The sequence below is a fragment of the Agromyces sp. GL_144 genome (assembly GCF_057834305.1).
The window spans coordinates 519,045-576,715 of record NZ_CM174399.1 but is presented as its reverse complement, the minus strand read 5'-3'; the positions used below and the strand labels follow the sequence as shown (position 1 = coordinate 576,715).

At 69.1% G+C, this 57,671-nt stretch carries 48 protein-coding genes and 2 tRNA genes (1 of these 50 only partly in view); 14 read left to right on the top strand and 36 right to left on the bottom strand.

What is annotated here, in order from left to right; translation table 11 throughout:
* A protein-coding gene (gene merA / locus AC3IPY_RS02515; RefSeq protein ID WP_489186443.1) for a mercury(II) reductase crosses the window boundary here: on the bottom strand, positions 1-761 show its 5' portion. It extends 616 nt beyond the left edge of the window; 761 of the gene's 1,377 nt are visible here — the first part of the coding sequence; the start codon lies at positions 759-761; its stop codon lies beyond the left edge, outside the window.
* A 101-nt stretch (positions 762-862) separates the two neighbouring features.
* On the opposite strand from merA, the gene AC3IPY_RS02510 reads away from it, so the two are divergent.
* Positions 863-1,252 (top strand): heavy metal-responsive transcriptional regulator, encoded by a 390-nt coding sequence (locus AC3IPY_RS02510; RefSeq protein WP_489186442.1) that lies wholly within the window; start codon positions 863-865, stop codon positions 1,250-1,252.
* 180 nt (positions 1,253-1,432) lie between these two features.
* Here the strand turns inward: AC3IPY_RS02510 and AC3IPY_RS02505 are convergent, their stop codons facing one another.
* Positions 1,433-1,897, bottom strand: a complete 465-nt coding sequence (locus tag AC3IPY_RS02505; protein ID WP_489186440.1) for a YdeI/OmpD-associated family protein — start codon at positions 1,895-1,897, stop codon at positions 1,433-1,435.
* A gap of 195 nt (positions 1,898-2,092) precedes the next feature.
* Positions 2,093-4,096 (bottom strand): heavy metal translocating P-type ATPase, encoded by a 2,004-nt coding sequence (locus AC3IPY_RS02500; RefSeq protein WP_489186438.1) that lies wholly within the window; start codon positions 4,094-4,096, stop codon positions 2,093-2,095.
* A 125-nt stretch (positions 4,097-4,221) separates the two neighbouring features.
* Here AC3IPY_RS02500 and AC3IPY_RS02495 point away from each other — a divergent pair, with 125 nt between their 5' ends.
* The 6 genes from AC3IPY_RS02495 (at position 4,222) to AC3IPY_RS02470 (ending at position 7,832) form a co-directional block, all read left to right on the top strand.
* On the top strand, positions 4,222-4,830 hold the full coding sequence (locus tag AC3IPY_RS02495) for a cadmium resistance transporter (RefSeq protein ID WP_489186437.1): 609 nt from the start codon (positions 4,222-4,224) through the stop codon (positions 4,828-4,830).
* Between the two features lie 17 nt (positions 4,831-4,847).
* The gene (locus AC3IPY_RS02490; protein WP_489186436.1) at positions 4,848-5,198 is read left to right on the top strand and encodes an ArsR/SmtB family transcription factor; all 351 of its coding nucleotides are present in this window, start codon (positions 4,848-4,850) and stop codon (positions 5,196-5,198) included.
* Between the two features lie 47 nt (positions 5,199-5,245).
* Positions 5,246-5,731 (top strand): signal peptidase II, encoded by a 486-nt coding sequence (locus AC3IPY_RS02485; protein WP_489186435.1) that lies wholly within the window; start codon positions 5,246-5,248, stop codon positions 5,729-5,731.
* A 7-nt stretch (positions 5,732-5,738) separates the two neighbouring features.
* Complete coding sequence (locus AC3IPY_RS02480; protein WP_489186434.1) at positions 5,739-6,371, top strand: TlpA family protein disulfide reductase; 633 nt, start codon at positions 5,739-5,741, stop codon at positions 6,369-6,371.
* Positions 6,368-7,105, top strand: coding sequence for a cytochrome c biogenesis CcdA family protein (locus tag AC3IPY_RS02475; protein WP_489186433.1), 738 nt, complete (start codon positions 6,368-6,370; stop codon positions 7,103-7,105). Before AC3IPY_RS02480 ends, AC3IPY_RS02475 begins: the two co-directional genes overlap by 4 nt.
* A gap of 67 nt (positions 7,106-7,172) precedes the next feature.
* Complete coding sequence (locus AC3IPY_RS02470) at positions 7,173-7,832, top strand: DsbA family protein (RefSeq protein WP_489186432.1); 660 nt, start codon at positions 7,173-7,175, stop codon at positions 7,830-7,832.
* Positions 7,833-8,053: 221 nt separating this feature from the next.
* On the opposite strand, the gene AC3IPY_RS02465 is transcribed toward AC3IPY_RS02470, so the two are convergent.
* On the bottom strand, positions 8,054-9,715 hold the full coding sequence (locus AC3IPY_RS02465) for an IS30 family transposase (RefSeq protein WP_489186430.1): 1,662 nt from the start codon (positions 9,713-9,715) through the stop codon (positions 8,054-8,056).
* 450 nt (positions 9,716-10,165) lie between these two features.
* Here AC3IPY_RS02465 and AC3IPY_RS02460 point away from each other — a divergent pair, with 450 nt between their 5' ends.
* Entirely contained in the window at positions 10,166-10,477 is a 312-nt protein-coding gene (locus AC3IPY_RS02460) for a hypothetical protein (protein ID WP_489186429.1), read from the top strand.
* 340 nt (positions 10,478-10,817) lie between these two features.
* Here AC3IPY_RS02460 and AC3IPY_RS02455 read toward each other — a convergent pair whose 3' ends face one another.
* The 7 genes from AC3IPY_RS02455 to AC3IPY_RS02425 all read right to left on the bottom strand — a co-directional run bounded on the left by AC3IPY_RS02455 (position 10,818) and on the right by AC3IPY_RS02425 (position 16,160).
* Positions 10,818-11,459, bottom strand: coding sequence for a DUF2637 domain-containing protein (locus AC3IPY_RS02455; RefSeq protein WP_489186428.1), 642 nt, complete (start codon positions 11,457-11,459; stop codon positions 10,818-10,820).
* 80 nt (positions 11,460-11,539) lie between these two features.
* Positions 11,540-13,015, bottom strand: coding sequence for a TrbL/VirB6 family protein (locus AC3IPY_RS02450; protein WP_489186427.1), 1,476 nt, complete (start codon positions 13,013-13,015; stop codon positions 11,540-11,542).
* The gene (locus AC3IPY_RS02445; RefSeq protein ID WP_489186426.1) at positions 13,012-13,707 is read right to left on the bottom strand and encodes a DUF8175 domain-containg protein; all 696 of its coding nucleotides are present in this window, start codon (positions 13,705-13,707) and stop codon (positions 13,012-13,014) included. The genes AC3IPY_RS02450 and AC3IPY_RS02445 overlap by 4 nt, the downstream gene beginning before the upstream one ends.
* On the bottom strand, positions 13,704-14,210 hold the full coding sequence (gene mobC / locus AC3IPY_RS02440) for a plasmid mobilization relaxosome protein MobC (protein WP_489186424.1): 507 nt from the start codon (positions 14,208-14,210) through the stop codon (positions 13,704-13,706). Before mobC ends, AC3IPY_RS02445 begins: the two co-directional genes overlap by 4 nt.
* 197 nt (positions 14,211-14,407) lie before the next feature.
* Positions 14,408-15,553 (bottom strand): DUF3631 domain-containing protein, encoded by a 1,146-nt coding sequence (locus tag AC3IPY_RS02435; RefSeq protein ID WP_489186422.1) that lies wholly within the window; start codon positions 15,551-15,553, stop codon positions 14,408-14,410.
* Complete coding sequence (locus AC3IPY_RS02430; RefSeq protein WP_489186421.1) at positions 15,553-15,924, bottom strand: hypothetical protein; 372 nt, start codon at positions 15,922-15,924, stop codon at positions 15,553-15,555. Before AC3IPY_RS02430 ends, AC3IPY_RS02435 begins: the two co-directional genes overlap by 1 nt.
* Entirely contained in the window at positions 15,921-16,160 is a 240-nt protein-coding gene (locus AC3IPY_RS02425; RefSeq protein WP_489186419.1) for a helix-turn-helix transcriptional regulator, read from the bottom strand. The genes AC3IPY_RS02430 and AC3IPY_RS02425 overlap by 4 nt, the downstream gene beginning before the upstream one ends.
* A 52-nt stretch (positions 16,161-16,212) precedes the next feature.
* Here AC3IPY_RS02425 and AC3IPY_RS02420 point away from each other — a divergent pair, with 52 nt between their 5' ends.
* From AC3IPY_RS02420 to AC3IPY_RS02410, 3 genes are all read left to right on the top strand, one after another.
* The gene (locus AC3IPY_RS02420; protein WP_489186418.1) at positions 16,213-17,439 is read left to right on the top strand and encodes a helix-turn-helix domain-containing protein; all 1,227 of its coding nucleotides are present in this window, start codon (positions 16,213-16,215) and stop codon (positions 17,437-17,439) included.
* A 71-nt stretch (positions 17,440-17,510) separates the two neighbouring features.
* A complete protein-coding gene (locus AC3IPY_RS02415) occupies positions 17,511-19,037 on the top strand; it encodes a P-loop ATPase, Sll1717 family (RefSeq protein WP_489186417.1) in 1,527 nt (508 codons plus the stop codon).
* Between the two features lie 328 nt (positions 19,038-19,365).
* Positions 19,366-20,430, top strand: coding sequence for a site-specific integrase (locus AC3IPY_RS02410; protein WP_489186415.1), 1,065 nt, complete (start codon positions 19,366-19,368; stop codon positions 20,428-20,430).
* 137 nt (positions 20,431-20,567) lie between these two features.
* On the opposite strand, the gene AC3IPY_RS02405 is transcribed toward AC3IPY_RS02410, so the two are convergent.
* Positions 20,568-20,641, bottom strand: a tRNA-Met gene (locus AC3IPY_RS02405).
* A gap of 48 nt (positions 20,642-20,689) precedes the next feature.
* A tRNA-Thr gene (locus AC3IPY_RS02400) sits at positions 20,690-20,761 on the bottom strand.
* 275 nt (positions 20,762-21,036) lie between these two features.
* On the opposite strand from AC3IPY_RS02400, the gene AC3IPY_RS02395 reads away from it, so the two are divergent.
* On the top strand, positions 21,037-23,526 hold the full coding sequence (locus AC3IPY_RS02395) for an AfsR/SARP family transcriptional regulator (protein WP_489186414.1): 2,490 nt from the start codon (positions 21,037-21,039) through the stop codon (positions 23,524-23,526).
* Positions 23,527-23,603: 77 nt separating this feature from the next.
* Here the strand turns inward: AC3IPY_RS02395 and AC3IPY_RS02390 are convergent, their stop codons facing one another.
* From AC3IPY_RS02390 to AC3IPY_RS02295, 20 genes are all read right to left on the bottom strand, one after another.
* Entirely contained in the window at positions 23,604-25,292 is a 1,689-nt protein-coding gene (locus tag AC3IPY_RS02390; protein ID WP_489186412.1) for a zinc ribbon domain-containing protein, read from the bottom strand.
* A 2-nt stretch (positions 25,293-25,294) separates the two neighbouring features.
* Positions 25,295-25,852, bottom strand: a complete 558-nt coding sequence (locus tag AC3IPY_RS02385; RefSeq protein ID WP_489186410.1) for a phage tail protein — start codon at positions 25,850-25,852, stop codon at positions 25,295-25,297.
* Position 25,853: 1 nt separating this feature from the next.
* On the bottom strand, positions 25,854-27,803 hold the full coding sequence (locus tag AC3IPY_RS02380; RefSeq protein ID WP_489186408.1) for a putative baseplate assembly protein: 1,950 nt from the start codon (positions 27,801-27,803) through the stop codon (positions 25,854-25,856).
* Positions 27,800-28,225, bottom strand: a complete 426-nt coding sequence (locus tag AC3IPY_RS02375) for a GPW/gp25 family protein (RefSeq protein ID WP_489186406.1) — start codon at positions 28,223-28,225, stop codon at positions 27,800-27,802. The genes AC3IPY_RS02380 and AC3IPY_RS02375 overlap by 4 nt, the downstream gene beginning before the upstream one ends.
* A 10-nt stretch (positions 28,226-28,235) precedes the next feature.
* Positions 28,236-30,095 carry a VgrG-related protein gene (locus tag AC3IPY_RS02370; protein ID WP_489186404.1) on the bottom strand — a complete coding sequence of 620 codons (1,860 nt, stop codon included), beginning with the start codon at positions 30,093-30,095 and terminating at the stop codon, positions 28,236-28,238.
* Positions 30,082-30,846, bottom strand: a complete 765-nt coding sequence (locus tag AC3IPY_RS02365) for a CIS tube protein (RefSeq protein ID WP_489186402.1) — start codon at positions 30,844-30,846, stop codon at positions 30,082-30,084. Before AC3IPY_RS02365 ends, AC3IPY_RS02370 begins: the two co-directional genes overlap by 14 nt.
* A 32-nt stretch (positions 30,847-30,878) precedes the next feature.
* Entirely contained in the window at positions 30,879-31,310 is a 432-nt protein-coding gene (locus tag AC3IPY_RS02360) for a phage tail protein (RefSeq protein WP_489186400.1), read from the bottom strand.
* Positions 31,311-31,323: 13 nt separating this feature from the next.
* Complete coding sequence (locus tag AC3IPY_RS02355) at positions 31,324-34,032, bottom strand: hypothetical protein (protein ID WP_489186398.1); 2,709 nt, start codon at positions 34,030-34,032, stop codon at positions 31,324-31,326.
* Positions 34,032-34,190 carry a DUF6760 family protein gene (locus tag AC3IPY_RS02350; RefSeq protein WP_489186396.1) on the bottom strand — a complete coding sequence of 53 codons (159 nt, stop codon included), beginning with the start codon at positions 34,188-34,190 and terminating at the stop codon, positions 34,032-34,034. Before AC3IPY_RS02350 ends, AC3IPY_RS02355 begins: the two co-directional genes overlap by 1 nt.
* Positions 34,187-34,651, bottom strand: coding sequence for a hypothetical protein (locus tag AC3IPY_RS02345; protein ID WP_489186395.1), 465 nt, complete (start codon positions 34,649-34,651; stop codon positions 34,187-34,189). Before AC3IPY_RS02345 ends, AC3IPY_RS02350 begins: the two co-directional genes overlap by 4 nt.
* Before the next feature lies 1 nt (position 34,652).
* Positions 34,653-35,099, bottom strand: a complete 447-nt coding sequence (locus AC3IPY_RS02340) for a phage tail protein (RefSeq protein WP_489186393.1) — start codon at positions 35,097-35,099, stop codon at positions 34,653-34,655.
* Between the two features lie 37 nt (positions 35,100-35,136).
* Positions 35,137-36,723 (bottom strand): phage tail sheath family protein, encoded by a 1,587-nt coding sequence (locus AC3IPY_RS02335; RefSeq protein ID WP_489186392.1) that lies wholly within the window; start codon positions 36,721-36,723, stop codon positions 35,137-35,139.
* Between the two features lie 372 nt (positions 36,724-37,095).
* On the bottom strand, positions 37,096-40,746 hold the full coding sequence (locus AC3IPY_RS02330; protein WP_489186391.1) for a phage tail protein: 3,651 nt from the start codon (positions 40,744-40,746) through the stop codon (positions 37,096-37,098).
* A gap of 106 nt (positions 40,747-40,852) precedes the next feature.
* Positions 40,853-41,695, bottom strand: a complete 843-nt coding sequence (locus tag AC3IPY_RS02325) for a class II glutamine amidotransferase (protein ID WP_489186390.1) — start codon at positions 41,693-41,695, stop codon at positions 40,853-40,855.
* A gap of 162 nt (positions 41,696-41,857) precedes the next feature.
* The gene (locus AC3IPY_RS02320) at positions 41,858-42,565 is read right to left on the bottom strand and encodes an eCIS core domain-containing protein (protein WP_489186389.1); all 708 of its coding nucleotides are present in this window, start codon (positions 42,563-42,565) and stop codon (positions 41,858-41,860) included.
* Positions 42,566-42,762: 197 nt separating this feature from the next.
* A complete protein-coding gene (locus tag AC3IPY_RS02315) occupies positions 42,763-45,150 on the bottom strand; it encodes an SH3 domain-containing protein (protein ID WP_489186387.1) in 2,388 nt (795 codons plus the stop codon).
* Between the two features lie 110 nt (positions 45,151-45,260).
* Positions 45,261-47,348 carry an ATP-binding protein gene (locus AC3IPY_RS02310; RefSeq protein ID WP_489188416.1) on the bottom strand — a complete coding sequence of 696 codons (2,088 nt, stop codon included), beginning with the start codon at positions 47,346-47,348 and terminating at the stop codon, positions 45,261-45,263.
* Positions 47,314-47,934, bottom strand: coding sequence for a Pvc16 family protein (locus tag AC3IPY_RS02305; RefSeq protein WP_489186386.1), 621 nt, complete (start codon positions 47,932-47,934; stop codon positions 47,314-47,316). Before AC3IPY_RS02305 ends, AC3IPY_RS02310 begins: the two co-directional genes overlap by 35 nt.
* A complete protein-coding gene (locus AC3IPY_RS02300; RefSeq protein ID WP_489186385.1) occupies positions 47,931-52,103 on the bottom strand; it encodes a hypothetical protein in 4,173 nt (1,390 codons plus the stop codon). The genes AC3IPY_RS02305 and AC3IPY_RS02300 overlap by 4 nt, the downstream gene beginning before the upstream one ends.
* Positions 52,104-52,277: 174 nt before the next feature.
* Positions 52,278-52,901, bottom strand: a complete 624-nt coding sequence (locus tag AC3IPY_RS02295) for a helix-turn-helix transcriptional regulator (RefSeq protein ID WP_489186384.1) — start codon at positions 52,899-52,901, stop codon at positions 52,278-52,280.
* A 179-nt stretch (positions 52,902-53,080) separates the two neighbouring features.
* Between AC3IPY_RS02295 and AC3IPY_RS02290 the strand changes: the two genes are divergently transcribed.
* Positions 53,081-54,355: a COG1470 family protein gene (locus AC3IPY_RS02290; RefSeq protein ID WP_489186382.1), complete on the top strand. Its 1,275-nt coding sequence runs from the start codon at positions 53,081-53,083 to the stop codon at positions 54,353-54,355.
* Between the two features lie 14 nt (positions 54,356-54,369).
* Complete coding sequence (locus AC3IPY_RS02285) at positions 54,370-54,687, top strand: PAAR domain-containing protein (protein ID WP_489186381.1); 318 nt, start codon at positions 54,370-54,372, stop codon at positions 54,685-54,687.
* A gap of 470 nt (positions 54,688-55,157) precedes the next feature.
* Here AC3IPY_RS02285 and AC3IPY_RS02280 read toward each other — a convergent pair whose 3' ends face one another.
* From AC3IPY_RS02280 to AC3IPY_RS02270, 3 genes are read right to left on the bottom strand one after another with little or no spacing between them, the layout of a single operon-like run.
* Positions 55,158-55,766: a hypothetical protein gene (locus AC3IPY_RS02280; RefSeq protein ID WP_489186380.1), complete on the bottom strand. Its 609-nt coding sequence runs from the start codon at positions 55,764-55,766 to the stop codon at positions 55,158-55,160.
* 50 nt (positions 55,767-55,816) lie between these two features.
* Positions 55,817-57,022, bottom strand: a complete 1,206-nt coding sequence (locus AC3IPY_RS02275) for an RHS repeat-associated core domain-containing protein (protein WP_489186378.1) — start codon at positions 57,020-57,022, stop codon at positions 55,817-55,819.
* The gene (locus tag AC3IPY_RS02270; RefSeq protein WP_489186376.1) at positions 57,010-57,465 is read right to left on the bottom strand and encodes a hypothetical protein; all 456 of its coding nucleotides are present in this window, start codon (positions 57,463-57,465) and stop codon (positions 57,010-57,012) included. The genes AC3IPY_RS02275 and AC3IPY_RS02270 overlap by 13 nt, the downstream gene beginning before the upstream one ends.
* Positions 57,466-57,671 lie beyond the last annotated feature (206 nt).

Sequence of the window (57,671 nt, the reverse complement as noted above, 5' to 3'; positions counted from 1 at the left end):
TCGCCGGTGGCTGTCTTCCCGGTGCGGGTGGTGACCATGACGCGGCCGCCCGTTTCGGTGACCGCGGTGGCGCGGTCGTTGATGACGGTGATCCCGTCGGCCAGGAACGCCTTGCGCAGTTCAGAGGAGAGCTCGGGTTCGGCGTGGGGAGCGAGCCGGCCGATGATCGTGACCGTCGTTCCGAGACGGGCGAAGAGCTGTGCCTGTTCGAGGCCGACGTAGCCGCCGCCGATCACGATCAGCGAGGCGGGCAGGGTGGCCAGTTCCATCGCGGTCGTCGAGGTGAGGTAGTCGACCTGGTCGAGTCCGGGGATGGCGGGAACCTGGGGTTCGGCACCGGTGGCGACGACATAGGCGCTGGCGCGGATGGGCTGGTCGTCGATGAGGAGGGTTCCCGGGTCGGTGAAGGTCGCGGTGCCGGAAAGGATGTCGAACTCATAGGCGGCGGCGATGTCGGCGTACTTGGTCTCGCGGAGCATTCCGACCAGTTCGTCCTTCTGATGGATGAGCGCGCGGAGGTCAACATCACCGGCATCGGTTGGGGCGCCGGCGAATGGGTTCGTGCGGGCGGCATGGCGGGCGTGCGCAGCGGCGAGGAGGGTCTTCGAGGGGACACAGCCCACGTTCACGCAGGTGCCGCCGAGGGTACCGCGTTCGATGGCGACGACGCTGGCCCCTTCGAGGCGGGCGTGGATCGCGGCGGACATCGCCGCCCCACCGGTTCCGATGACGGCGAGATCGAAGTGCCTGTCGTTGGTCATGATGCCTCCTGGGTGTTCACCGGCCGTGCTGCTGGCCACGTACGACAGAATGGACCTTCAAGCACGCTTGAAGGTCAAGGCGGAGGGTGGAGGTGCGTGCGATGCGGATCGGAGAGCTCGCGGAGAAGGCGCGGACGAGACCGTCGACGCTGCGGTACTACGAGGAGCGTGGGCTGCTGCATCCGCCGGCACGGACACCTGCCGGCTACCGCAGCTATAGCGACGAATCGGTGCAGCGGCTGGAGTTCATCGATCGCGCCCGGGCAGCAGGGCTCACACTCGCGCAGACCGCGGAGATCCTCGACGTTCGCGACGCCGGCAGCTCGCCGTGCGCGCATGTGCGGGATCTCCTAGACCGTCGACTCGAGGAGATCGACGACCAGATCACTCAACTGCAGGCGTTGCGATCGAACATCGCCGACCTCAGGATCCAGGCCGCCACGGTCGGGCCAGAGACTTGCGATCCCGAGTCGATCTGCCGTTACCTTTAGCGAATTCCACCCGGATGTCCAGGCGTCCGTCACGGGAGTACTGCGGCGACTCCCGCCGTCACAGGGGTCCGCCCGACCCTGATTACGGCCGTTCGAACCCCAGTGCGGTCAAAATCGCGGTTCCCCCGGCATCGGTCCGAGCGTTGATCTCGCAGCCGACAGCGAGAATGAAGTGCTCCGTCAGGGTCGTTCCTTGTGTCCTTGCTGCAGCAGGCGAACCATCTCGGCGATCCGGATCGGGCGCTGATCCGGTCGGCGCTTCGTCGAGTCGATCCACCGCAGCCAAGCTGTGCGGTAGAACTGCGCGAGCGAGTCGAAGAACGCGGCCGCATCCGGAGCAGCATCGAGCGCGGTGGCGATGTCAGGGGCCAGGTCGGCGCGCTGCGGTCCCTCCGGCTCCAGCACCACCTCCACCTCGGCACCGTCACGCAACGCGACCCTGCACCAAGCTGGGCCGAGCGCGATGACCGGCCCTCCCTCCCGCTTCTCGACGACCCCGCGCATGGGCCGGCCCGCCACGGAACCCGTCACTGGATGGCGAGGCTTGGCGCCCCATGACTCATCCGGGTCGAACGGAATCGGCACCCGCGTTCGCCCCTGCCGATCCACAGCAACCGTGGTGCGGAACCTCCGCTGCTCACTCACGGCATCAGCCTGCCACTATCCAGACTGTCCCGCGCTGGCACAGAGAGGCCGTCGGCCGAGCTTCCCCGTAGGTGGTCCTGGCCAACGCGCACCGACCATTGCCGGATCGGGGCTATGATCACCGTTCCCACGTCGGTCACAATCGATGGGTTGTGGCTGCATCGAAGGGTGGTGCGGCATTGATTGCGAGATGGGTTAGGGATGTGCGGGCACCGCGGCCGCAGTCTCGGGCGCGCCGATGGTACGAAGATCCTTGGACCGTGCTGCGCGGAGCGCGTTGAGGATGATGACGAACTCCGACACCTCGTGGATGAGGACGACCATGGCGAGCCCGAGCACGCCGAAGAGGGCGAGCGGGATGAGCACGCCGATCAGGATGAGGGAAACGACGACGTTCTGCAGCATGATCCGGCGCGTGCGGCGCGCGTGCGCGAACGCGCCGGGCAGGAGGCGCAGGTCGTTGCCCATGAGCGCGACGTCGGCGGTCTCGATCGCGACGTCGGCGCCCATGGCGCCCATGGCGACGCCGAGGTCAGCGGTCGCGAGGGCGGGGGCATCGTTGACGCCGTCGCCGACCATGGCCGTAGTGCGGCCGGCGCCGCGGAGCTCGCCGACCAGGCGCGACTTGTCTTCGGGCCGCAGATCGGCGTGGACCTCGGTGATGCCGACTTCGTGGGCGAGCGCCTCGGCGGTCGCCTCGTTATCGCCCGTGAGCATCGCGACCGAGTAGCCCCGCTGGCGCAGGGTCGCGACGACCTCGGCCGACTCGGGGCGCAGCTCGTCCCGGACGGCGATCGCGCCGAGCACCGCACCGTCGCGTTCGACGAGCACGGCGGTGGCACCCGCGCCCTGCATGCGGGCGACATCGGCGGCGAGTTCGCCGGGCTCGACCCAACCGGGCCGTCCCACCCGAACCGGCTGCCCGTCCACGGTCCCGGTCAGGCCGGCACCGGTGACCGCCGTCACATCGGCAGCATCCGGCGTGGTGCTGGCCGCGGCGAGGATCGCCTGGGCGAGTGGGTGCTCGCTTCGGGCCTCGAGCGCCGCGGCGAGGGTGAGGACCTCGTCGCGGGTGCGGCCCGGTGTCGTGGCGACGTCGATGACGACGGGCTGGTTGCGGGTGAGGGTGCCGGTCTTGTCCAGCGCGATCGTGCGGACCTTTCCGAGCGTTTCGAGCGCCGTGCCGCCCTTGATGAGCACGCCGTGCTTGCTCGCGGCGCCCACGGCGGCGACTACCGTCACCGGGACGGAGATCGCGAGCGCGCATGGGGCGCCCGCGACGACAACGATGAGCGCCCGCTCGATCCAGAATGCCGGGTCGTCCCCGAAGATCGCGCCGAGGACCGCGATCAGCGCGCCGAGGATCAGGATGCCGGGCACGAGCGGCTTCGCGATCCGGTCGGTCAGCCGCTGGGTGGCGCCCTTGCGGGACTGCTCGGTCTCGACGATGTGCACGATCCGGGCCAGCGAGTTGTTCTCAGCGGTGGTCGTCACCTCGACCTCGAGGGCCCCGGTTCCGTTGATCGCGCCGGCGAACACCTCATCTCCCGGGGCTGCTTCGACGGGCATCGACTCACCGGTGATCGCTGACAGGTCCAGGGCGGTGCGGCCGGTGCGGATGATCCCGTCGGTCGCGAGCCGCTCGCCGGGCTTGACGAGCATGACGTCGCCGACGAACAGGTCTGCGGGGGAGATCGACTGCTCGACGCCATCACGCCGGACGACGGCCTCGTCGGGCACGAGGTCCAGGAGTGCGCGGAGGCTGCGTCGGGTCCGCGCGACGGAGTACTCCTCGAGGCCCTCGCTGAGGGAGTAGAGGAACGCGAGGGTCGCGGCCTCCTCGAACTGCCCGAGTGCGGCGGCGCCGACCGCGCCCACGGTCATGAGCGTGTCGATGCCGATCTTGCCCTTGAACAGCTTCCGGATGGTCCCGGGCACGAACGTGGCGGCGCCGGCGAGAAGCGCCGCGATGCTCAGCCACAACTCCCACACCTCGAACCCGGCCAGCCCGAGCAGGAACCCGACCAGCAGCAGGACTCCGGACAGGACGCCGAGGCGGATCTCATTCACCTGCCATATGTGCTCGACGTCGTCATCGTCATCGTCATCGTCGTGATCCTCGTCGTGTTGCCCGGCGGCGGTGCGGGTGCGGTCCGAGTGCGGATCGAAGTCCTTGGGTGCGTTCGCGAGGTCGCTCATCATTCGCTCTCTGAGTGGGAGTGTCCAGTCGGTATCGGCACGGAGGTCCGTCAACGCCGGTTGGATTGCATCGGTAACTGACGATAACATCGTAGGCTCTGCTGGATACCGAACCGAGGAAATCGATGCCCGCCACCATTCTCACGGCCGCCGGCATGTTCGCGGCCACCAACATCGATGACATCGTCGTGCTCACCGTGCTGTTCCTCGCATCGACCCGCGGCGGCCCACGGCCGTGGCAGATCGTCTTGGGCCAGTATCTCGGCTTCATCACCCTGGTCGCGATCAGCGTGGTCGCCGCGCTCGGCCTGACCATCATCCCCGACGAGTGGGTCGGCTTCCTCGGCCTCATCCCACTGGTCATCGGCGTCATCGGCCTCATCCGTGGACTCCGCAATGGTCGCGACGACGACGAGACGGAATCCGCGTTGAAGGCGGTCGGACTGCTCGGCGTCGCCGGGATCACGATCGCCAACGGCGCCGACAACATCTCCCTGTACACGCCCGTATTCCGGACGATCTCCCCGACGGACACGGCCATCACGATCATCGTGTTCCTCGTCCTGGTCGGGGTGTGGTGCCTTCTCGGGCGCGTCATCGGCACGCATAAGAAGGTCACCGAGACGCTCGAGAAGATCGAGCACTGGCTCGTCCCTGCGGTATTCATCGGACTCGGCCTGTTCATCCTGATCGAATCGGGCGTCATCCCGCGCCTGATCAGCGTCCTCGCGTAAGCCGGTATCATCGGTTTATGACGATGATGACGTCTCCTGCAAATCGGGCGGCCCTGGAGCCCGCGGTCTCACTGTTCCACGGCCTCGCCGACCCCGCGCGCCTCGCCATCCTGCAGCTGCTGATGCGCGGCGAGAAGAAGGTCGTCGAGATCACCGAGCACCTCGGACTGGCACAATCGACCGTGTCCCAGCACCTCGCCTGCCTGCGCGACTGCGACCTGGTGAACGTCCGGCCCGAGGGCCGGTCCTCGCTGTACTCGCTCGCCCACCCCGAGCTGATCGACATGCTCCTCTCGGCCGAACGGCTGCTCGACGCGGCCGGCGACTCGGTCGTCCTGTGCGAGAACTACGGGCCGGCGGCACGATGACGCCTTCTCCGGCGCGACGCATCATGCTCCAGGCGCTACTGGTCTCAGTGGTGCTCATCGCAGGCTTCACCCTGGATCAGTTCACCAAGCTGTGGGCACTCAACACCCTCGCCGACGGCAACGCGATCCCGATCCTCCCGACCGTGTCGCTTCGCCTCGCGTTCAACCCCGGTGCGGCCTTCGGGCTCGGCGGCGAATCCGGGCCGGCCATGGCGATCGGGATCCTGGCCCTGCTGCTGGGACTGACCGGGTGGATCATCTCCCGGCTCTTCCGCGGCAGCCCCCTCCTCGGGACACTGCTGCTCACCGCGGTGGCAGCCGGCGGCTGGGGGAACATGTCCGACCGCCTCACCAGAGGCGACGGAACGTTCCTGTCCGGTCACGTCGTCGATTTCATCGCGGTCGACTGGTTCGCGATCTTCAACCTCGGCGACGTCCTCACCGTCCTCGGCATGGCACTCTGGGCCCTCACGCTCGTGTCAGTCCGCCATGGCGAGCCAGTGAAAGTGGCCCATGAGCCCGCAGCCAGCTGAGACATCCGTGCCCACGAACATCCGCCCGACTTCGCCGAGCCGAGCCTGGCGGCGGATTAGCGCCGTCACTGCCGCCCTCCTGTTGGCGGCCGGACTTGCGGGATGCGCGAACGATGGCCTGGCAAATCAATACCGCGAGGGCTCAGGCAAGGGATACATCGCCGGCGACGGCACCATCACCGAACTCCCACCCAGCGAACGCGGCGCCCCGATCGAGTTCACCGGCACCACCGAAACCGGCGCCACGGTCGACGCCGTCGACTATGCCGGCGAGGTCGTCGTCGTGAACTTCTGGTACGCCGGCTGCGCCCCGTGCCGCGCCGAAGCCCCCGACCTCGAGGCCGTCCACCAGAAGTACGCCGACCAGGACGTCGCGTTCCTCGGCGTGAACGTCCGCGACCAAGCAGACACCGCGAAGGCGTTCGCAGAAACGTACGAGGTCACCTACCCCTCGATCATGGACCTCCCCGACGCCACCGCGACCCTCGCCTTCGCCGGGGAGTTCGCGCCGAACGCCGTCCCGACCACCCTCGTTCTCGACCGGAGCGGCCGCGTCGCCGCACGGATCCTCGGACAACTCAGCAGCCAGGCCACCCTGTCCGCCCTAGTTGAATCCATCCTTGACGAGCCCACCGAATGAACTGGGGAGAACAGGTCTTCAGCGGCGGCCTCGTCGTCGCGATCCCGATCGCGCTCCTTGCCGGGCTCGTCTCCTTCGCCTCCCCCTGCGTCCTGCCGCTCGTGCCCGGCTACCTCGCCTACGCGAGCGGCAACACCACGACGAGCGCAGCCGGCGACCGCAAGCGGCTCATCCTCGGCACGGGGCTCTTCGTCGCCGGTTTCGCGCTGGTGTTCGTCGCGTACGGCGCGGCGTTCGGAGCCCTCGGATCCTGGCTCATCCAGTGGCAGGACCCCATCACCCGCATCCTCGGCGTCCTCGTGATCGTGATGGGACTCGTGTTCATCGGGCAGTTCCCCGCCTTCCAGCGGACCGTCAAGCCGCGGTGGACGCCCGCGACCGGTCTCGCCGGGGCGCCGGTTCTCGGCATCGTGTTCGGGCTCGGATGGACCCCCTGCTTCGGCCCCACGCTCGCCGCGATCTCCGCGCTCAGCCTCGAGTCTGGCTCCGCCTGGCGAGGAGCGCTCCTCGGGCTCTTCTACTGCCTTGGCCTCGGCATCCCCTTCCTCCTCGTCGCCCTCGGGCTCAGCTGGGCAACCCGCAGCATGAGCTTCCTCAAACGCCACATCCGCACCATCAACCTCGCCGGCGGCGCCCTCCTCACCCTGATCGGCCTCGCCATGGTCACCGGAATCTGGACCGAATGGATCTACCGGCTCCAGAGCGTCATGACCGGATTCACCACACCCATCTAGCTAGACGCGAAGTAGTCGTCGTCCACAACGGCGGCCGCGCCGCGCTCCTAGGAAAGGCCCTCGCCACGTGAAGAGCAGTACCAAGATCCAGATCGGCGTCATTGGCGCACTGGTCCTCGCGATGGCCGGCGTCGTGGCCGCGATAGCCCTCAACCAGCCACGGCCGGCTGCAACCGCGGAGAGCGGAACGCCGGGCACCGCGGTAGTGGCAGAGAACAGCCACCGACTGGACACCGCGGAGAACGGCAAAGTCACCTTCACCGAGTTCCTCGACTTCGAATGCGAGGTCTGCGGCGCCGTGTACCCGTTCGTCGAAGAGCTTCGCGACGAGTACGCCGGTGAGGTGACATTCGTCACCCGCTACTTCCCACTGCCCGGCCACTTCAACTCGAGGAACGCCGCGATCGCCGTCGAGGCCGCCGCCGCGCAAGGCAAGTTCGAGGACATGTATCAACGGATGTTCGAGACCCAAGGTGAGTGGGGTGAGCAGAAAGTGTCCAAGGCTGACCTCTTCCGGCAATACGCCGACGATCTCGGCCTTGACCTGGACGCCTACGATCGGGCCGTAGCCGACCCCGAAACCGAAGCGCGCGTGCAGTTCGACTTCGACGCCGCCGTCGCGCTCGGCGCCGAAGGCACTCCGACGCTCTTCATCAACGACGAGATGATCCCCCTCACCTCACCGGAAGACATTCGCACCGCACTCGACAAGGCACTCGCCGAGTAACAGGCAGCCGGGCTACAGAGAGCAGGAAGTCGGAGCTGATCAAGGTGTTTGCCACCGCCCAGGCCTGCCCGGATAACGGTCGATCACCGGTTCTCCCGCTCGAGCCGTTGCACCCAGGGACAGCCGACGCGCCGAGATTCCCGTATACCCTGCCCGCACAGCGGCCCGGTGACGGTGCGGCGGATTCTGGTGGTCGACGCAACGGGACAGGTGTTTGCAGGCTATCGGAGTGCTGTTGCCGGGGCGCGGTGTTCTTGTCGGAGGCGTCGTGCTGGGGTGTCGTAGTCGAGGGTTTTCCGTGGGCGGTGGTTGATCTCGTTGACGACGCGGGCGACGTGCGCGGTGGTGTGTTGGGCGAGGTTCGTGCCTTTCGGGAAGTACTGGCGGAGGAGTCCGTTGAAGTTCTCGTTCGCGCCGCGTTGCCAGGGGCTGGCGCGTTCGGCGAAGTAGATCGGGATTCCGGTCGCGTTCGTGAGGGCTTCGTGGCTGGACATTTCCACGCCCTGGTCCCAGGTCAGGGAACGCTTCAAGTGTTTGGGCAGGGTCGCGAACGCGCCGATCACGGCGTGGTTCACGGACGCGGCGGTGTGGTCCTTGGGCAGGTTGATGACCATCCCGTACTGGGTTTTCCGTTCACGGAGGGTGACCATCGCGGACACGGATCCGACCCCGACGATGAGGTCGCCTTCCCAGTGTCCGGCGGTCAGTTTCGTTTCGATCTCAGCGGGTCGTTGGTCGATCATGGTCATGTTCCGGATCCTTGAGCCCTGCCCGGTGCGGGTGCGCCAGCGGGTCTTCCGGATCCGCCGTCCGGTGCGCAGCTTCGACGCGTACCGCTGGTGCAGTCCGCCGGGTTCGCGGAGGAGCAGGGCACGGTAGATGGTCTCGTGACAGACGTGCATGCTGGGCTCGTCGGGGTAGGCCTTCCGGAGCCACCCGGCGATCTCCTCGGGTGACCAGCACCGGTTCAGCTTGCGTTGCACGAGCCGTCGCAACACGGCGTTGCCGACGAGCCTTGGGGTCTTCGGTCGGGCGCGTTGCCGGTGCGCGTCATGGTCCGCGGTGCGGGGCAGGTAGTTCCCGGCCTGGTCGGTGTGCCGGCGTAGTTCCCGGCTGATGGTCGACGGGTGCCGGCCGAGTTGGCGGCCGATCTGACGTATCGAGCATCCCAATCGGAGCAGGTCCGCGATCTGCATCCGCTCCCGCCCGGTCAGGTACCGCCCTGTCGATGGCCGTGGTGGGGTGAGTGAGGGGATGAGGAAGTTGTTCTGCTTCCGGATCTGGGTTCCAGCACGACGCGACATACCGAGGATTCTGCAAGCGTCGACGTTGCTGACGCCCTCGCGCATCAACTGCCAGTACCGGTCGGTGCGTTCCCGACGACGTGTCGTGGCATCGGTTTCGCCGAGCATGGCGTCGACCAGCCCGGCCGACGCATGCAACGCGTCCCGGTGTGCCGCGGTTGCTGCGTTCCGTTTGCGGCGTTCCGTGGCCTGCCGGTCGAGTTCGAAGGCGTCGGCCCGACCCGGGGTGATTCGTAGCCGGTGGGCGCACCGCGTCACCCTGACTCCGCTGGAGCGAAGTTCATCGAAGCGGCGTTGGATCCACCGGTAGCCCGTGGAACGAGCCACGCCCGCCGCCCGGGACGCGGCATCGCAGCCCGCACCCGACTCGAACGCGACCCAGAACACCTGCTCGCGTGACGGATCGACACGCAGATGATGGCGGCCATCACGCCCGACTACCGCTTCCCAGTCCGGCAACCGACTCGAACGGAACCCGAGCGCATCGACCGCGTCACCAGGACTCAGCCCGCCACGACGGAGCTGGACATACCGGTCACGCAGGAACCGGTACCCGACCTCCTTATCGATCCCCGCCATCCGGGCGGACCCTTTGAGGCCGTGCCCTTGACTGATCGCCGCGAGAAACCGCACAGCCGCGGGAGAAGAGAACAACGCCACCACGAGCAACAACCTCCAGAACGGGGTGTTGCATCGATCAATAGAATCCGGGGTGCCCTAAACGCTTCAAGCTTGAGATCAACCTGGCCGTGGTGAGGCCGGCGATTGCGGCCCTCATTCAACAGGTAGTTGGACGAGTCTGCCTTAGCAGGACCGGGCGACCTTGAACGCAGGCGTCTCAAGGAGATGCAGCGTCGGCTCGTAGGGGCACTGCCTCCCACGATGCGCTCCACCGCTACGACCGCAACAGCGCGACATCCGCGCGAACGCTTGACCGCGATCTTGTGTCGTAGCGGCACCCGCCGCTACATGGAGACGCTTACGCGCCGAGCTGCCGCTCACGATTGTTGAGCAAGAGAGGACATCAATTTGGAAGAGCTGGATACATTCGTTGCACCGTACGACCCCGTGGCCGACGAGCTTCTCCAAGCCCGCGGCTGGAAATCGAGACGCGACGAGGGTTGGACTGAGCACTGGAATGACATGTGGACTTGGCCGGCCTCGTACCTCGGGCCGGGTAGCCTGCCAACGCAGATCCACTGCGAGGGATCGAGCTTCCGCGTCTTCTACTCGACTCCCAGCCTCCTGCTCCCGCGGCCCCAGGTCGAATACGCCAATCGAGAAGAGCTTGTAGACGACCTCGCGAGCATCGAGGACACGTTCAGCTGGTTGCTCGAATGAGCAGGAGCCGTGTGAGGTGCCGTGCCGAGTTGAGCTATCCCACCGGGCGGGCCGTCGGATCGTCGGAGTCTCTGAGTGCGAGATGAAGCTGCTGGGCTAGCCGGCCCAAGGTCTGCTGCACGTCTCGATCCTCGCCATCGTCGACGGCCGCGAGCACGTCATGGCGTTGCAGGCTCCTGCGGAGCGCGTCCACGTTCACATCGCTGAGGGCTCCGCTTTGGATCAGTGCTTCCAACGTTGCCACGACTCGGAGTAGGGCAATCGCGTCGCTCCGAGCAAGCGAACAAGATTCCATGTTCGACATCTTCTCGCTCGCATCGCGAGTTGCCAGCAGCGAGAGTCAGTCCACTTCAACGGATGCACTGGTGAGGATGCGGCCAACGGTGGACTTGCTCATGCCGAGCTCCGCGGCAATCCGCCGTTGGCTGAGCCCGGCTCGCGCTCTGATGACGACGGCTTGCTCGCGGGACACGGGCTCGTCCTCCGCGAGCGTCATCGCGTCCGCTCGCTCGGTTGGCGTGACATCCGATCGCACCTCTGGCAGAGCGATCCGTGCGGGCGCCGGCTCAACGATGAGATCAGCGAGCGTGTGCGTCGCCGCCAAGACGGCGAGCGGCGCGAGGCCCGCGATAGCCGCGCCGGCCATTCCGGTGGAGTCCTGGGCCGAAGCGTCCCAAGCATGGAAGGCGTTGCCTGCCACAGACGCCGCGGTGAACGCGGCGAGCAGGGACCAATACAGCACGGCGCGTTCACCCCGTCGACGCTTGATGAGCACGGCCAATGTGTAGACGAGGATCGCACCGTCGATGACCACGGGAATGGTCCAAGCCTGTCCCGCCGGGATGCTGGCCCATGGGGCGGTAGCCGTGAGCCCGTTATAGGACAACAAGAACGACACACCGCCGAGCACCGCGGTCAGGCTGGCAGCAACAACGAGCACCGGTCGGGTGTCCGGGTTGATCCGGCGGGGCAGCTGGGACATTTCTCTCCTTTGTTCGGGCCGGGTGGATCGGTTGGCCCACAGGCCAATCTCACGGCGGTCGGTAGTGGCGCCGGAACGCCTTAGGTCCCAGGGCGCGGTCTTGCCTCCGGCGCACCGGACGGCGCGGCCCGGGCACCCGGACCGGGAGCATCCTGGGACGGGGCAGAAGCGGCTTGCTCGGCGCCAGCCTTCACGCCGTCAGCGGCCTTCTGCCCCGCTGCGATTGCGGTGCCTGCAGCAGCAACGGCCGGCAGGGCGACGCCGCCTGCCGCGGTCGCCCCTCCAAGGGCCGCTCCACCTGCGCCAGAACCGGACGCCGCCCCGCTGCTCCCTGTCGCAGCTGACCCCCCATAGGCAGCCGTCCCATGGGAACGGGAACCCTGGAATGCCCGAACCGCTCCGGTGGGCACTTCTGCCCCAACGCGGGCCATCGATGCGCCAAGGCCGGCGCCACCGGCCTGCAGCGCCATGACCGGTGCAACGAATCGCATGAGCGCTGGGAGCGCGAGCAGCGCCATGAGCATCATGGCGACGCCCGCGACGCCCGCCCAGATGCCCGTCCCGTCACTGGCGAACAGGTCGGTACCGACGAGCTGGAACGCGGTCGCGTAGATCAACGCGGCGGCGGGCTTGTAGAGAATGAACGCGAGCAGCCATCCGATGCACTTCCGGAACCAGTTCGCGCCGACCGCGGTGTTCGTGAAGCTTGCCGAAAGCGGCAGGATCCCAGCCAGGAGCACGAGCATCCCGCTTCTCAGCACCATGAGTCCGATCTGCACGATCGAGCCGCAGAGCGCCACGGTCCCGAGCACGATGACGATCAGCACGCCAGATCCTCCCGTTGCGACGTGCGCGACGCCGAGCATGGCGAGCAGATTCTCTTCGAAGCTCCCGCCGGTGCTCGAGTTCGCCAGGATCTCGCTCGCGAGCGCGTCGGATGCCGCCACAAGTACGGCCACGGCCGTGAGCCCGCCCCCGGTGACGACGGCGAGCGTGAGCAGCGACGAAAGCGCCTGACGCGCACCATCCGCTCGCTGTTCCCACGCCGTGCGGATGGCAGCGATGATGAGGCTGAGCACGGCAAGCCCCATCACCAGCGGCTGCAAGGACTCGTGGATGAATCCGATCGCGGGCGAGGCTTCCGTGTTCTGGCTGGTCACGAGGTAGCCGACGATCGACCCGGCACCGCTGACCATGACCACCGCAAGGAGGATGCTCCCAAGGCGTCGTATGCGCTCGTTCCCTCGACGGAGCCCAAGCGTCGCACCGAAGCCGATGAGCGAGAGAATGCAGACGATAAGGGCGAGCCAACTGGCCCAGTTCAACATCATGACGACACCGGCGGTCGAGTTGCCGATGCTCGAGATCTCCTGGTTCTCGACGATCTTGGGCGTTGGCACCGCGATCCACATCGTCCCGAGCGCGCGGACCAGTTGGCCCAGGCCATCGGCGAGTGCCTGTGCAATCGCCACGAGCGCCTGACCAGTCGCTCCCCCGACCCACTGGCCGACTGCCTCACCGAGCTCGCAGCTCCAGTTCCCGAACTCGCAGCTCATTGGTTCGCGCCCCACTGGATCATCCCGGCAAGGTTCGGGATAGCCGCGAGCTCGACATAGCGTCCCGTCGCTGGGTCGACGACCAGCTTCCAGTCGTCGTCCGCCCACCGGAGCGGAACCGAGCCCGCCACGAGCCGCCCGTCGACTGATCGCACGGCGATCCTGATCTCAGCGTCCGTGGTCGTGTACCGGGCGACCTGGTAGGCGACGATCTGAAGCTCAGCACTCGATCCGGTCGACGAGGCATCCGTCTGGGCAATCGCCGCGTCGCGCCCTGGTCCCGGCAAGGTCGCGTCCGAAGCAAGCCGGGCGCTCAGCTCTGGTCGGCCACTGCCGATGGCGACATACGTGGCGGCAGCAACCACTGCTCCGGGCTCGGATCTTGCGAAGCACCGACGGAAGCCGTCTGTCTCTACGAGGGTGGGCCCAGTTCCGGCCAGCGACGGCGCATAGACATCCCCGATCGCATCCCAGTCCACCTCCTGCAAATCGGAGGCCTCGACGTTCTGCGACTCGTGAGCACACGCGGGAACAGCTGTTGGGGATCCGTGCTCGGAGGGCGCAGAGTCCTTGTGCACGATCCCGATCGAGACCACCACGCCAAGAACCACCAGACCGCCAACGAAGATCGCCGACGCGATCCACGAGGGCGAAGCGAAGGGGCTCGGTCGTGAGTCATCTTTTTTGCTCATCGTTCTTCCTCTCCTGCCTTGTGACCGAGCAGATCGGCCCACTGCCGATCGACGCGCTCCACGGCTACGTCACGTGCTCTCCGACGTCTCGCGAGTTCGGACTGCGGATGGAACCGATCGAGGAACTCATCGATGCGAAGCAGCAGCTCGCGCGTGACCATCAGGGCCTCGGCGGCCTCGACTGGAAAGAGGCGGTTCTCGTTGGCGTACTTCGCGATCTGATTCACGTTGTTGGCCGAGCTCGATGCCAATTGCCGCAGCGCGAAAGTCGCTGTCAGCAGGTCGCGCCGATCTGTTTCGGTCAACGCCGAATCGGCGTCAGGTTCGACGAGCGGCGCGAGTGCCGACTCCACGAGAAGCCGTGCGACGGTGATCTGGCGTTCGCCGGCAGCGGCCTCGAGCCGTGCCTCATCGGTCGGAGTGACCTTGACGACGTAGCGCTTCGATCTGGCCTCTCCGGCATGCATTTGTCGACGGGCTCCCCCGTCAATCTGGGCGCTCATCGTGCCTCTTGCCCAGCGCAGCGACCACCCGGCAGGTTGGCGTCCGAGGCATCCGCTTCGGGATTGGCGGCGTTAGGGCACCTAACGCTATAGCTTGCTCCGCTTTTGGTTCGGGTGTTCGTCAAGCGACGGTCTCGGTACATATCGACCTTTCCTTCGATTGGTTCTTCGCGAGATTCATGTAGCGGTGACATCCGCTACACCATGACGAGCGCTACAGACGGCGGCTGCTGAGTAGCGGATGTCGCGGCTGTATCGCCCTGTGCCTCGGGCTCGAGGTAGCGATCCCACGCGTCTTTGAGATCGGCGTGGCGGTACCCGCGGACCACCTCGGTTCCGATCCGAACGCTGACGGGGCGGACGCCGTATGGGGTGAGCCGACGAGACAGGATCCGAGGGTCGAGCCCGGTGCCGTTGAGCGTCCTCCAGGGCGCTTCGTCCAAGGCACCGAGCCGCTCGATGATGATGGCGGTCGGGAGCGCCTTGGGCGTTCCGAGCTGACCGAACACGATCCGCACATCGTTCAAGAGCTGCGCCGAGAACGATGAATCGACCGCCGAGTCGTACTGCGCAGAGGTCAGGCTCTTCGCCGCCTGCCACGCTTGTCGGGGCCACTGGCCTCCTGCGTAGTCGGCGATGGCACAGAGGGGCTCCCAAACATCGGCCGCCCGGTCGACGACTGGAAGGTCCGGACGGAGCGCGGCCAGATCGTCGATCGAGTCCTCCAACCAGGCAGCGAGCTCGGAGCGGATCTGTAGAAGCCGGCCCCCGTCGTTACGGCTCCGGAACGGCATCGCATACTCCCCCGGGCCACGTCGCTTGATCCGCACGACGACGGCGCGGTCCTCGATGGTGTCCGGTAGATCGCCGATCCCGGCCAGCGCTGCCATCGCGAACGTGCGGTACTCGCGGGGCTTGAGCGTCTGTCCTTCAACGCGCCCATAGAGCGTTCCTCTTTGGAAACCCGAGTTGAGCAACCCACGCAGGTCCTCGTTCCGCTCTGCCTGCCGCGGCGATCCGAACAACGTGTCGGCCTCGTCGAGCAGCAGGGTGGGCGGCTGATCGCCAGCGAGCTCAACCCGCCTGAACAGGTAGGAGATCGAAGCATTCACCAAGCGGATCGGGTCGTGACTCATACCGTCGACGACCTCGAGCACCCTGGTCTTGCCGCTCCGCTTCTCCACCGACTTGACGACGAGCCGGGGTGCGAAGTCGAACGCAGCCGAAGCGTGGGTCATCGCGATCCATAGGGTGATCGCGTCGAGCGCCTCGGCTGACGGCAGGATGCAATAGTCGGCAAGCGCCGCCTTCGTCTTGTCGAGGATGTCGGCACCGGTAGGCATCAGCGTGCACCCGTCATCTGAAGGCGGCCGGTCGGAAAGAGCCGATCAATGCGCTCCTGCGCTCGACGTGCACGCTCAGGCTCACCACGACGGATGCATCGCTCCGCGTAACTATCGAGGACCTTGACGGTCTCACGCGGGTTGAACGCAAGCGCGTAGTACCGATCGGCGTCCGCCTCCGCTCGGAGCACCCGGTCGATGAGTGCGCCCTGCGCTGCGGCGAATCCGGCGCCATAGCCGTCGAGCCATGTCTGCCACCCGTGAGCGCTGGAGGCGATGTGCTCCCAGAGCTCGTCCTCATTCAGGGGCGGGATGCCTCGGCCGAAGAAGGTGACATCCGCTCCCGGCTTGCCCCCGATGCTGGCGATCACCGCTGTCCCGTCTGCGACCGAACGCTCTCTTCGATCCACGCCTCGACCTGCTCGGGGATGTAGCGAACGGTCTTTGGTGTCAATTTGATGAAACTGGGACCCAGTCCCTTGTACCGCAGCTGGGCAAGTGCGCCCATTGAGAGTCCGGTCCATTCGCTCACCTCGCGAGGGGTGAGGAGAAGGTGCTTGACGTCCATGTGATTGCCTCCGAGTCGTGTGATCAGTGCGTACTTCACGCTCTCGATTCGGTGGTCAGTTCGACACCGTAGAATCAGCTGAGGGGTCAATTTGACACAAGACGAGTGGGTCGCGGCGTTCGGCCGACGCGTCAAGGACGCGCGCGCCGCGCGCGGCCTCCGGTCATCGCTCGACCTTGCGAACGCCATCGGCTCCGACGCCGTCTCTCACAACGTCCTTCGGAACATCGAGAGCGGCCGCAAGGCCGAGTTGTCGATCGTGCAGATGCTCGAGATCGCGATGGCACTGGAGATATCGCCCCTGGCGCTGATCGTCGACTTCTCGCGACCGTTCCAGCCGATCGACATCCAGGGCTTGGGGCCCGTGTTCAGTCGGATGAGCGCACTCGAGTTCGACCGGTGGTTCACCGCGTCGGGTGGGAGCGAGGCTGACCGTGACCAAACGTCCCGCCCGATCGAGGCGAGCCGACTCGTCATCAGCCGGCTGCTGGAGGAGTCGTCGTGGATGCAGTCGATGAGACGGGAGTCCATTCAGAAGGCCGTCGACGACAAGGCCAAGTACGACGCCCCTCAATACTTCGATCACCTTCGGGCGGCGAACCGGGAGATTGACGACTCCATCGATGCATTGCTCACCTTGGCTGCGGAGCAGGCGATGGACCTTCGGAAGACGAGTGGCCGCGGAGACACTCCATCGAACGAGGACAGCTTTCCGGCCTACCTAGGTGCCCGCATCCGTCGACTGCGAAAGGAGGCCGGCTTCCGTTCAGCTGCTGAACTCGCCACTGAGATCGGCAATCCGCACGTGTCCGAGAGCGTCATTCGCAACCTCGAGAGCGGCCGCAAGACCGACGCATCCCTTGCGCAGGTCCTCGAAATTGCGATGGCGATCGGTATTTCTCCGATAGTCCTGCTATTTGACTTCTCTGCCCCATTCTTGCCATCCCGCATTCCGGGGATGGGCCCGCTCTTCGAACGAAGGTCGACTCACGAGTTAGACCTGTGGATGTCGGCGCCAAGCGATCCATTGAGGTTCGCCAGCGAGGAATACCGACCGTCACCGCTCGAGGTTCAGCGCATGCACGTCGCTCGTGGACTCGAGCCTTGGATAAGGCTGCGGGACGAACCAGCGACTCTGGACAGATCCGCGTCCGACGAGCTACGACGTCAGCACCGCGCTGCGCAGCTCTTCTCGCAGGAAACGCTCGGTTGGATGCTTAGAGATGCCGCGAGCCTCGGCATCGAGGTCCCTATGCCCGAGCCTCCACGCTCGCCAGCGCGGACTAGATTGCGCGACCGCCTGCGACGTCGGCAGTAGCATCCGGCAACTGATAACTGAGCACGTAGTAGGTTCGCGGCAGCCGCGTGCGCGTTCCCTAGGATCAGACCATGTCATCTCTGCTCGACCAAAAGCTGTCGATCGTCAACTCCCTCGATTTCGGAAGCGGTGTCGCCGAAGACGAGAAGTCGGAGCTTGCTTCCTACTTCCTCGAAACGGATGTCTGGCGCAAAGTATGGGACGACAAGTTGGACCTTATTCTCGCCCCCAAGGGCGGGGGGAAGAGTGCAATCTACTCGACGCTGATCGAACGAAGGAAGCTACTCGCAGAACGAGATGTGCTGGTGGCCGCTGCCGAAAACCCTCAGGGCGAACCAGCGTTTCAGTCCCTCGTCGAGAAGAATCCGTCCGAGGCTGCGTTCAAGGAGATATGGCTCCTCTATTTCGCGAGCATTGTCAGTGAGCAGCTAACGCAAGCGGACTGCAAAGCGCCGGAAGCAAGAGACTTGCACGAGAAGTTACGGAACGCGGATCTGCTTTCGGGGGCGAAGCCCAGGAAGAAGGTTCTCCAAGCGATCTGGGCGTATGTGGTGAGCCGCATTTCGCCCGAGAAGGTCGAAAGCGAACTTCATCTAGATCCGATTACGAGCATGCCGACTGGAGTCACGGGTTCGATCACATTTGCATCACCCACGGATGTAGCGCCCAACGCTGTAGCGCAGGAGGATACGAGCGACCTGTTCGAACTCGCACAAGCTGCACTGGCACACTCAGGCAAGACGGTCTGGATTTGCCTTGATCGCCTTGACGCCGCCTTCGCGACCGCGCCGGAACTCGAGCGGAACGCACTGCGTGCCCTATTCAGGGCATATCTCGACCTCAAGGGATACGACCGCATCGGCTTGAAGTTGTTCCTTCGATCCGACATATGGGCCGAAATCACCTCGGGTGGATTCCGCGAGGCTAGCCACATCGTTAGGCGAAAGGTGATCACCTGGACCGACCCGGCGCTGCAACAGCTAGTAACACGCCGCTTGGTAAAGAGTGCGGACCTTGTTGAGCACTACGGGTTGAACGCGAAGGCAGTTATCGCCGATTCCAAGCTTCAGGAGGAGGTATTCCAACGCGTGTTCCCGCGCGCAGTCGACACCGGCTCCGGTAAGACGAAGACGTTATTCCGATGGTGTCTTAATCACACCCGAGACGGCCTCGGGGTGAATGCCCCGCGTGAACTCGTCTCCCTCTTCGCGCATGCACGAGACGAGCAAGTCGCGCGATTCGAGACGGGCCTTGACGAGACAGAAGGTGAGGCCATATTTCACCCGAAGGCGTTCGAAGCCGCCGACCGCGAGGTCTCTAATGAGCGCATAGAGTCCACGATCTACGCCGAGTACCCAGATGTCGTGCCGTATCTCGAGGTGTTGGAGGGAGAGAAGGGCGCGCAGAATCATGCGAGCTTCTCTCGAATCTGGGGAACCGATGCTGCCGAAACGGACCGACGCATCGCTCGACTGGTGAGTCTGGGCGTCTTCGAACAACGCAAGGACCACTACTGGGCCCCGTTCCTCTATCGCCCCGCGCTGGGGTTGGTTCAAGGTCGAGCTCCGGAACTCAAGGGTGTACAAATCGAGGAGTGACGAACGGCAACTCTCCGCGCGGTTGCACGGAGCAACATACTGCCGTCCACTCCTCATGACGAATGACCTGCCGGCAGCATGGATAGATGCAGGGCTCGAATACGACGACGGATTGCTCCGGGCCTGAATTTCCGGCCGGCCGCGCGTCCCATCGCGCGGCGACTCGGGCACGCAGCATCAGATCGCGACGACCTCACCCAAACGACGAGTCGTCATCCGACTGATTCAGGTCGCGCTCGAGCCGCTCATTGCGTACAAGAAGGAAAGGGATAGAGAAGCCTTGGCGACTGTGGAGCCTTACGCAACCGCTGCCGGCAAGCGGTATCGAGTGCGATATCGCAAGCCCGATCATTCGCAGACCACCAAGCGAGGATTCAGGACGAAGAAGGAAGCGGAACTCTTCCTGGCCAGCGTCGAACTCGGCAAGGCAGCCGGCACCTACATCGATCCGTCCCATGCGCGAATGACCGTCGGCCCCGCCGGCGCAGCGTGGCTCGCTTCGCAGACGCATCTCAAGCCGTCCTCAGTCGCGGTGGTCGAGTCAGCATGGCGTCTCCACGTCGAGCCGGCCTGGGGGCGAGTCCCGATTGGCGACGTGCGCCACAGCGACGTACAGGAATGGGTTGCCCGCCTTAGCTCCGGGGATGGCGGCAAGTCGAAGCCCAAGTCGCCTGCCCTCGTCCATCGTTGCTTTGGTGTACTCGCGGGCATTCTCGACGCCGCGGTGAAGGATCGCCGCATCCCGTCGAATCCTGCCCGAGGCGTGGGCCTGCCCCGAAAGGTGAGCCGGGAGCACGTGTACCTCAGCCACCAGCAGGTCGACCAGCTCGCTCGAGCTGCGGGCGAGCACGCGACGCTGCTCCGGGTCTTGGCCTACACCGGGCTTCGTTGGGGTGAGGTGAGCGGGCTTCGCGTCGGTGACGTTGACCTCGACCGGCGCCGAATCACTGTGAGCGTCAACGCAGTCCTGGTGGGCGGCAAGGTCGTGGTCGGTACCCCCAAGACGCACAAGCGCCGGGCGGTTCCATTCCCTGCTTTCTTGGGCGCGCCACTCGCTCAGCTGTGTGCAGACCGGCCACCGAGCTCCCTGCTCTTCCCCGACAGGTCCGGCGGTCATCTCACGACACCCACCGTCCGAGAGAACTCTTGGTTCGACAAGTCATTGCGGCACGCGGAACTCGAGCCGATGACCGTGCACGACCTTCGCCATACTGCAGCGAGCCTCGCGGTCTCGGCGGGCGCGAACGTCAAGGCGGTGCAGCGCATGCTTGGTCACGCCTCAGCCGCCATGACGCTCGACACTTACTCGGATCTCTTCGACGACGATCTCGACACCGTGGCCGCGCGACTGGACGAAGCGGCTCTTCGAGCCGGCGTCGTCATCGATGAATGAGTCACGACGAGACAGCGAAACGTCCCTTGAATCACCACTGATGCACGACGAATGTGGTCAGGATGTGGTCACGTGAACCGGTCCGCGACGTCAGAACCAAGAGAAACGAACCCGCGATCCGCAGGGTTCTGCTGTTGTAGCGAGGGCGGGACTCGAACCCGCGACACCACGATTATGAGCCGTGTGCTCTAACCACCTGAGCTACCCCGCCGGGAAGGTTTCGCCGGATCTGCCGAGACGGCCGAACCGAGAGAACCAGAGCCCCGAGTCAGGATTGAACTGACGACCCCTTCCTTACCATGGAAGTGCTCTACCACTGAGCTATCGGGGCATGTGCCGCAATCGGCAACCTGAAGAGGATATCACCTCTCAGGGCATGCTTCGAACCGGGCGCGACAGCCAGCGAACCACGCTCGCCCCCGTTCTGGGGACAGCCATCAGTGCTGCCACGGATGCCGCGCCCGCGGGCATCGCAGTACCCTGACGGCATTCGGAGCGCAGTTCGTCAATTGGGGGACGACGGTGATCTCGAACGCCACGGTGATCGACGATGCCGGACCGAGGTCCGGCGCGTCTCGCCGCGCGCGCGTCGCGCGGGGCGGTGCGGTGACGTTCGTCATCGGTGCGGCCGGCAGCGGCAAGTCCGAGTACGCCAGACGCGCCCTCGTCGACACCGGCGGCGGCGTCGTCCACGCCACCCGCGAGTGGAGCGATGCGGATGTCGCGCGCCATCGCCTCCTCGATGCCGCCGACGGATCCAACGGATCGCTCGCGATCGACGACGCCCACCATCTGCTCGGGACCGACGCCGAGCCCGTGCTCGAGGCGTTCGTCGCGGCATCCGGCCTGGGTCGTCTGGTCGTCGTCTCGCGACGGCCGCCGTCGTTCCCGATGCAGCGCGACGACCTCGTCGTCGCCCCCGACCTCGCGCTGCGCCTGCCCGACGTCGCCGGGATGTTCCATCGGGTCAGCCGTCATCGCCTCGACCTCGAGATGGCGTCCCGCGTGCGCCGGGAGACGGCGGGCTGGGCGCAGCCGACCCGGGAACTCGCCGCGAACGCCGACGCCACGACCGACGAGTCGCTGGAGACCTGGCTCGCCGACACCCTCGCCGGCGACACCGCGTCGGGGTGGCTCGAGGAGGTGCTCTGCGGGCTGCCGGAGCAACTCGTCCTCGCGCTCACCGCGACGGCCACGATGCCGCGGCTCGACCTGGCTCGGGCGACCGGGATGCTCGGGCACGTGGGCGCGGTGACGCTCATCGGCGCCCTCGACCGAGGCGTCGTCATGCACAGCAAGGGCGACCGAGGTCGTCGCGCGCTGCCGCCGATCCTGCGGCGACACCTGCTGCGCAGCATGGAACCCGCCGCGCGTGCGGCATCGGCATCGGCCGCATGCCGTGTACTGATGGACGAGGGCTCAGCGGTCGAAGCCGCCGACGCGCTCGCGGCCGGGCGTTGCTGGACCGAGCTCGAAGCCCTGCTCCGTGAACCGGCGGTCTCGGCGAGCGCGACACTCTGGCCCGAGCCGGTGCCCGCGCACGTCCTGCGGCGCTCGCCAGGCATCGCCGCCGCGGTCGAATCGGCTCGCGCCGAGGACCGCGTCGCATCACGGGTCGAGGATCTCCGGCCGTCGGGCTCCGGCTCCGGCTCGCACGAGCCGCTCCCGCCCCTGTACGCCGCGCTCGCCCGCGTGCGTCGAGGCGATCTGACCGGTGCGGTGCCGCTCCTGCGGCGCCTCGTGCGAACGGCGGCCGGGGCCGGCGAGCGCTGCGCGGCCCAATTGACCCTGCTCGTCATCCGTGCCCCGCTCGCGACCGCCGAGGAGACGCTCGACGGGCTGCTCGCGGTCGAACGCCACGCGGTGGACCACGGGCTCGGCGGCATCGGCCGCGTCGTGCGGGGCGCGATCGCCGCGCTCACGGACCACCCCGAGCGCGGCACGGTGCGCCAGGTCGGCGATCAGCTCGAGCAGCGCGGCGACCTCCTCGGAATCGGCATCGTCGAGGCGATCGACGTGCTGGACCGGTTCCGTCACGGAAGGCTCGAGGCCGACCGGGCGATCTCGTTCGCCGCCCGATGCGACCGGCTGGGGCTCGCGGATGTCGCGACCTGGGGTCGTGCCGTCGCCGCGGTCGGCGCCGCCGGCACCGGCGATCCGCGCGCGGCCCAGCTCTGCGCGGCCGTCGACGCTGCGACGATCTCCGCGAACCTGCCCGGACCGCGTGCGCTCCTGGAGGCGGCATCCGCCATCCGATCCCCCGATCCGGGGACCGCTGCGAGGCATGCGAGCGCCGCACGACGCGCCGCGCTCGAGACGGGCCTGCCGCGGCTGCCGGTCTCGTTGCCGCGGAGGCCGCGAGGGCATGCGCGAGTGCGCGATCCGGGCGCCGTGCGCGTCACGGTCACCTGCTTCGGCGGGTTCCGGCTCCGCCTGGACGGGATCGACGCCGACCTCCGGCTCGTGCGACCGCAGGCGCGGATGCTGCTCCGCATGCTCGCCCTGAACGCCGGCGCCCCGCTGCACCGCGAACTCATCGCCGACCTGCTCTGGACCGACCTCGGCAGCGAGTCGGCCCTGCACGCGCTGCATGTGAGCGTGTCGAGCCTTCGCCGCATCGTCCCCGGGTCGGGCCGCGAGGGCGGCATCGTCGAGCGCGTCGGCGAGGCGTACCGCCTCGGCCTGGTCGGCGACCACGACTGCGATCTCGTCGACTTCGACGCGCATCTGAGCGAGGCGGCCGTCGCCAAGGCCCGGCGCGAACCCGCGGTCGCGCGCGATCGGCTGGTCGCCGCGCTCGAGCTCTACACCGGCGACGTGCTGCCAGAGGACGGTCCGGCCGAGTGGGCGGTCGGGGCCCGCGAGCGCTACCGGCACCGCGCGAGCGAGGCCGCGGCATCGCTCGCGCACCTGCACGCGCACTTCGACGAGACGAAGCCGGCCGTCGCCGCAGCTCGCCGCGCGGTCGAGATCGATCCGTGGCTGGATGAGTCGTGGCGCACGCTCGTGACGATGCACGAACGGGCCGGCGACGTCATCGCCGCCCGCCGCGCGCAGCAGGGCTACCGCAGCATGCGCGCCACGCTCGGCGTGTGAGCCGGCGGCGATCGGCGTCCCTCGCGGTGACTCCGCCACTGATGCCACCCTGGCATCAGTGGCGGAGCGGTCGACGCTCAACGGCCGAAGAACTCGACCTCGGCGATCGCGACATGCGTCGCGTCCGTCGCCCCGAAGGCTCCCTCGATCGTGAGCTGCACCGAGACCACGTCGTCGACGCCGAGGTCGAATCGTTGAGGCCCCGGCTCGTCGGCGAGCTTCAACGTCTGGTCGCGGGTCGTGCCCGCGGCATCCGTCGTCGTGACCAGCAGGGTCGACGGGCGCGCCTCGGCGAGGAAGTCGGCCTGCACGGCCGAGGCCCCCGATGAGACCTGCACGGCGACGAGCCGGAACGGGGTGTCGAAGGTCGCCGCCAGCCACTCGCCGGTCGCCGGCCCGGTCGACGCGGGCGCCCACGACCGGTCGGAGAAGCCGTCGTGCGCGAGCTCGGGCCCGCGCCCGTCGGCGGAGCTCGACGCGGCGAGGCCGACCGGGTTGTAGGCGCTCGAGTCGACCACTCGATCGGCCGCCGTCGCGATGAACCCGAAGATCGACGCACGGGTGAACCATGCCAGCGTCACGAGGGCCGCGATCACGAGCACGGTGATGATCCAGCCGTAGCGGAACCGGCGCCGGCGCTTCGGACGCGTGCCGATCGCCGCCTGCCGGGAGACCGGACGCGAACGGTCGGGCTCGGGCCCGAGCGGGGCAGCGCACCGACGGCAGAAGTGACGGCCGGGAGCGTTGCCCGCTCCGCAGTTCGGGCAGACGAGATCGCCGGGCTTCGGCGCATCCGCGGGCGTCGCCTGCCGGCGCACCGGACGCTGCGGCACCGCGGTGGGCTTCATCGGCGCGGGCCCCGTCGGCCTCGCCTGCGTCGCGGGCTTCGCAGCGGCGGGTTTCGTCGCCATGGGCTGGGTCGGCTTCGGCCGTGCCGGCTTCGGCTGGGTCGCGGCAGGCGGCGTCGCGGCAGGCGGCGTCGCGGTCGGCGGGGTCGCGGTCGGCGGCGTCGCGGTCGGCGGCGCGGTCGCAGACGCGGTCCCGGCTGGCGGCGTCGTCACGGCCGACGCGACGGCATGGCGAGCGGATGTCGCGACCCCCGCCGCGGCGGTCGGTGCCGCCGCGGCGGGGTCGGCCTTTGTCTCCGGCAGGCGCGAACGCGAGAACATGCCACGAGCGCGCGCAGCCCGCGCCGGCTCGCTCGTCGCATTCGCTCGCGTTCGCGAATCTTCAGGCACCGGCACCGGGTCGCGCTCGGCGGCCGACGCGGGGTCGGGAGTCGGTTCGGGTTCGGGGACGGGTACCGGCTCGGGTTCGGGTTCCGGTTCAGGGACGGGTACCGGTTCCGGTTCCGGTTCCGGTTCCGGCTCGGGTTCCGGTTCCGGTTCCGGTTCCGGTTCCGGTTCCGGTTCAGGTTCCGGTTCAGGTTCGGGTTCCGGTTCGGGCTCGGGCTCCGCCACCGGCTCGGGTTCCGGTTCGGGTTCCGGCTCGGGCTCAGGCTTGGGCTCCGCCACCGGCTCGGGTTCCGGTTCGGGTTCCGGCTCAGGCTCGGGCTCCGGCTCGGTCTCCGCCACCGGCTCAGGCTCGGGCTCCGGCTCCGGCACGGGCTCCGGCTCCCACGCCGCGTCCTCGAACGAGGTCGCGGGCGCGGCATCCGTCGCCGTGGCGCTGCGATCCCAGGCGAGGTACGCACCGCACTGGCCGCAGAAGTCGTCGCCCTCCTCGTTGTGCGCCCCGCATTCGTCGCAGACGATGCCGTCGGCCATGCTCACGCCTCCGTGATCTCGATCTCGATGCGGATGTGCGCGGGCACCACCCGCCGGGCGCCGCGCTCGATGCGCCGCCGGAGCCCGTCCGCATCGCCGCGCGCGGCGCCGGCACCGCCGATCCGCACCCGCACCGCCCCGTCCACCGACCCGGGCAGCTTGCCGTGCGCCGTCGTCGACCACGACGTGCCCCCGCTCTCGGAGACCTCGACCGAGGCATCCGGCCCGGCGACCAGTTGAACGGTCTCGAGCACGCCGTCGAACCTGCCGGCCCGACGGTGCAGGCCGGCCGCGTCGGCGACGACCTTGCGCCGCTGCTCGACCGGCCAGTCCTCGTCGAGCTCGACGTCGACCCAGCCCGCGAGCCAGTCGAGGAAGTCGGGCGGGGTCGTTCCGGGGCGCACGTAGGCCTCGAGGTTGTCGAGCACCGAGATCACGGGCGCGATCGACGCGTCGAAGGCCGTGAGCCAGCGCTGCAGGAACTCGTCCTCCTGCAGCACCGCCGGCATGCGCGTGATGAACGGCGACGGGTTCTCGAGCCGGGGCACGGCACCGCGCATGTCACACCCCCGCCGTCACGCGCACGCGGTGCTCGAACCCGAAGACGAGGGCGTCGGGTTCGAGGTCGATGCGCTGCGCGGGGTCGCCGCGCTTGCCGGTGACGGGGTCCGCTCCGAAGAGCAGCACCTCGTCGACGAGCTCGGTGCCGGGCAGGCTCTGCAGCACCGCGTAGACCTCGCCGGCGAGCACGGGTCGTCCGAACGGCCAGCCGGTTCCGTCCGATCCGCCGTGCGCCGCGTCGAACGAGCGGTACAGGGCCGCGACGGCGTCCTCCCGCAGGCGCTCGACCGCGAACCGGGGCTTGGCGATGAGCTTGGCCACGATCGTGATGCCCTGATACAGCGGCGGCTCGATCGCGAGCCTGGCCCCGACGGTGCGGCGACGCTCGAGCTCGTCGGCGAGGAGCGTCAGCACCTCCTCCGACGGGATGAGGTCGGCGAACTCGACGCGTCCGTCGGCGGCATGCACGGCGGCGGGCACGACGAGCAGGCGAACGCCCTGATCCTCGCCCTTGCCGGTCGCCGGCACCGCCCTGACGCGGGCGATCGAGGGCGCCACCCGGCGGGCGAGCTGCTCGTAATCCTCGAGCGTGACCGCCCGGTCGAGCGTGCGCAGGGTCAGCGGCCCGCGCGCCTTCGCCTCGTCGACGGTCTCGCCGTCGACGCCGTCATGCGCCGCCCGACGGTTCACGACGCGGTTCACGAACGGCACGGTCGAGCGCAGCACCGAGAGCGCACCCGGCGCCACGTTGCCGCGCGCACCGCCGCCGACCCGGTAGCGCGGGACCCTGATCGGCGCGCCCTTGGGCGGAACGGAGCCGTAGAAGCGCAGCAGGCCGTCGGCCTCGCGCACGGCGGGGGCGAAGGTCACGACCCCCCTCGTGCGGTCGATGCGGATGACCCGGGCATCGGGGTCCTGGTCGGCGAAGTCCTCGACCTCGACCCATGGCTCCCATTCGGCGCCGGTGCCGACCTCGAGCGTGAACGGTGCGCCGTCGTCGACGACCGGTCGCACGTCGAGGGTGAACTCCTGCCCGGGCACGCCCTCGCTGAGCCCGAGCACCTCGTCGTCGATGGTCGTCGCGTGGATCGCGCGCGTGACCGCGCCGACCGTCTTCGCCGCGACCGAACGCACGAGCGGCGATGCGCTGTACGTGGGCACCTCGGCCTCGCGCTCGACGAGGCGGGTGCGGATCCAGCCCGCGCGTTCGCCCGAGATGACGGATGCCGCGTGCCCGGCCGGCACGATGAGCACGACGTCTCCTCGGCGATTCAGGCCGCCGGTGCCGTCGGACACGACGTCGCAGGCGACCCATTCCCTGCCGCACCAGGCCTCCCACACGATCGGCGGATCAAGCGGATCGACGCCGACACCGCGCACCGCGCAGTCGATGCGCAGCGAGATCGCGAGGTTGCCCGAGGGTTCGTCGAGCCCGAACAGCAGCGCGTCGCCGGGCGCCGGGGACTTCTGGAACGCGTCGATCTCCTCGCCGCGCAGGTTCGTGTCGCGCACCCACGGGTCGCCGCCGTCGGGCTGGCTGCCGACGCGCACGAGCTCGCGCGGCGGGATCTCGAGGTCCTCGACCGTGGCGAACACGATGGACTCGGCCGTCTCGGTGCGCGGCGTGCCGGCCTCGGTGCGGGCGGGCACCACGACGGTCTCGTCGCGCGGCGCCGAGAGCCAGAACACGAGGTCGGCGGTGGCGTTGGTGGGCGGGAAGAGCGAGACCCCGAGCAGGTCGAGGTAGGCGAGGTAGAGCCGGTCCGGCACGCGGTTCAGCCGGTAGAGCAACTCGTCGGTCATGAACGCGAACGCCTCGATGAGGGTCACGCCCGGGTCCGAGACGTTGTGGTCGCTCCACTCGGGGCAGCGCAGCGCGACGAAGCGCTTGGCGTCGTCGACGAGGTCCTGGAACCGCCGGTCGTCGAGGTTCGGGGCGGGGAGGTTCATGACGGTGCTCCTTGGTCCTGGGCGGTGGCGTCCTGCGGGATGACGTAGAACGGGAACACGAGGTTCCTCGGGTCGTTCGTGCCGAGGATCGTGTAGCCCACCTCGATGTAGAGCACCCCGTCGTCGGCGTGCTCGAGCGAGACCGAGACCTGGCCGAGCTCGATGCGCGGCTCCCAGAACCGCAGTGCCGCCCGCACGGCGACGCCCATCGCCCCGGCCGTCGAGGCGTCCGCGGGGGCGAACACGTAGTCGTGCACGGCGCATCCGAACTCCGGCCGCATGGGCCGCTCCCCCGGCGCCGTCGCGAGGATGAGCCGGATGCTCTCCTCGATCTCGCGCTCGTCCGACGTCAGCGCGATGCGACCGGTCGCATCGGCGTGCACGGGGAACGCCCATCCGTGCCCGACGAACTCTCGAGACATCCGCCCCTCCTCAGTTGATCTTGACCAGGCTGCCCTTGACCGTCGTGATGCCGGAGGCCGACAGCTCGGCGCTGGCCTGCCCCTTGAGGGCGAGCGTGGCGCCCTCGACCTCGGTCGAACCGGTGCCCTTGAGCTTGAGGGACGCGCCCTCGACCGAGACCTCGCCGGTCGCCTTGATCTTCACGCTCGACCCCGAGAGCGAGAGCGTGCCCTTGTCGGCCTTGACGGTCGCGTCCTGCTCGGTCGTGACCGTCGCGTCCTTCTTGGCCGTGACCGTGACCGGGCCCTCGGAGATGATCTCGATGCCCTTCTCGGCCGTCTGGGTGAGGGTCACCCGCTGCGCCTTGCCGTTCGTCGAGAGCGTCAGGGTCTCGGTGCCCGACTCCTCGGTGAACACGACCTCCATGCCGGTGCGGGAGGTGAACGCGCGACGCACGACCGCGCCGTCCTGCACCGCCTTGCCCCACCCGATCTCGGGTTCGTCCTTGCCGTTGTAGAGGCCGCCGACGACGTAGGGCCGGTCGAACCGGCCGCCCTCGAACGCCACGAGCACCTCGTCGCCGACCTCGGGCAGCACGACCGAACCGCGCTCGGCGCCCGCGCCCGGCTGCACGGTGCGCGCCCAGCCGCTGACGTAGTCGCCCGACAGGTAGGGGAAGGTGAGCTTGACGCGGCCGCTGCGATCGGGGTCGTCGATGTCGCTCACGAGCGCCGAGACGACGCCCTGCATGCGCGCCGCCTCGTCGGCCGAGGCCCCGCCCCCGCTGCCGCCGCCGCTCGTGATGCCGTACAGCGACCGGTCGGACGCGTTGCTGATGACGACGGTCGTCGTGTACCCGGCCTCGGCGTCGAACACGTGCTGCGCCTCGGTCACGGTGTACCGGCCGTCGAACGGCGCGCCGTAGCCCTTCAGCTTCACGGCGGTGCCCGAGCGCATCTTCGAGTTGCCGAGCAGGCGCGCCTCGATCTCGGCGAAGCCGCCGGCGATGCGCTCGGCGACCGCCTTCGCCTGGGACTCCTGCGAACGCTGCTGCCCGTCGCCCGTCGCCGCCACGTAGGTGGGCGAGCCGAACGTCTTCGCGATGCCGTCGGGCTTCAGTGTCGGCAGCTCCACCACGCGCGTCGTCGGCTGCGCGCTCGCGACCACGGCCTGCTTGGCGACCGGGTCCCAGCCGCGCACCTCGACGCTCGGCACCTGGCTGGCCGCCGTCACGGTCGCCGCGAGCCACAGCACGTTCATGCCGTGCTCGAGCACGACGGGGTCGTCGCGCGCGGACTCCGCGCCGCTCGGCGCCTCGGCGGCGCGGGTGGGCAGCGAGAAGACGAGCCCCTCGTCGACGATCGAGAACGTGCAGCCCGCGACATCCGCGAGTCGCTTCAGGAACACCCAGTCGCTCACGTTGTCCTGCGTGACGTGCTTGGAGACCGATCCCGGGACGTCGATGGACTTGACCGGCACGCTCGCCCGGGTGGCCACCTCGCGCACGATGTCGGCGGTGGTCTTGTCGAGGTAGGCCGCCACCCGGCGCCCTCGGAACAGCCGGTGCGAGCGGTCGAACCCGCGCACGCGCGTGCGCAGCGAGCCCGCAACGTCCTCGCGATCGATCGCGGTGACCTCGCCGTCGATGAGGCGCTGCGGTCCCTGCGGGCCGTTCTCCGAGACCGACAGCACGACCCGCTTGCCGATCGCGAAGCCCGCGTCGGTCAGCACGGTGCCGGCCGGGTCGGTGAACTCGAGCTCGAACGAGTCCGGCAGGTTCGAGGCATCCGTCACCCGCCCGGTGACGAGCAGGCTCGCCGCCGTCGCCGGCATCGGGCGCCCCTCGACCGCGACCAGCAGCAGGCTCGTGTACGTGTCAACCGACGGCACGGGCCACCTCCTTGCGGGCGAGCTCGCGCGCGGTCGGGCCGGCGAGCTCGTCGGCGGCCGGGAGGAAGATCGAGCGGCCGGGCGCGAGGCGCATCGGGTCGTCGATGCCGTTCACCTCGGCGAGCACGCGCCACATCGCCGCGCTGCCGTACTCGCGGTACGCGATCGCCGCCAGCGAGTCGCCCTCGCGCAGCGTGTGCACGCGCCTCGGGCGCAGGCCGCCCGAGGTCGGGTTCTGCTTGCCCGGCTCCTCGGCGATCTCCTCGAGGGCGACGGTGCAGACCGCGCGCATCGGCGTGCCGGTCGGGGAGAACAGCGTGTACTTGGCCGACACCGACTTGACGTAGCCGACGAATCCCGAGAGCACGCCCCACTTGAAGCGCACCCACGGCGCCGACGGGGTGTCGCTGCGCTTGGAGTCCTTCGTCGGGGCGCAGGCCTGGAAGAGCTTCTCGACGCGCTGCACGACGCTGTCGCCGCCCGAGCTCTGCGTGTCGTCGAAGAACATCTCGACCGAGAGCTTCTGCGCCTCCGGACCTTGGTAGGTGGCCGGAGGGGCCGACGACGCCTTCTTCTGCTTCTCGGTCTTCCAGCTCGCCGACTTGGCCATCGTGAGCTCCTTCGGGTTCATCTGGAACTCGATGGAGCCGATCGGGCCGCCCGGCACGCCCGGGGTCTTGCCCGGCTCGAGCAGCTCGAGCACGGCGTGCGTGAGGCTCGCGCTCGTGGTGTCGGTCTTGGTGACGGGCATGGGGTGCTCCTTCCGCTCTCGGGTGCCGGCGCTCAGTCGTCGGCGTCGATGCCGTGGTGGGCGAGCTCGAGGGTCTCGGTGAGCACTTTGGGCTGGTCGGCCGTGAACGACGGGCCGGTCCACCGCACCGGCACGACGCGCTGCAGGTGCCAGGTCGCGATCTTCTCGCCGAACGTGTTCTGCGCCTGGATCTCGGCGGTGCTGGGCTTCAGCGCGGGCGCCTTCGAGATCCAGACGAGGATGGGGGCGGACGTGCCCTTGCCCACCGGCCGGGACAGCTTCACGTTCGAGAACTTCAGCCGGGTCGGCAGCTGCCAGACGAAACTGTTGTTGCCGCCCTCCTCGCGGGACTCGAGCACGACCTCGACGCCGAGCCCCTCGCAGCTCGAGAACTCGCCGAGCGATTCGCCGTCGATCTTCACGACGTAGCGAACGCCGATGGCGATCTTCGTGTCCTCCACCATGTCGCCTCCCCCTTCAGATTCCGTCGATCCGGATGCCGCGGCGTTCCCGATCGAGCAGCAACTCGGCCTTCAGCCGGCGCGCGAGCGGGCCGTACAGCTTCGCGGCGAGCGTCTCGATGCCAGCGGGCGAGGTGTCGACGGCGGATGCCGCGGCCCCTGGTGCTGCGGCCTCGCCGGCGCTGCCAGCAGAGACCTCGATGCCGCCGGGCTCCTCGGGCGGCGGCGCGGACGCGGCGAGCGCGGTCTGCACGACCGGGCCGCCAGGCGTGCCGGCCGAGGCGCCGGGGCCGCTCCAGCCGGTGTCGGATCCCGTCGCCGCCTCGTCGGATCGCTGCACGGTCGCGATCGCGGTCGCGGCCGGCGCGACGGGCAACACCATGCGAGCGACGGATGCCGCGGGCGGGCCCTCGATCGTCTGCACGGCCCGCTGCACGCCCACCGGGTTCGCGCCGCGTGCGCCGCCCGCGCCGCGCGCGCCGCCCGTCGGCGTCGGGCGCGCGGGCGTCATCGTCGGTGCGACGAGTCGGCTGATCGTGAGCTCGGGCGCGGCCCCCGCGAGGTCGGGCGACGCGAGGCGCGGCACCGGATACCCCGCGCCCCCCGCGATGCCCGGATCGGCGGGCGGGCCGTCGCCGACGCCGCTCTCGGGTGCCTGGACGTCGTGGTCGCCGCCGCTCCCCGCGGGACCGGCCTGTCCGTCCGCGGGCGGGTTCGAGCGTGCGAGCACGCGTTGCACCCGACCGAGGACGCCGCCCATCGCGCGGCTTGCCGGCGCTGCGGCCATCGTGGCTGTCGCGCCGCCGCCCGCACCGCCCCCTGACGACCGGGCGGATGTCGCGACATCCGCCCGCTGCACCGCGACCGCCGACGGACCCGAGCCGACGGAACGTGCGGCGCCACCGCCGCCGCCGGCCGTGCCGCTGCTCGATGCGGCAGCGTTCAATGCGGCAGCACTCGACGTGGCCGCACCCGCGGGCGCGGCCCGGACCGCGGTCGACTCGAACCCCGAGCTCGGCTGGAGCGCCACCGCTGGCACGGCTCGCGCGTGCGCCGGAATGGTGAGCGGACCCGAGTCGGAGTCGAGCGAGGTCTCGAGCGCACGCTGGGCGATGAGCGGCACGGCCTGCAGCGGCGGCAGGGGCGGCAACGTCGCGGGCGAAGCCCCCTGGGCGGGCGACGCGTCGAGCCCCTCGGGCGCCCCGTCGGCCGCCGACCCCTCAGCGGAGGACTGGTCCCCCGCCGACTCGACCGTGCCGGCATCGCCCGCACCGGCTCCGCCCGCACCGCCCGCATCCGCACCGGGCATCGACGCTGCGACCCCCGCGGGTTCCGGCCCCTCGTCGGCTGCCCGCGTCGTTCGTTGCAGCGACATGTCGGTCGTCGCAGCCCACGTCGACGGTGCGGCGGGCCCGATGCGGGCGTCCTCCGTGGCGCCGACGGCCCCTCGTCCGAGGATCCCGCTCCCGCGCTCCGCGGCGACCTGCTCCCCTCCCGCGAGTGCCGGCGAATGGCCTTCCGGTGCTTCCGCTTCCTGCGACTCTGCCACTGATACCGAATCCGTATCAGTGGCAGCGTCGCCGACATGGGCCCCGGAATCCGCGGCGTCCGAGGTTGTCGAGGCACCGGCGGGCGCGCTGGAGACCGTGCCGGGCGCGACATCCGATGCGGTGCTCCGCTGCAACGTCGCGGGCACGTCGGGCGTCACGGTCGAGGCATCCGGCACCGCGTGCGCGCCGGCATCCGGCTGCTGCGGCTCCGACCGCACCCCCGAGGGCAGCGGTGCGCCGAGCCCCATTCGCCGTATGGCCGGATCGGTCGAGGGGCTGCGCTGCACGCTCGGCGTGGACGGCGCGGACATGGCGCCGGTCGCAGACGGTGTGCTCGACGCGGACGGTGCCGGGTCTGGAAACGACGCCCGCAGGCCGGGCAGCGGTGCGGCCAACCCGAGTCGGCCGGGGTCGGCGACGATCGGTGGAGAGGCCGCGATCGTGGGGGCGTCGGCGTCGGGCGGGAGCTCCAGGGCTTTCGAAGCCGAATCGTCGGGTGTTCGCTGCACGTGCGCGAGCTGCAGGGGCGCCGACGCGGACGGGTCCGCCGGAGCGATGACCTCCGTCGATGCGGAAGCCTCGGGCGGCGCAGGCGCTTCGGCCGACGCGAGCGGGCCGACCGGCTCGGTGCCGACGGGGCGCTCGATCGCCGCCGCGTCCGAGGCGGACGTCAGGATGCCCGGCTCCGACGCCGGAGACAACAGCCCCGCGGCATCCGCCGTGTCCGAATGCGACTCGAGCGTGCCGTCCGACGGGGCGGCCTGCCGCTGCACGACCCGGCGCTGCGCGGCCTCACGAGCCCGCTCGGCAGCGGTCTGCGGCGGACGCAAGGTCAGGTCCGCGACGACGGCGCGCTGCACGGGCGCGCCGAGCGCGGCCGAGGCCGTCGCCACGGTGCCGGCGGGCGCCGCGTCGTCGACGAGGTGCGTGAGCTCGGCCACCCGGCTCGGCACGACGCGCGTCGGCAGTGTCTCGACCCAACCCGACCTCAGGGTCGCGGGCGGGGCATCCGAGATCTGCCGCTGCATCGGCGGGAGGAACGCCCAGCCGGCGGGCGCGATGCGCGGCACGTCGTCGCCCGCATGCGGATGCGACGCGGCGGACGGGTCGACGCCGTCGCCCCCTCGCGCGTCACCGCCGTCGTCGGCCGCGACGCGCTGCCACGGCCAACGCATCAGTGCTCCTCAGTGAGCCTTGTGTTGATCGCCGCGATCTCGCGCACGTAGCGCAGACGCTCCGCGTGCTCCATGTCGAGGATGTCGTCGAGCGACCAGTGGAAGTGATAGGCGACGTACGCGACCTCCTCATGGATGCGGTCGGCCGAGTACGTCATGATTCCCCCAGGCGGCCGCCGGCGAGGTCGGCGGTGAACCGGTGCGAGCACTCCGGGCAGGTGACCGCGATGCGGGTGTGGCCCTCGGCGTTCACCCGCCGGTAGAAGTCCTGCAGGAACGCGACATCCGAGGCGAACATGTTCTCGACGACCGACGCGTCGATCGACCCGAGCGAGCCGAGCGAGGTGATCACCCGACCGAGCAGCACGACCGTCGTGTACGCCGGGTTCTCCAGCACGCGCGCGTCGTACAGGGGCAGCAGCTCGTCGCGCGCGGTCGCCAGGCGCATGACGCCGCGCCGGTGCACGGTGCCGTCCTGCCCGACGTATCCGCGCGGGAGCTCGAACGCGAACTCGGTGCGCATCGCGCCGTCGTCGAACGAGGACGACGAAGACGGGGAGGGCGCGTCCGCGACATCCGCCCCCGCATTCGTCGGACGCGTCGCGATGACGCGCTGCACGTCACACCACCTTCATCGTGTCGTAGCAGACCGTGAACTTCTCGGTCGCCTGCTCGGTCGCGCCCGCCTTGAGCGAGTTGAGTTCGATGCTGCGCACCCAGCAGTTGGCGAACTCGTACTTCTTGAGCGATGACCCCTGATAGTCGAGCAGTTCGACCGAGGCGGTCTTGCGCGCATCCTTGACGGCGCCCTCCATCACCTTGGCCAGCCAGTCGGTGATCGTCTTCGAATCGGTGAGACCCCGCGTGACGGTGAACTCACCGGCCTTCGCACGTCCCATGAGCTGGGTGACGATGAACTTGCCGTCGGCGGTCTGCTGCTTGTACTCGATCTTGTCGACCTCGCTCTTCAGACCCGACACCTCGTTCACCTTCGGCACCTCGATGCCGTCGATGACCACCTTGAAGGCATACGCCGGTGCCGAATCCATCGCATCTGCGAGTGGCATGATGTGCTCCTGTTCGTGTTCGCTGGGTGTTCACGGTTCATTCGTTGACGAGGCTCGTGCCGCCCGAGAACTGCGAGAGCTCGAAGATCACGAACTCCGCGGGCTTCACCGGGGCGACGCCGACCTGGCAGACGACCTGGCCGGCGTCGATGACCTCGGCCGGGTTGGTCTCCTCGTCGCATTTCACGAAGAACGCCTGGTCGGCCGTCGAGCCGAACAGGGCGCCCTTGCGCCACTCGTTCACGAGGAACGCCGAGATCGACCGTCGCAGCTTGCCCCAGAGCGCCTCGTCGTTCGGCTCGAACACCGCGAACTGGGTGGCGCCGAGGATCGACTTCTCGAGGTAGTTGAAGAGGCGGCGGATGTTGACGTACCGCCAGGCCGCGTCGCTCGAGAGCGTGCGCGCACCCCACACGCGGATGCCACGACCGGGGAACGCCCGGATGGCGTTGACGCCGATCGGGTTCAGCAGTTCCTGCTCGGTACGGGTCAGTTGCGTCTGCAGTTCGACCGCGCCGCGCACGACCTCGTTGGCGGGAGCCTTGTGCACGCCGCGCTCGGCGTCGTTGCGTGCCCACACGCCGGCCATGTGGCCCGACGGCGGCATGAACCGGTTCGTCGAGGTGACGGGGTCGAGCACCTTGATCCACGGGTAGTAGAGCGTCGCGAACTTCGAGTCGTACCCGGCTCCGGTTCGGCGCCACTCGCGCACCTCCTGCGCCGAGAGGCTCGGCGGCGGGTCGAGGATCGCCATGCGATCGCCCATGAGCTCGCAGTGCGCGATGACCGCGAGCTGCACGGACTTCACGACCTCGAGCGTGACGACGCCCTGCTCGTACGCGGCCATGAGGTCGGGCACGGCCACCATGGTGATCTCCTCGACCTCCTCGAGGCCGCCGAAGCCGGTGCGGTCGGCGGGGCTGCCGATGTAGTTCGCGGCCGAGATGCCGTCGAGCACGATGGGCTGCTCCTCGGGCTCGGGTACCGCGAGGTCGAACGTCCCGGTGCGGGGCGTGACGCCGGCCGACGCCGGATCGAGCTCCTCGACCGTGACGAGCTTGGAGTCGGAGGTGACCTTCGTGACCACGTAGGCGGCGCTGTCCGGCTTGGGCGAGACCTGCTCGTACACCTCGGGCGCGCGTCCGTCGACCGTGATGACGACCTTGAACGCGCCCTCCTCGGGCTCCTCGCCGCCGGGATCCGCGATCTCGACGGAGATCGGCTTGGCGTTCGCCGCCGCGTTCTTCGCCGTGAAGACGTAGTTGCCGATCGCGGCGGTCTGCGGGCCGACCGCGAGCTGCTTGGGCTCGCCGCGCTTGCTCGCGTTCTTGCCGCCGCCGCCTCCGCCGCCCGCGGCACCCGCGGTGCCGATGCGCACGATGTAGCAGTTGCCGCCGCCGTTCAGGAAGTACCCGTAGACGGCGTACGCGAGGTACGCGCCGGGGTACAGGCCGCCGAAGGTGTCGACGAACTGGGTCCAGTTCGAGACCAGCGTCGGGCTGTTCTCGGGGCCCTTGGGCGCCATGCCGACGAAGGCCGCGACCGCGGTTCCGACGCCTTCGATGGGCCTCGTCGCAGCCTCGATCTCCTGCACGTACACGCCTGGTGAGAGATAGGTGGGCATCGGATGCTCCTTCGCGATTCGCAGCGGTTCGCATGCTCGCGTTCAGCATCGAACGGATGCCGCGACGCGGCCCTGTCCGCCGGGACGTGCGTGGGGGTAGCGAGGCGTGCGCGATCGGGCAGGCGGCCGGCTCGCGCCCGCGGCATCCGCGCCGATCCCCTGCGCCCGCATGTGCAGCGCCCTCGGTCGCGCTGCCCGGTGTTTCCGTTCGCACCGCAGGTTCCTGTACCAACGGAAACCCCCGGTGCGAACGGAAACTGGTGGGCACGCGTGGAGAGCCGCCGCCGTCCCATCCGGATATGACAGTTCCGCCTCAGCGTGAGGCGGAACTGTCATATCGATTCTTCTCCTGCCAGCCGGGGAGCGAGCGGCCTACGTCTTGAGGAGCGATCTTGAGTACGTGAACACCTCCGACCCGAACTTCGAGAACGCTTGCAGTTCGGCCTCGTGCTTCGCTATGGCGGCCTTCGCACCGCCGGCCGGAGTCAGCGAGAACAGGTAGGCCTGCTCCTCCAGGACCGAGGTCGTCGCAAGATCGGATTTCTCGGCCCCCGACATCTTCCGACGCGAGAGCCCCGCGATCGCGATCGCGACGTTCTCCGCGGCGGCGGCTGAAGACCCCAACTCCTCGCCGTAACTTCTTCGGCTGGGATCGCCGGGGGTTCGCTCGGGATCGCCGGCGAGTCGGAATTCGCCTCGTTCCTGCTCCTTCTGCTTGCCGAACGTGCCGTGATGACCCTTCTCGGTCAGGTCGAGGGTCGGCGCATCCTTGGGGTTGTACCCGATGATGTTCGCCTTGTAGGCGGACTGCTTGCCTGGATGGTGCCATTGGTGGCCCGGCGCATAGTCGGCGTCTCCCGGAACGGGCTTGTCGCCGTAGGCACGGATCTTCGGGTCACTGGTCACCAGATCCGCCCCTTCGGTTCGTTCGAAACTCACCGCCTTTCGGAGACGAAGTGTCACGGCGGATTCGGTGGTGCTCTTCAAGATCGCCTCGGCAAGCGTCGCCGTCGCCGAGATCTTCGGGAGTCCCCTTCCGGCCGCCTGGTCACTGATCCACTGTCGCAGCGTCTCGATCTCCTGCTTCCCGAACGCCGCCTCGTCGCCGGCCGCGCTGTCGACGTTGCTCTCGGCGGTCACCTCGCGCTGCACGGACGCCCGCACCATCCAGTGCTTCTCGCCCGGCACCGCTTCGAGCACGGCGAGGCCGTTGCGCACCCGTGCCAGGCCCAGCGCGGGCTGCAACAGGTGCTGCCCGACCTGCTTCCCGGCGAAGCGATTGATCGCCGCGACGCCCGCCGCCGCCCCGGCCTTCTCCTTCTCCTCCGGCGTCTTCTCCTTGAACCCGAGCTTCTTCTTGACCTTGCCCCAGGCCTCCTTGCCCTTGGCCTTGATCTTCGCGAGGGCCTTCCTGCCGAGCGCGATCGCCTTCTTGCCGAAGGCGACGGCCTTGCCGACGACCCAGTCGATGACCTTGTTCACGGGCTTCTGCACGGCCTCGATGATCTTCTTGATCTTGCCGCTGATGCCGCCGAGGCCGAGGAGCGAGGCCATGAAGCCGATGATCACGGGCACCATGCGGCCGAGCGTGTTCTCGATGTACCCGGCGACGGCGCCGACCCCGCCCGATGCGATGGATTCGACCGAGTCGAGGATCGAGTCGACGAAGGCCTTGATCTGCTCGGCCTTCTCGACGAAGAACATGACGACGTCGTAGATCATCTTGCAGGCCTTCACGAAGGCCGATGCCGGGTTCAGCATCGAGACGAGCCAGACGATGCCCGCCTTGATGATCTCGACGGCGACCATCTCCTTGACCTGGCCCATGATCATCTCCTTGATGTCACCGACCTTCTCGAGGATGATCCGCCAGATGCCGCCGAGGCCCTCCTTGATGATGAGCTTCACGACGTCGAAGCCCTGCTCGACGAGCTCGATCGCTCCGGGCGGCAGCTTCGCGGCGATGCGGGCGCGCACGTTCGCCCAGGTGAGGCCGAGGATGGAGAGCACCAGCTTCAGGATGCCCTGCAGGTCGAACTTGGCCGGCAGGTCGATGCCCGCCGCCGACAGCGCGCCGAAGAGCCAGGTCTGCAGGCCGTTCTTCAGGTGGGTGGCGATGTTCGAGCCGAACGCCATGATGCCGCTCTTGACCGCGTTCACGAGGTTGCCGAGGAACGCGATCGGGTCCTTGATGATCTTCTCGACGGCGCCGGCCGCGCGGGCGAGCACGCCGAGCAGCATGGTCTTCAGCTTCAGGATCGTCTCGACCGCGCCGCCGACGGCGTCCTTGGCCTGGTCGACGAGGCCCTTGTTCGCCTCCTGCATGGCCTTGATCTCGTCGTCGACGGCGGTGCGCGCCTCGACGTACTTGGACGCGAGATCCTCGGCGAGCGCCTGGCCCTTCTCGTCGACGGATGCCTCGAGCTCGTCGAACCGGCCGCCGACGTCCTTCGCGGCATCCGCCCCGACCTTCTGCAGTGAGGGCTTCAGGCCCTTCGTGTACGCGGCGATCTTCGCCTTGCCCTCGGCGACGCGGAGCTTCGCGGCGTTCAGCTCGCCGCCGACGACATCGGCGATGCGGTCGATGGTCTTCGTCATCTCGCGCTCGTAGGTGGCGCGGGCGCGCGCGAAGATCTGGTCGACCTCGGGCTCGGGGCCGAGCAGCAGGTCGGCCGCCCAGCGCATGGCGCCGATGGAGTCGTACGAGTAGCGCTTGTCGCGGAACGCCTTCATCTCGCGCGTGTGCTGCTCGGTGAACGCCTTCTTCGCGGCGCCCTCGCCGTCCTTGAAGGCCTGGTCGACCTTCGGGTCGATGCCCGTCAGAATCGCGTCGACCGCGGTCTTCGTCTCGTCGAAGAGCCGGGTGACGTTCGCCGTCACCTCGGCGCGTTCCTGCTCGTCCTTGGTGCGGGCTGACTGCTGGCCGTTCGCCACGGCGCCGCGATTGGCGATGCCGGCCCCCATGAGACCGGCGGATGTCGCGGAGCCGGCCATCGCCGCACCCTGCGTCGCCTGCGCGAGTTGCGCGCCCTCCTGCTCGCGCAGCTGGGCGGGAGCGGTGGCGGCGTGCACCTCGGCGTCCTTCTTGGCGGCGAGCGCGCCGGTGAACTCCGGCTCGTTCGAGTTCCGGAGCTGTTCCTCGGTGACCCCCGCGTCCGCCATCTTCTGGTCGGTCTCGGCGGGTCCGTTGCGCAGGTCGGTCTGCTCTGGTGGCGCGCGCGACGGCGCGGCCTGCGCTGCGTCGATCTTCAACGGCCCGGGCGGCGCCCCGACGGGCAGCGGCGTGACCTCCTTCTCCACTGCGCGCGAGGGGTCGGGCGGTTCGGCGGATGCCTCGTTCATGGGCCGTGCGGCGTTCTGGGCGTTGCGTCCGGCGAGGCCGCGCACCTCGGCGCCCACCTGGTCGGACTTGCCGGACGTGCCGAACTCGTCGGCCTCCTCGAGCGTCTTCGGCGCCTGCTTGTCGATCGCGGCGCGCACCGCGGCGACGAAGGCGGCCTTGTCGAAGCCGCCGGCTGCACCGCCGGGCGCGCCCGCGCCGCCCGCCGCGACCGGCGTGGCCGCCATGTCCTCGGCCTTCCCTGCCTTCGCCTGGGCCTCGCGGTCGCCTGCCGGCGGCTGGGCGGCCTGCTGAGCCTCCTGCGCCTTGGTCGCGGGCGACGGATGCTGCGCCGCGCGATGCGCGGCCGATCGGATCGACGCGGTGGCCTTGCGCATGCCGGCGTGCGCGGCGGGATTCGGCGTCGGGGGCGGCACGGGCGGCGGCGGGATCGTGCCGCGCACGAGCCGCTGCACGGGATGCGCGGACCCGGGCTCTGCGGCCTCTGCGGCCTCGGGCCGCGACCGCAGCATCCCTGCGACGGCCGAGTTGCCCGCGGTGGCCTGCAGTCGCATGAGCATGGGCGCCCGACCCGCGCCCGCGCCCGCCGCGCCCGCTGGGACCGCCGCGCCCGCCGCCTCGGTGCGCGCCGCCGGCGCCCGCGCGTGGTCGGCGCGGGAACGCTCGGCACCCAGCAGCGTCATGCTTCCATTCCCGCGCAAACCGCGGCGCTGCGCGGCGACATCCGGGAGCCCATCCGGGCACATCCGTTGCCCGAACGGGCATCGGTCCCGGTGGCCCGCCGGGCCGCTACGACGAATCGCGCAGGAAGCCGGCCTCCCGGAATCCGTCGGCGTCGAGTGTCACGACCGTCGACTCCTCGACCTCGACGAAGGCACCGGGCAGGTCGTTCAGCGGCTCGGAGACGACGACCCGCGCACGGGCGCCGAACAGACGCAGGCGATCGACCTCGGGGTACATCTGCTGCAGGGTCGGCATGTCGACCGAGTAGAAGAGGGTGCGGGAGCGGTGCATGCTCGAGTACCTGAAGGCCCAGACGGTCTCGCCGTCCGAGACGGCGAAGGTGCCCTGCACCACCTCCGGCACGCCGTGCGCCAGGCCGATCTCCTCGATCCTGCGGAGCGCGCGACCGAGTCCCTCGATCGGGTCCTCCTGCAGCCCGTACGTGACGGCCAGGTAGAAGACGACCTCGGAGTCCGTCGTGCCGTGCACGAGCGGGAACAGTTCGGGGTCGAGCGCGAGCATCATGTCGCGGCGCAACCGGGGGTGGTGCACGATCACGCCGTTGTGCATGAAGAGCCAACGGCCGTGCCGGAACGGATGGCAGTTCGTCTGCTGGATCGGCGGGCCCCCGGCCGCCCGCACATGCGCGAAGAACAGCGGCGAATCGATCGCCTGCGTGAGCTCGCGCAGGTTCTCGTCATGCCAAGCGGGTTCGACGCTGTGGAAGAGCGCGGGCTCCGGCATCAGGGCGTCCGTCGACGGATACCAGCCGACGCCGAACCCGTCGCCGTTGACCGTCTCGGCCCCGAGCGGCGAGTTCAGCGACTGCGCCACAAGCGAGTGCCTCGGTTCGAGGATGAGCAGGGCGGGATGGATCGCCTCGCCCGAATACGCCAGCCACCGGCACATCTCGGCACTCTCCCGCCGTGGGATCCCCCACCGGGTTCATGATAAACCCTCATGATCGGCGCACGGCGAGTCTGCGCGATTCGGAGTTCTTGCGACACGCCGGATCCTCTGGCTGTCCCGCCACGGCGTGTCGCCGAATCTCCGAATCCGGCAGACGCCCGATCAGGCGGGCGCCTCCTCCTCTTCCTCCGGCGCCTCCTCGCGCTGGATGAAGAGCCCCTGCACGGTCTCCTCTTCCTCCTCCGGCGCCTCCTCGCGCTGCACGGCCGGAGCGGCGCCCGTGGCATCCGCGTCGCGCTGCACCGGCGCCGGCTCGCTCATGACCCGGGTGGCGTTGTCGGCGGCGGCGCGCTCGAACCGGTCGCCCGGGTCGCTGACGCTGATGCCCCCTGCGGCGGGCGTGCCGTCGACCGGACCGGAGCGCTGCTGCATGACATGCGTGAGCTCGTGCGCGATCGTCGTGCGCCCGGCCGTCGACGACGGATCGTACGCGTCGCGCTGGAAGACGACATGCGAGCCGACCGTGTACGCGTGGGCGTTCACCGATCGGGCCGACTCGTGGGCCGCGGCATCCGTGTGCACGCGCACGTCGCCGAAGTCGGAACCGAGTCGCTGCTCCATGTCGGTGCGCACGCCCGAGTCGAGCGAGGAGCCGCCCGAGGAGATCACGTCCTGCACGGGCGACCGCTCCTCCTCGAGGAGGCCGCTCACCGCGCCGTTGCCGGCGTCGCGCTGGAGGCGGAGCACCGCGTCCCGGCTGAGCACCTCCGGCCGCCGGTCGACGAGTCCGGCGAGGTTCGGCTCGGACTCGTGACTGGGCTTGGGCTGGAGGGCGAGGTCGACGCCCCGTTCCTCGTCGTGGACGCGCATGGCGCACCTCCGGTGTCTGGCTCCGGTGTCTGGCTCATCCCATTGCACTGCATCCGCGGCGCGGCGGAGCGCATTCGTCCCGAACGTCCGGCGTCGAGTGCCCGTTCGGGCAGGCGGCTCGTTCGGGCAGGCCGCCCGCTTCCGGCATGCCGCGCGTCTCGGCGGGCCGTCCGTTCACCTCGACGGATGCCGCGGCGTCACGGCGAGGCCCTGACGAACCGCTTCACGACGTACCGCATGCGTCCTCCGTTGAGCACGGCGTACCAGCGGCCGGTCTGGCCGATGATCTCGACCCCGGCGCCGCGGCGCAGCACGTCGACGCGGGCGGCGGCGAGGTCCGGCCCCTCGCGGACGTTGAGCCAGTCCGTCGTGCGCCCGACGAGCGACAGCGACTCGACCGCGGGTCCGGCCGGTGCCCCGCCGCCGCCGGGCGCGACCGGCGCGGCGCGGACGATGCCGAGGCCCGCGAGCAGGGTGGTCTCCGACGGGTCGGCGTCGGTGAGCCCGTCGATGGTGGCGCCGGCGGGCGGGACGAGCCGCGTGCCGGCCCCCGCGTTCGCGCGGAGGAACGCCTCGGTGTGCGTATGCGGCCAGGTCACCCCGGCGAGCATGATCTGGGCGCGCGTGGGCGCCGTGGCGCTCGCGAGCGGCAACAGGTCGATGATGCGCACGGCGAGCCACGGCTTCGACAGGTGCTTGCGCAGCTCGTCGAGCGAAGCGGATGCCTCGACGATCGCGGTGATCGCGCCGACCCTGGTCGGGTCGGCCGGCAACCGGACCTGGTCGAGGGCGAGCCGGCCGCCGGCCCCGAGCGTCGTGATCGCGCGCACCCGTGCCGTGAGATCGGTCTCGAACGGCGCCCGGTTCTGCAGGTCGCCCACCTCGCCCGGCGTCTGGTGGTCGGGGTCGTGGAACTCGCTCAGCCCGCGCGAGGACTGCTCGGCTACCCGGGCGAGGCCCGAGATGTCGTTCCCGCCCTCGAAGATGTCGTAGATCGCCATGATCACCTGGTCGCCCCACGAGGTGAACCCGTGTCCACGACGGGCGGCGATCGCGGCCGTCGCCGCGGCGGGGTCCCTCGCCCAGAGCACGACGAGGCTGCGTGCGGCGCCCTCGGGCTCGTGTCCGCGCTCGACGTAGGCGGCCGGATCCGTCGAGGTCGCCGCTTCGTCGCCGGTGATCGTCTGGTGCAGTTCGCCGGCGGGCGTGATGTACTCCCCGGCCGAGACCGAGGCGACATTGCCCTCCACGGTGCGTCCGCCCGCCATGTTGTGCAGCAGGGTCGCGATGCTCGGGTCCGTCGTGAGCCGGTGCAGGATCGCGGCACGGGCGAGTCCCGGGTCGGCCGGCAGGTTGTCCGACACGGGTTCGGCTGCGGTGAGGCAGGCGTTCAGCACGATGCGGGCGTCGGGGCCCGGCGCCATGACCGCCACGAGATTGCGGATGAACCGCTCGGTGCGCCGGCGGTCCTTGGACCCCGGGCCTTCCGATGTCGCCGAATCCGGGGCGCCCGGCCGGCCGGCCAGCTCGATGCCCGTCGGCCCGCCGTGGCCTGCGAGCATCACCTGCTGCACCCGCCCGCCCTGCCCGTACACGCGCGCCAACGACGTGATCCGGGCGCCTCCCGCCTCGAGGCTCGTGGCACCCTCGACCATGAGCGTGAGGTTCGCTGCGTGCTGCACCACGGCCGTCATCCCGGGATCGTCGTGGAACGCGCCGTTGTGGTCGGTGCCGGAGTGCAGCACGAGCACGAGCGGCTTCGAGCGAGAGCGGTCGGCACGGTTGGCGATCAGCGTGTCCAGCATCGACTGCTGGAACCGGTGCAGGTTGCGCACATCGGGCACCCGGCCGATGTAGCTCGCGGGGTCGGCGCCCCATTCGCGATACGACTGCGAGTCGCGCCCGGTGTCCGCCTCGAGGAAGGCGTGCGCACGGCGGAAGTAGGTGCCGAGGTCGGCGGCCTTCCCGCTGTCGGCGAGCACCTTGAGCTCGGCCTTCGCGGAGTCCGTCTGCCCGAGCCCCCGGTGCAGGTCGGCCTTCGGCAGGCGGTCCTCGAGCTCGCGCACGGCCTTGCCGAGCACGACCGCCTCGGCGAGCACGCCCACGCCGTCGGGCGGCACGGCGGAGTCCTCGCGTTGCTTCGCGCGGGCGTAGACGTCGAGGTCGTGGCGGTCCGCGGCCGATTGCGCGACGAGGTCCGACGCGGTGAAGGGCCGGCACGGGTCGAGCGGAGCCGGCGATCCGCGCCGCGCCCAGCGGAGCAGGTCCATGAGCTGCGTCCGAACGGTCGCGTCCAGCGTGGTGTCGGTCATCCAGTCCGGCTTCTCGCGCGCGTAGTCGTCGAGCGCGCCGAGCGTGAGCGCGGTGAGCGTCGCCGGATCGCGGAACGTCGACCCGACGGGCGCGGGCACGACGGGCGCGACCGGCCCGACCGGCGGCACCTGCCGCTGCACGAGTCCCGCCACGGCACGGTTGCCCGCGGTGCGCTGCAGGCGCATGAGCCCCGATCGGGATGCCGCGGGGCCGGTCGGCGTCCGCGGCCGTGCTGCGGCCACGACCGCATGCCCGTCGACCCGTGCGTGCACGGCGCACCTCCAGACCCATCCGCCTCAATTCCACCGCGATGCGGCGCTCACGCGCCGGACCGTGCCCGATCGGGCGGGCCGCGCCGCCCGATCGGGCACGGCACTCGGCGTCAGCGCCCGACGACCTCCGGCCAGTACGGCCCGAACTCCCGCTCGACGAGCAGGCGTCCGAGCTTGCGGTACTCGCGGTGCACGGCCTGCACGAGGTGCCGCATGCGCACCAGGCCCTCATCGGCGGCCGCGAGGTAGGCGGCGGTCACGGCGGCCGAGCGGATGGCGCCGCCCGCGAGCTCGAACGCGTCGCCGAGGAACACGAGGTCGAGGTCGTCGCCGCGGCGCAGCCTCGTGCCGAGGCTGCGATCCCAGAGACGTGTGCGGTGCGCGGCATCCGGCATCGGGAAGTCCACGACCACGTCGAGGCGGCGCGTGAACGCCTCGTCGATGTTGGCCCGCAGGTTCGTCGCGAGGATCGCGAGCCCGTCGAAGGTCTCCATGCGCTGCAGCAGGTAGGCGCTCTCGACGTTCGCGTACCGGTCGTGGGCGTCCTTCACGTCGCTGCGCTTGCCGAACACGGCGTCGGCCTCGTCGAAGAGCAGCACGGCGTTCGTGCCGGCGGCCGCGACGAAGATGCGCTCGAGGTTCTTCTCGGTCTCGCCGATGTACTTGTCGACGACCGATGAGAGGTCGATGACGTACAGGTCGAGACCGAGTTCGCCCGCGACGACCTCGGCCGACATCGTCTTGCCTGTTCCCGAGTCGCCGGCGAAGAGCCCGACCACGCCGTGCCCGCGCCCGCCACCTGGGCGCATGCCCCAGTCTCCGAGCACCTGCTCGCGGTGGCGGGCGCGCACCTCGATCTCGCGCAGCGACTCCATCGTGGCCGCGGGCAGCACGAGGTCGCCCCACCCGACGCGCGGCGTCACGCGCCGGGCGAGCCGGTCGAGCGCCGACGCGTTCTCGGCGCGCGCCCCCGCCGCGAGGTCGGCCGCCGTCACCTCGCCCGTGGTGGAGAGCGAGGCCTGCGTGCGTGCGGTCGACGAGGCGCGCAGCACCTGCTCGGGGCGCAACCGGAACTGCGCGGTCGCGCCGGCGATGTCGAGCCCCTCGGCGGCCGCCCCGAGCGCACGCACCCAGAGCGCCGTGCGCTCCTCGGTCGTCGACGCCTCGACGTCGTCCATGGCCGGCAGTTCGCGGAACCAGCCCGGATCCCACGTCGGCCGGCCGATGAGCACGGTCGGGCGCGGCGAGTCCGCGAGCACCTCGATGAGCGCGGGCGAGGTCTCGAGCGTCACGGGCGACACGACGATGCCGCGCCCGGTGAGCCGGGCCTCCCGCACGGCGAGGCGCGCCAGCCCCGCGGCATCCGCCTCCCTGCCGAGTCTGGGCAGGTCGACCTGCACCGTGCCGAGCCCGTGGGCGCGCAGGGCTCGCCTGGCGATCGCCTCGCCCGAGCCGGTCGCGGTCTCGCGCAGGTACACGAAGCGGATGCCGCCGGCCAGCGCGTTCTGCAGGCGCCGGTCGTCGCCCCACTCGATCTCCTCGCCCTCGACGAGCACGCCGTCGAGCGCACGGTCGGGGGTGTCGTCGCCGAGCAGGTGCCCGACGACGCGATCGGGGACGCGCACCGCGCGGCCGGGCAGCGGACGGTCCTCGTCCTCGACGATCACGAGGCCGCCGGCCACGAGCGGTCCGGTGAGCAGCCGTGCCCGATCGGCGGCGTTCGTGAGCGGCACCCCGCAGAGCTCGAGCGCGACGGTGACCGAGGGCCGGCGCCGCCCCACGTCGTCGTTGAGGTAGCCGAAGAAGCGCTCGAACCGCGGGTCGAGGTCCGCGGCGAGCGCGATCACGAGCAGGTCGACGTCGATGGGGGCGAGCCCGAACTCGTCGGCGAGGCGCCGCAGCCGCACCGGGTGGCCGGCGGCCTCGGCCATGTCGGCGGCCTGCTCGCACGCGGCGAGGCGGGCCGAGGCATCCGACCACTCCGGAATGCCAGGGGCGCCCTCGAGCATGCGGTCGATGAGTTCGTCGCTGAGGTAGAGCCCGCGGAACGGATCGTCGGGCTGGGGGTCGACCGCGCGCCGCGCGGCGACGAGGCGCCGGATGCGGTCCTCGATCGCGCCGAGGCGCCCGAGCAGGTGTGCGAGGCCCGGGTCGCTCGCCATGTCAGTCCCGGTCGGGGGCAGGCTCGAACGTGGCATCTTCACTCCCGAATCCGATGGCTTCGAAGGTCGCCCCGACGCCGGCCGTCACGGGCGGTCCGACGTGGTACGAGATGGCGCGGGTGAGCGGCGCGGTGACGACGACGTCGAGCGACGGCTTCAGTTCGCCGCCGAGCGAGGACCACACGTCGGCGAACGCCCGGTCCTCCGGGGGCGGCTGGGCGATCGTGATCGAGCACGGCAGGCCGGTCTCGGCGAGGGTGTCGACCACGAACGCCTCGGGGATCGCGTCGAACCGCAGGAAGCAGCGCAGCAGGGCGTCGAGCAGGCGGTGCTCGTCGTCGGGCCGTTGCGTCCACGCCGTCACGAGGTAGGAGAGCTTGAAGTACCTCGGCGCAGGCTCGCGGGAGACCACGATGCCGTGCTCGTCGCGCCGCTCGATGAAGCCGAACTCGCGGCGGCGCACGTCCTCGCGGATGTCGTAGAGGAACAGGTCGACCGTCGGCGCGTTGCGCCTGGCCGCCCAGTCGGTCGTGGGCGCGTCGAGCGCGATGTCGATGTCGGCGGCGATGCCCGCCGACGCCTTGACGAGCGCTCGCAGCGCCTCGTCGATCTCGCCGATCATCCGCCTCTCCCCACGAGGTCGGGGCCCGCCGCCGAACGGGGCACCACGAGCAACTGGTTGCTCGAGGGGATGTCGGCGAACAGGCCGTCTTCGCTGTGCATGATGAGTGTTCTCGGGCCGGCGAACTGCCAGCGCAGGATCACGAGCGACCAGCTCGACTCGGTCGGCGCATCGGGGTTCGGCCACTGCTGCGCCGCCATCGTCGCGAGGCCCTCCCACCGCAGCGAGATCTCCGCATCCGGCGGCAGGTACTTGCCGTAGGCCGTGACGGCGTCGCCCGGGGCGGCCACCGACTGCGCGATGACGATGTTCGGCTGCAGCACCGTGAACGGCGCACGATCCTGGCCGATCCACGACGGCGGCAGGGTGCCGTCCAGCGGCGGCGGCGGGAGCGACCCCGTGTCGGCCGGGATCGGTCCGAGCGCGGCCGGCGAAGAACCGAGGGCCGCGCCGGACGACGGTTTCCCGGCTTCCGGCGGGACGAACGACAGTCTCACGCCGTCGACCGAGATGTCGTCGGTTCGCGGCAGGACCTCAGGCACCGGCGGCAGTGCGGGTGCCGGCATGGTGAACGTCAACTTCACCACGGCGGATGCCCCGGGGTCGTCGAGTCCGGTCACGATGCACGTGGTGCCGGTGAAGCTCTCGCACCCGGTGACCACGATTCGCGTGAGGTAGGCGGCCCAGGCGAAGTCGAGGCCGACCTCGAGGTCGGGGAGTTCGGGCCCCGTCGTCTCGCGGGTGACCTTCGTGGTCACGACGAGCTGCTTGCCGCCGGTGTAGCCGGGGTCGTGGCCGAGCGTCAGGTCGAGCGAGACGCTCCCCTTGATCCGGGTGACCGTGTCCGCGTCGGGCGTGACCCACGCCTCGGGCAGCTCCTGGTCGGCCTCGGGCGTGCGGTTCACGAGGCCGACCCCCACAGCACGCACCTCTCCTGCGACGACTCCGCCCGGCGGTGTGCCGACGACCGAGAACTCGAGGCCGACGGCGACCTCGTATATCGGTTCGGGCAGCACGACGACGCAGATCGAGCCGTCCCACGACTCGCACCCGGTCGGTGCTCCGACCGGATGGAGGAACGCCGGCCAGGTGATCTCGACCTCTACGGCGAGCACGCCGAGCGGGTCGAAGCCGTCCAATTCGTCGGGCCCGTACCTCGTCACGACGACCGTGGCTCCGACGTCCGATCCGCCCTGCCACACGAGGTCGCGCTCGACATCGACGCTCATCGGAATGGCCACCCTGATCCTGGTGACGGATGCCTCGTCGGGGGTGACCCACGCCGTCGGCAGGTCCTCGCACTCCTCGAAGTCTTCGCACGCGCCAGAGCAACCCCCGTCGGAGTCGCCGTAGCACGCCCGCAGCCGGGTGGCCTCGGCGCGCACGACTCCCGAGTCGAGCCCGGCCGCCGGGGCCTCGCCGACCGAGAACTCGAGTCCGATCACCGCGGTCGGTCCCGGCCCGGGCGGCGCCTCCGCATCGGGTCTGCCCAGCACGATGACGCAGATCGTGCCGTCCCACGATTCGCAGCCCGTCGGCGTGCCGACCAGCTCGAGGAACTCGGGCCAACTGATCTCGACGTCGACGACGAGCCTGCCGAACGGGTCGCGTCGGGTCTCGGGGAACGCGTTCCTCGTGGCGGTGATCGTGGCGCCCAGGTTCGCGCCGCCTTCCCAGACGAGGTCTCGGTCGACCGCGACGTCGAGCGGGATCAACGTCGCGACGCCGGCCACGGGCTCCTCGTCGGGCACCACCCACTCGATCGGCAGTTGCCGGAAGTCGTCGTCGCTGCTCTCGCAATCGGAGTAGGCGTCGGAGTAGTAGACATCGCAGTTCTGGAGGTACGCCCCCTCGGCTCGCACCACTCCATCGGTCACTCCCGCGCCGACAGCGAAGGTGAGTGATACTCCTGGCGGATCGGTTTCGGACCCGGGCGGGGGAAGCTCGAGATGGCAGAGCATCCCCTCCGCCTGGAGCGTGCACTCGGAGGGGATGGCGAGCGGGGTGAGATAGTCGGGCCAGGTGACCGACACCCCCGCGAGAAGGCGCCCCCAGAACGGATCGCGCAGCCCATCCGAGACGAAGTCCTCGCGGGTCGCCGTCACGGTCGCGATGAGGTTCGGGCCGCCCTCCCACACGCTCTCCCTGCTGAGCTGGACATCGAGCGGGATGAACGGCTCGATGCCGGCCACCGGCGCCTCATCGGGCACCACCCACTCGACCGGCAGGTCCTCGTAGTCATCGCCGTCCTCTTCGGAGGAATCGGAGTACGGGTCGTGCAACAGGTAGGCGCCCTCGGCACGCACGACGCCGTCGACCACGCCGGGTCCGATCTCGAACTCCAACCCGATCACGGCCGCACCCTCGGACCCCGCATCGGAGAGGCGAACCTCGCAGATCAGTCCATCCCAGGCATCGCATCCGGTCGGATCGCCGAGCGGGGTCAGATAGTCGGGCCAGGTGATCGCGATGCCTACGATGAGTTCGTCGTACAGGTCGTAGGAGTAGCTCTCGTCCTCGAGCCGTTCGGCGCGTGTCGCCCTGATCGACGCCCCGAGATGCGGCCCTCCCTCCCAGACGTAGTCAGCGTTGAGGTCGACATCGAGCGCCACGAGCTCGGCATCGGTGATCTGCGAGCCGTAGGCGTAACGCCACAGCCACGGATCCGGCACGTCGACCACGCCACCATCGAACGTGAACCGGCCGGCGATCTGGTCGGCGTAGAGGTACCCGATGCCGATCTCGTCAGGCGGCTCGAACTCGAGGGTGATCTCGACCTCGGATCCCGGCGCGTCGAGGCCCTCGATCGTGCAGACGCCCGCGACGTACGACACGCAGCCGACCGGATCACCGATCGGCACCAGGGCGTCGTCGGCGTCGATCTCGATGTCGAGCGTGAGCCCGAACAGCGTCACCGCCGCGGCCTCATCATGACGCACCCGGATGACACCCTCGATGCCCTCTTCCTCGCCCAGCGTCGAGAACGTCGGCCGCAGCTGGACGTCCATCGGGAAGGGCCGGTTCAACGCGATGACGGACGCCGAGGCCACGCCGGTCCACGTACCGGGGATGTCGAGTGCCCCGGTCGGCCGCGGCGTCGGCGCGGCTTTGACGATCGCCGCCTGCACGTCGGCCGGTTGGATCCTGGCCGTGCCCCGCGCCCCACCCGGCCCGCCGCCGACGCCTCCGGCCGGATCGCCGAGGGACGCGGCGCGCGTGATGGGCGCCTCACGCTCCAGCGGCGCCCGCGACAGGATCGGCCCCGGCGGCACGTACCAGCCGCCCTGTCCGATGATCGAGACGCCGCCCTGTCCGCCCGTGCCATACGGCACGTCGAACACCATGGTGAACACGGAGGTCCTGCGCGCACCCGTCGGCTCGGTGATCGCGCAGAATCCGCCCTCGAGCCCACCGTCGCACACCTCGGCCGCCGTCCCCCCGACGTGCGTGAAGAACGTGGGCCAGTTGATCGCGAACAATACCTGCGATCCACTCATGTTCGGTGCTGCCGACGGCTCGTGCGTGACCGTGAAGGTCGCGATGACCTGATTGCCGTACCCCGTCGTACTGACCTTGCGGTCGACCGTCACCGCTGCGGAGAACACCGGCCCGAGTTCGATGTAGTCCTGGTCGCTCGTCACGTCGGCGTCGGCGAAGACGACACGCGTGAAGTTCTCCGATTCCTGGAGGTATCCGCCCGTCACCTGTGCCGTGACGACCATCAGCGCAGGGGGCACACCCGACGGCCGGAACCTGAACGTGAAGACCGACGGCGTCGCCGGATCCCGTGCGACCTCGAGCACGCACTCGTCGCCAGGGCTCGGCGATTCCTGACTCACAGCCGTCACGGGGTCGAGGATCGCCAGGCACCCGGTCGGCCCCTGCTCTGCACCGCTTCCGACGGATACCGCCGCCGAGTCCCAGTTCATCGCGACCGCCACGAGCGCATCGGGGTAGACATCGGTCCCGCTCGAGATCACCGTCACCGTCGCGGTCACCCACGTACCGCCGGCGACCGTCCGGGGCGAGATCGCAAGATCGACCGCGAAGGCGGGCACCGGCTCATCGGCAGCCCGCGCCATCGGTGCCGCGCCGACCGCCGAGACGCCGAGCAGCACGGAGAGCGTCATGGCGACGCTCGCCCAGGCGATCCGGCTCCGGCTCGTCATGGTCCTCCTCCGACTCCATCCAGATTCGGGGCGACGCCCGGTCGCGGCATCCGAGGCGGGGCACCCTTCCGCGCACCGGCGGATGCCCCGTCGGGCACCCGCGCCCTCGAACCCTCCGAGCGAGGCCGACGCTGCGGGCACGGCCGGCCCGCGGCATCCGCTCGGGTCTTCAGTTCAGATGAGTCCTTCGCGCACGGCGTAGGCCACCGCGTGCGAGCGATTGCGCAGCTGCAGGCGGGTCGTCACGTCGTGCAGCACGTTCTTCACGGTGCGCTCGGAGTAGCAGAGCTCCTTCGCGATCTGCGCGGTGTCCCACCCGTCGGCGACGAGCTTCAGCACCTCGACCTCGCGGGAGGCCAGGCCGCTGAACGTGATGCCGCGCGGATCGAGCACGGTGCGCTGCAGGCGGCCGACCTGATCCAGCAGCCGCCCGAGCAGGTCGGGGGGCACCGTGCCCTCGCCCGCCGCGGCGGCGGCGATCGCGGAGAGCAGGCGGTCGGTCGTGGCCTCGGAGCGGCGCAGCAGCCCGACGACGCCGCATTCGACGGCGTCGACGAGCACCCGGTCGTCGAGCTGCGACGCCACGAGGATCACGCGCGCCTCGCCGTTGCGGCGCAGGAAACGCAGGCTGTTCATCGTCTCGTCGTCGAAGACGTCGACGACGACGAGCACGACCTCCGGCGCCTCGGGGTCGTCGGGGCCGACGACCCGCACCTCGGGCCTCGGGCGCAGCGCGCTCGTGACGCCGGCTTCGGAGATGGGGTCTCGTGCGTAGACCCGCACGGTGGTTCTGGTCATGATGCTCCCTGGGAGTCGGATTGGGCATGCGGCGGTGCACTCGTGCAGGGGGAATGCGAACAGGATGCCTCGGCGTCCTCTTCGCGCACTCAACATCCGCTCAACGGGCAACATCGATTGCGCGGCCGGTTGGCCGAGGGGTCTGCCCGGCGCCCGCGCCCCGCCAATACGGTGGCGCCATGGCTACCAGTGCGACCATCGCCCCGGACGCCCTGTCGCTCGATCCGGGCACGGCGGCGACCCTCACCGTCAGTGTGCTCAACGACACGCTCCTCGTGGAGTCGTTCGAGCTGTCCCCCGTCGGCGAGGTCGCGGCCTGGGTGCGCATCGAGCCCGCGACCCTCACGATCTACCCCGGCCAGACCGAGACCGCGACCGTCACGGTGCTCGCGCCGCGGCTGCCCGAGTCCGTCGTCGGGCAGGTCGCCCTGGGCGTGCGCGCCCGCGCCGTCGAGCAGCCGGATGTCTCGGTCGTGGCCGAGGCCCTGCTCACCGTCAACCCGTTCACCGAGACGGAGGCCGAGCTCCTGCCGCGCATCGCGCACGGTCGCGGTCGCAAGCGGGTGCGGGTCGCGATCGACAATCGCGGCAACGTGCCGCTCGTGGCATCCGTCGCCGGGCAGAGCGACGACCGGCTCGGGCTCTCGACCCCCACGCCCGACGTGTCGGTCGACCCGGGGCACACCGAGTTCGTCGACATCGACCTGCGACCGGTCAAGCGGGTGTGGCGCGGCGACCCGGTCACGCACCAGTACAGCGTGCTGATCTCGCCGGAGGGCGCCGACGAGCCGTTCGTGCTGCCGGGCAGCTACGTGCAGGAACGGGTGTTCCCCAAGTGGCTGTGGAAGCTGCTGCTCGCGCTGCTCCTGCTCCTGCTGCTCCTGCTCGCGCTCTGGTTCTTCGTGCTGAAGCCGACCATAGAGTCCGCCGCGCGCGACGCCGTCGAGGAGCCCCTCGCCCAGGCGAACGACAAGGCCGACGCGGCCGCCGAGCAGGCCGACTCCGCCGCACAGAAGGCCAATGACGCGCTCGAGGCCGTCGGCGAGACGCCCGAGCCGGTCGAACCCGTCGCCACCTCGACGACGACCAACGTCGACATCCGCTTCGAGCTGTCGGATGCCACGGGCGGGGCCCCCGATGAGAGCGACCGGTGGGTCGTTCCGGCGAACTCGGTGCTGCGCATCACCGACGTCGTCATCAGCAACCCCGGGGGCGACTTCGGCACGCTGACGATCGAGAACCGCGACATCGAGGCGCCGATCTTCACGACCGGCATCGAGAACTTCCGCGACATCGACTTCCACTTCGTGACCCCGGTGCAGCTCGTCGACGCCGACGAACTCTTCGCGACGCTCGACTGCGGCCGAGTCGCGCCGCCCGTGAGCGGTCCGGCACGCACCGAGTGCGCGGCATCCGTGCTCATCAGCGCCCGCGTCGTCACGACGACGGGCTGAGGGGCTGACGGCCGATGCCCACCGGACCCGCGCTCCGCGCCGGGGACTCAGCGCTCTGCGCCCTCATGGACGGCCCCAAGCCGCATGTCGGCGGCCCGATCACGCCCGCCGCCGCGGTCATGACCGTGCTGATCGCGAACATGCCAGCCGCGGTCGCCAACGCCATGCCGGGCGGCATCGTGTGCGTCTCGCCCGCGCCGAACGGCATCGCCCAGGGCAGCATGACGGTGCTGATCGGCGGATTCCCGGCCGCACGCGTCGCCGACCTGAGCATGCACGGGCAGCCGATCGCGCCCGGGCCCGGCGCACCGACGGTCATCATCGGCGGGTGAGTTCTCCAGGGAGCCCTGAACCTCGCCCGAGCGGATGCCTCGACCGACGCTGTTCGTACGCATCGTTGGCACGAATTCGAGCCCGACCGCCCATGTAGCTCGCCAAGTGTCGCGCCGACGGTGAGTGCCCGCGGCATCAAACCCGCAGCTGCTCAGCCTGCCAGTTGCCAATGCGGTGCGAAGACGGCGAGAACAGCAAGAAGGATCGCGAACGCGAACAAGACGACCGCGAAAGCTCGAATCACGGTCCTGGATGCGTGCGCTGACGTCTTGAGTCGTGGGAACGCCGTGCCAAAGGCGCGGTCGTTCGCTCGATTGATCTCGGCCGGGAACCAGAGAAATGCGCATCCAGCGACAGCCAACACAACAGCCAGCAAGAGGAGAATCGGATCTACGAACATCGGTGCCTTTCCGAGTAGGGGCCCAACGACGATCCTTGCAAGGAATTCGGGGCTGCTGAATTACTCGGTTCACCCAGAGCGCCGCAGGAAATACTCCGCAAGATCGGCACAGTATGACTTACTGAGAAAGCTAAATCCTCCAATAGCCGTTCCCAGCGGAATCAGATGTAGTGGAAGCGTGCGTGAGCCATTCACAACAGCTAGCTCGATTCCGTTGCGCTTGGCTGAACCAGTGCCAGCGTGGATCGATGCCCATCTCGCGCCTCGGACGTCCGTCCAATGAATCCGCACCATCGCGTAGTAGTCGTCGTCGCCCCCGTAAATCGCAAGTCCCTGATCAGTTTCGACCAAGGTGGTGATGTACCGCGAGAGCTGGTCTTCGTAGTAGGCAGGCTGTTCGTTGTCGTCGCCGCGCAGCGCTGCTAGCTCCTGGAGAGTTTGCTCGGTCGTCTTCACCGAGGCGATGAACCCGAGCCCTTGGCTGGACAGTGCGCGCGCACGACGCGTCGCCTTGCGACCAAGCACTGGGAGCACCACGAAGAAGAAGACTGCAACAGTGACCGGCGGTACTGCATACCAGATCAGGCTCGCACCCGTATCGGCACCCGAAGATCTCGAATCTTGAATGAACCAGTAGACACACAGTGCGGTCAGCGCGACCTGCACCGACAAGAACATGATGAACGCTGGGCCTGGTCCGGATTGTTGAGGCCGAGCCTGCGGAGCGCTCAATGCCATACCGTTCCGAAGTCCAGCACCCACAACAACATCTCTCCGCTATAGAACGACTTCCCGAACTCCCCGACATGGGGTGCAACGGTCCTGATAAGTCCACTTGCCGCGCTGGCTGCAGCTCCGCCCGCAAGCATCGCTACACCTGTTCCGCACTCACCTGTAAGTGAATCACTCAGTGCTTCCGCGGCGCAGGACTCCAGCGCTCCAACTGTTCCAGCCCCGAACGCAGCCATCGCGACGTACGGCACCAATGGAAGGCCGAATCCACTGATCGCCGAGACCATGGCTATACCAGTCAATGTGACTGATGCACCCGACCATCGCCTCGCTGATTCACGGAAGTCTTCCGGATCGTTGCTCGTCTCGGGGACGAATAACAACCTATTGGGCGTCACGCTGCCCTGCCGCCCGATTTTCATGCCGTTGCACTCTGCATCGATGCAGGCACGCTCTCCGCTGAGGTCGAGTTTGTTGATGGGGTCGGCCGGGTAGTCGTAGTTGTTCGTGACACCACCCTCGACGGGGTCGACCTCGAGGAACCGCCCCAACGCGGGCACGTACTGACGGGCACCCATCTCGACCGTCAGAATCGTGCCGGCATGCTCAGTCAACTTCCGGTACCCGCCAAGCCAACCGAAGTCCGCATCCCCGACCAGCGTGTCAGGCCCCGAATCATCCGCCGTCACCGTGCCCGTCTGCCCGGCCATCTGGTCGGCAGACTGCCCGAACGGGTCGTACCGGAACACGCCCGCCGCACGCACACCCGCAGCATCCGCCGTGACCGTGACACTGCCCTGCAGGTTCGGATACGACCACGACTGCCCCTCCACGCTCAGGCTGACCGTGACCCCACCGGGCAGACCCAGCAGACGCTGCAGCACCCCACCGGCACCATCCAGAATGACGGATGCCCCGTCACCACCACCGGTGTGCCCATACCGGATCACGACGGGCTCCTGGTCGGGGGCGGCTTGGGTGCGCTGCACGACCCGGCCGGTCACATCCCGCAGATACGTCACCTGCGTGCCGGCATCCGGACCCGACGTGATACTCGTGGACATGTGCTGGTCGGTGATGTCATACCCGAGAACCTGATCGGCCAGCTTGGTCGTGTTCCCATTTGCGCCTGGTGTTTCCGCGGAAAGAGCAACGTCGGGCGCGAACGGAAACACTCGACGGGCGCCGCTCAGTCCACGCACTTCTGCTTCGTGTAACTTCCGTCCGATTGGAGCCATGCGGCCGGTGCTGGAGGCTGACCCTCAATCGGCAACGCCACTGTGACGTTGTCGCGATCGTTCGGCTTCTGAAGCAGCACATAGACCGCGCTGAGGTCTTCGGGCACGGCCTCGATGCGAGCCTCAGGGAACTGCTCCAAGAGACTCTCGGCGGTGATCACGTCGCCTGAACTGAAGGCGGAGTGCCCGTCGGCCTCCCACTCCGAGTCCTCCACGTCATGCGCGCGCAGTGATATATAGACTCTGCTCACTTCGATATCCGAACACACAGCCACCTCAAGCGACCCATCGACGACGCGCACTGCGACTGGGCCCTGAAGGTTTCTGTACGGGTCGCACCCCGACAACATCATCACGAACGAGAACGCCAGAACTGCGGCGCCCAAGGTGAGCACTCGCCTCTTCATGACGGTGTTGCTGTGATTCTTGGACGCGAAGCGCTCGAGGATTGCCTCGGACCCGTCGCGTTTGTGAGGCGCCTCACCACAACACGACCCGGTGTTGCGTCGTCCTCATCTTCGACAATGGCACCCACTGTGCGGGCGGCTTACGAACGAACGGAGCAAGCAAGACTCGCTGAATGAATGCATTGAGATTCAGGTCGAACCATCCA

Coding starts and splice junctions, on each gene's coding strand:
- AC3IPY_RS02375 (WP_489186406.1), bottom strand. CDS start 28,225: ATGTCTCGAGAGTTCGTCGGGCACGGATGGGCGTTCCCCGTGCACGCC.
- AC3IPY_RS02310 (WP_489188416.1), bottom strand. CDS start 47,348: ATGCCACGTTCGAGCCTGCCCCCGACCGGGACTGACATGGCGAGCGAC.
- AC3IPY_RS02385 (WP_489186410.1), bottom strand. CDS start 25,852: ATGCGCGGTGCCGTGCCCCGGCTCGAGAACCCGTCGCCGTTCATCACG.
- AC3IPY_RS02335 (WP_489186392.1), bottom strand. CDS start 36,723: ATGCCCACCTATCTCTCACCAGGCGTGTACGTGCAGGAGATCGAGGCT.
- AC3IPY_RS02435 (WP_489186422.1), bottom strand. CDS start 15,553: ATGCCTACCGGTGCCGACATCCTCGACAAGACGAAGGCGGCGCTTGCC.
- AC3IPY_RS02330 (WP_489186391.1), bottom strand. CDS start 40,746: ATGACGCTGCTGGGTGCCGAGCGTTCCCGCGCCGACCACGCGCGGGCG.
- AC3IPY_RS02475 (WP_489186433.1), top strand. CDS start 6,368: ATGAACTGGGGAGAACAGGTCTTCAGCGGCGGCCTCGTCGTCGCGATC.
- AC3IPY_RS02350 (WP_489186396.1), bottom strand. CDS start 34,190: ATGACGTACTCGGCCGACCGCATCCATGAGGAGGTCGCGTACGTCGCC.
- AC3IPY_RS02280 (WP_489186380.1), bottom strand. CDS start 55,766: ATGTTCTTGTCGGTGCAGGTCGCGCTGACCGCACTGTGTGTCTACTGG.
- AC3IPY_RS02270 (WP_489186376.1), bottom strand. CDS start 57,465: ATGAAGAGGCGAGTGCTCACCTTGGGCGCCGCAGTTCTGGCGTTCTCG.
- AC3IPY_RS02510 (WP_489186442.1), top strand. CDS start 863: ATGCGGATCGGAGAGCTCGCGGAGAAGGCGCGGACGAGACCGTCGACG.
- mobC (WP_489186424.1), bottom strand. CDS start 14,210: ATGAGCGCCCAGATTGACGGGGGAGCCCGTCGACAAATGCATGCCGGA.
- AC3IPY_RS02365 (WP_489186402.1), bottom strand. CDS start 30,846: ATGCCCGTCACCAAGACCGACACCACGAGCGCGAGCCTCACGCACGCC.
- AC3IPY_RS02490 (WP_489186436.1), top strand. CDS start 4,848: ATGACGATGATGACGTCTCCTGCAAATCGGGCGGCCCTGGAGCCCGCG.
- AC3IPY_RS02390 (WP_489186412.1), bottom strand. CDS start 25,292: ATGGCCGACGGCATCGTCTGCGACGAATGCGGGGCGCACAACGAGGAG.
- AC3IPY_RS02455 (WP_489186428.1), bottom strand. CDS start 11,459: ATGTCCCAGCTGCCCCGCCGGATCAACCCGGACACCCGACCGGTGCTC.
- AC3IPY_RS02445 (WP_489186426.1), bottom strand. CDS start 13,707: ATGAGCAAAAAAGATGACTCACGACCGAGCCCCTTCGCTTCGCCCTCG.
- AC3IPY_RS02305 (WP_489186386.1), bottom strand. CDS start 47,934: ATGATCGGCGAGATCGACGAGGCGCTGCGAGCGCTCGTCAAGGCGTCG.
- AC3IPY_RS02285 (WP_489186381.1), top strand. CDS start 54,370: ATGCCCACCGGACCCGCGCTCCGCGCCGGGGACTCAGCGCTCTGCGCC.
- AC3IPY_RS02295 (WP_489186384.1), bottom strand. CDS start 52,901: ATGACCAGAACCACCGTGCGGGTCTACGCACGAGACCCCATCTCCGAA.
- AC3IPY_RS02380 (WP_489186408.1), bottom strand. CDS start 27,803: ATGAACCTCCCCGCCCCGAACCTCGACGACCGGCGGTTCCAGGACCTC.
- AC3IPY_RS02320 (WP_489186389.1), bottom strand. CDS start 42,565: ATGCGCGTCCACGACGAGGAACGGGGCGTCGACCTCGCCCTCCAGCCC.
- AC3IPY_RS02495 (WP_489186437.1), top strand. CDS start 4,222: ATGCCCGCCACCATTCTCACGGCCGCCGGCATGTTCGCGGCCACCAAC.
- AC3IPY_RS02300 (WP_489186385.1), bottom strand. CDS start 52,103: ATGACGAGCCGGAGCCGGATCGCCTGGGCGAGCGTCGCCATGACGCTC.
- AC3IPY_RS02360 (WP_489186400.1), bottom strand. CDS start 31,310: ATGGTGGAGGACACGAAGATCGCCATCGGCGTTCGCTACGTCGTGAAG.
- AC3IPY_RS02415 (WP_489186417.1), top strand. CDS start 17,511: ATGTCATCTCTGCTCGACCAAAAGCTGTCGATCGTCAACTCCCTCGAT.
- AC3IPY_RS02465 (WP_489186430.1), bottom strand. CDS start 9,715: ATGGCGGGGATCGATAAGGAGGTCGGGTACCGGTTCCTGCGTGACCGG.
- AC3IPY_RS02355 (WP_489186398.1), bottom strand. CDS start 34,032: ATGCGTTGGCCGTGGCAGCGCGTCGCGGCCGACGACGGCGGTGACGCG.
- AC3IPY_RS02325 (WP_489186390.1), bottom strand. CDS start 41,695: ATGTGCCGGTGGCTGGCGTATTCGGGCGAGGCGATCCATCCCGCCCTG.
- AC3IPY_RS02450 (WP_489186427.1), bottom strand. CDS start 13,015: ATGAGCTGCGAGTTCGGGAACTGGAGCTGCGAGCTCGGTGAGGCAGTC.
- AC3IPY_RS02340 (WP_489186393.1), bottom strand. CDS start 35,099: ATGCCACTCGCAGATGCGATGGATTCGGCACCGGCGTATGCCTTCAAG.
- AC3IPY_RS02500 (WP_489186438.1), bottom strand. CDS start 4,096: ATGAGCGACCTCGCGAACGCACCCAAGGACTTCGATCCGCACTCGGAC.
- AC3IPY_RS02290 (WP_489186382.1), top strand. CDS start 53,081: ATGGCTACCAGTGCGACCATCGCCCCGGACGCCCTGTCGCTCGATCCG.